This window comes from Pseudomonas graminis, assembly GCF_001705435.1.
Lineage (GTDB): Bacteria > Pseudomonadota > Gammaproteobacteria > Pseudomonadales > Pseudomonadaceae > Aquipseudomonas > Aquipseudomonas graminis_B.
Genome location: NZ_MDEN01000054.1, coordinates 115,343 through 167,244, shown reverse-complemented (window position 1 = coordinate 167,244; position 51,902 = coordinate 115,343). Strand labels below are relative to the sequence as shown.

Below are 51,902 nucleotides of genomic sequence, written 5' to 3'. Positions count from 1 at the left end.
TTGGTTACTTGGGGTGCTTTTCCAAGTAACTCGCCGAAGGCGAAACAGTCTGCCCCCAGGCAGACGCTCTTGATCTTGACCTCGCCGAACCAGGCCTTAATTCCCGAATTGCTTGCTCAACCCCGGCGGCACACCGCTGGCATCGGTCTCTTGCCACGGGCCACTTGGCGAAGTCGACCAGGTCCAGCCATCATTCCAGCGGTAGTACGTGCGCTGGCGATAGAACGTGTTCGGCACGTTATCCAGCACATGCACACCCAGACGCGCATCCCAGTGGCTGTTACCACCCGGCGGCGGCGCGAAGTGCGAAGAGGTTTTCGGGCCGGGCGCAGGGATCGGCGTCGACGGCGGTGTATGCGGCGCAGTGCGCGGGGTGCCGGGCTGCGGCGTCGGCGACGGACCAGGAACGGTCGGGATCGGTTCGGAACTCTGCGGCCCTGGATGCTGCACCGCACAGGCTGCGGTCAATCCCACCACCAGACTCAACAAGGCAAAACGGGCGACGCGATACATAAGGACTCTCTACTCGCTGCGTTAACGGAGATTACTGATCAGGGCTGTCGATGGTCAGGGTCTGCAGCGCCGTCACATTGCTCGGCAACGGCTGGCTGCGGCCGATCCATTCGCCCGCCGTAGGTTGACCGGCGCGGGACACCCGGGCCACGAGTTGGACTTCGGCAAAGTTCGACAGTTTCAGCTGCGGCATCATAGCGTCGGCGTCGCTCAGCTCGACCTCCACCGGCAAGTCGGCCACGGTCACGCGCTTGACCGCCAGCGGCGCCGGCGGGCCTGACACCGCGCGGGCGAACACGAACACCGTGTCGCCCGGCTGGACCTTGGCTTTCAACGCCGCAGACAGCGTGACACGCACCTTCATGCGTGCGGCCTGCACCGCCAACGGCTGGGTGTCTTCCAGCTTGCCGCCGCTTTGCACGAGCTTGTCACGGGCGCGTTTGATCCCGCCTTCCAGCGCCCCACGGGAGGGATCGTCCGGCGGCAACACGGCCAGCAAACGCGTCCAGTAACTGACTGCCTGATCAAACTGCTGGCTTTCAAACGCGTTGATGCCCATCAAGCCCAGGCTGGTGACTTCCTTGGGATTGAGCTTCAGCGCTTCTTCGGCAATCCCCTGAATCTGCGGGCTCCAGGCCTTGTTGCCAGCGAAATACAGCGCCTGAGCCCATTGCCCCAGCAGTTCGGGCTGACGGCCGGCCAGCTTGGCCGCGCGCTCGAACATCCGCGCGGCATCGGCCGGGCGATCCTGGGCCATGTAGGTCCGCGCAAGGAAGTACGCGCTCTCGGCGGAATCCGGTTGCGCCTTGACCGCGCGCTCTAGCCGCTCGGTCATCTGCGCCAGCGAACCCGGCGGCTGGGAGAACTCTCGGGTCAGCTCGACCTTGTCCGATGCGCCGAAATGCAGATACAGGCCCAACGCCAATACCGGGACCAGAATCGCGGCGAGCAGCGGCAGCGGCTTGCCCAGGCGCGAAACCCGCTCGCCCTCCACGCCTTCGGTGTCGGCGAGCAATTCACGGGCAGCCTCGGCACGACCGCCGTCCAGTTGCGCCACCGAGAGCACGCCCTCCTCCTGCTGCGCTTGCAGCTCGGCGATGCGCTCCTGATACAAGGCGACGTTGAGGGCGGTGCGATCTTCTTCAGTTTGTGCGCGACGGCCGCGCACCACAGGGATCAGCAGAAAACTCAGGGCCACCAGCAACAGCAGGCCGGCGGCCATCCAGAAATCGATCATTCGCGGTTTTTATCCAGCAAGTGGGCGAGGCGCTGACGCTCCTCGTCGGAAAGCACATCGGCGTCTTCGCGGCCTGAGCGACGGCGGCGCACGACGATCACACCAATCAACACCGCGCCAACCGCCAGCAGCCCGGCCGGGCCGAACCAGAGGAGCCAGGTGTGGGCATTGAGCTCGGGCTTGTAGCGCACGAACTCGCCATAGCGATCGACCATGAAATCGATGATCTGCTGATTGCTCCGGCCTTCGCCGAGCATGCGGTAGATCTCTTTGCGCAGGTCTGCGGCGATGGGCGCATTGGAATCGGCGATGTCCTGATTCTGGCATTTCGGGCAGCGCAGCTCGCGAGTCAGCTCGGTATAGCGGGCACGCTCGGCGTCGTCCTTGAAGGTGTAGGCATCAATCGCCGCCTGAGCAACACCTGCAAAACCGAGCGCCAACACCGCAGCAGCAGCCCATCGCCGCACTCCCTTGAGGAGCAAGCCAGCAGACACACCGCCGCCCCCGTGAGAGCGCAGGCCAGCAGGCACACCGCGCAAACCCTGTGGGAGCGAGCTTGCTCGCGAAGAGGCCCTTGAAGCCGCCACATCTCCAGCGACAGAAACGCCGCCCTCGCGAGCAAGCTCGACTCCCACATAGTCCGCGTCACCCGGCCGGATCATTCTGAGCCCTCGTCAACCAGCGCCTGATACTGGCCCGCCAGCTTCTCGCGCCAGACCGTCTCGTCGATCACGCCGACATGCTTGTAGCGAATGACACCCTTGGCATCGATCAAAAAGGTCTCCGGCGCGCCATACACACCGAGATTCAACCCCAGGCTGCCGGCCTCATCGTTGATGTTCAGCTGATACGGGTCGTGAAACGCCTTGAGCCACTTCTGCGCCTCGGCATTAACGTCCTTGTAGTTGACGCCATAGATCACCACGCCCTGCTGCGCCAGCTTGGTCAGCACCGGGTGCTCGACGCGGCAGGCCACGCACCAGGTGCCCCAGACGTTAACCAGTGCCGGTTTGCCAAGCAGGTCGGCGCGGGTCAGCGGCTTGCCGTCCTGCACCGCGGGCAAGCTGAACTCAGGGAAGGGTTTGCCGATCAGCGCCGACGGCAGTTCCGACGGATCCAGATACAAGCCTCGGTACAGCAACCCCGCCATGCCGAGAAACAACACCAGCGGCGCCAGCAACATCCAGCGCTTCATACCGCCGCTCCCGTCATGCCCAGCGCGTCGCGCACTTTCGCGCGGACTTTGACGCGATATCGTTTATCCAGCGCCGCCAGCACCCCGCCCAGCGCGGTGATCAACCCGCCAAACCAGATCCAGCGCACGAACGGCTTGACGTGGACACGCACCGCCCACGCGCCGTTTTCCAGCGGTTCGCCCAGCGCCACGTACAGATCGCGGGTGAAACCGGCGTCGATACCGGCCTCGGTCATCATCGAACGCTGCACGGTGTACAGGCGTTTTTCCGGGTGCAGCACGGTGATTTCCTTGCCGTCTTCCAGCACGCGAAGGGTGCCGCGATCGGAGGTGAAATTCGGGCCCTGATAATGCTGAGCGCCCTCGAACACAAACGTGTAGCCGCCCAGGTCCACCGATTCTCCGGGGGCCATGCGCAGGTCGCGTTCGGCGCTGTTCTGGCTGGACAGCACCACGCCCAGCGCCAGCACCGCGATGCCGAGGTGCGCCACTTGCATGCCCCAGTAACTGCGGGTCAGCGAACGCATGCCTTTGAGCAGGCCTTTGTGCCGCGTCTTGTCGAACAGGTCGCGCACGCCGGCCAGCAGCACCCAGGCCGCGAGCAAACAGGTGGCAAGCACGGCCCAGTGGAAGTCGGCCATGGCGAAACCGGCGATCACCGCCAGCACCGCGCTGCCCACCAACACCGGCGCGAGCATGCCCATCAGCCACTTGACCGGCGTGTCCTTCCAGCGCACCAGCACGCCCACCGCCATGACCGCCATGAGCAACCCCATCAGCGGCACGAACAACGCGTTGAAATACGGCGGGCCGACCGACATCTTCGCCCCGCTCAGGGCATCCAGCACCAGCGGGTACAGGGTGCCGAGCAGAATCATGGACGCGGCCACCACCAGCACCAGGTTATTGCCCAGCAGCAAGGTTTCCCGCGACCACAGGCCAAAACCGACGTGGCTCTTCACCACTGGCGCGCGGAGAGCGAACAGGGTCAGTGAGCCGCCGACCACCATCAGCAGGAAGATCAGGATGAACACGCCACGGGCCGGGTCGGAGGCGAAGGCATGCACCGACGTCAGCACGCCGGAGCGCACCAGGAAGGTGCCCAGCAGGCTCAACGAAAACGCCGCAATGGCCAGGAGCACGGTCCAGCTCTTGAACACGCCGCGCTTTTCGGTGACCGCCAGGGAGTGAATCAGCGCCGTGCCCACTAGCCATGGCATGAACGAGGCGTTTTCCACCGGGTCCCAGAACCACCAGCCGCCCCAGCCCAATTCGTAATAGGCCCACCACGAACCCAGGGTGATGCCAACGCCGAGGAAGGCCCAGGCGACGATGGTCCACGGCCGCGACCACCGCGCCCACGCTGCATCAAGACGACCGCCAAGCAACGCGGCGATGGCGAAGGCAAACGCCACGGAAAAACCGACATAACCCATGTACAGCATCGGCGGGTGAACGATCAGGCCAATGTCTTGCAGCAACGGGTTGAGGTCGCGCCCGTCCTGGGGAATCTGCGGCAGGATGCGGCTGAACGGGTTGGAGGTGAGGATCAGAAACAGCAGAAAGCCAACGCTGATCATGCCCATCACGGCCAGGACACGGGCGAGCATGACCTGGGGCAATTGCCGGGAAAAGATCGACACGGCGAAGGTCCAGCCACCGAGGATCAGCGCCCAGAGCAGCAACGAGCCTTCGTGCGCCCCCCACACGGCGCTGAACTTGTAGTACCAGGGCAGCGCGCTGTTGGAGTTTTCGGCGACGTAGGCCACGGAAAAGTCATCAACCATGAACGCGTGGGTCAGGCAGCCAAAGGCAAACACCAGAAAGGCAAACTGCCCCCATGCGGCGGGCTGGGCGAGGCTCATCCACAGGCGGTCGCCGCGCCAGGCGCCCATCAGCGGCACGACGGCCTGCACGATGGCGAAGCACAGGGCCAAAATCATGGCCAAGTGGCCGAGTTCGGGAATCATCGTTTACCCCTGTTTGTCCGGGAGAGCGGCGGGCGTGGCGGCGGGTGCGGGCTGGCCGCTGTCTTTCAGCGCTTTCGCGACTTCCGGCGGCATGTATTTCTCGTCGTGTTTGGCCAGCACTTCATCGGCGACAACCACGCCGTCGGCATTGAGCTTGCCGAGGGCGACGATCCCCTGCCCTTCACGGAACAGGTCCGGCAGGATGCCGCGATAGGTGATGGGCACCGACTTGTTGAAATCGGTGACGGCAAACGTCACGTCCAGGGAATCCGGCGAGCGCTGCAGCGAGCCCTGGACCACCATGCCGCCGGCGCGAATCCGCATGTCACGGGGCGCTTCGCCGCTGGCGATCTGGGTAGGGGTGTAGAACAGGTTGATGTTTTCCTTCAGCGCGCTGAGTGCAAGGCTGACCGCGATGCCGACCCCGGCGAGGATCGCCAGGATGATCAACAGGCGCTTTTTTCGCAGCGGATTCACGTAATGCTCTCCCGGCGCAGACGGCGCGCCTCTTGTTGCAGGTAACGCCGACGCGCGAAAACCGGTGCCAGGACATTGATCGCCAGCACGGTGAAACAGATGCCATAGGCCGACCAGACATACAGCCCGTGCTTGCCCATGGCGAGAAAATCACTGAAAGACTCGAAGCTCATCGTTCGGCTCCGTGGCGAGGGGACGCGGTGTGGCCAAGGTGCTTCGCTACGGCCTCTTTGACCCAACCGGCGCGGGCCTCGCGCTTGAGCACGTCCAGGCGCATGCGCATCAGCAGCACCGCCCCGAAGAAGCAGTAAAACCCCAGCACGGTGAACAGCAGGGGCAGCCACATTTCAGCGGGCATGGCGGGCTTTTCCGTCAGGCTGAAGGTGGCGCCCTGGTGCAGCGTGCTCCACCACTCCACCGAGTATTTGATGATCGGGATGTTGATCACGCCGACAATCGCCAGCACGGCGCAGGCTTTGGCGGCGCTGTCGCGGTTGGTGATCGCGTTGCCCAGCGCGATCAGGCCGAAATACAGAAACAGCAGAATCAGCATCGACGTCAGCCGCGCGTCCCAGACCCACCACGAACCCCACGTCGGCTTGCCCCAGATCGCGCCGGTCACCAGCCCCAGGGCAGTCATCCACGCACCGATGGGCGCCGCGCATTGCAGGGCGACGTCGGCCATTTTCATCTTCCAGACCAGCCCGACCACGCCGCACACCGCCATCATCACGTAGCAGGACTGGGCCAGCATCGCTGCCGGCACGTGGATATAGATGATGCGAAAACTGTTGCCTTGCTGATAGTCCGGGGGCGCGAATGCCAGCCCCCAGACCACGCCAATGCCGATCAACAGCGCCGCAGCGATGCTCAGCCACGGCAGCAGACGGCCGCTGATGCCGTAAAACCATTTGGGCGAACCGAGTTTGTGGAACCAGGCCCAACTCATGCCGCCTTTAGCCTTGGCGCTTGTGTTCATCACGCTGCCTTTTCATCACGGTGCTCTTTATAACGGTGCGTCTCAGCACGAGTTGCTGTCAGGGCAAGGCGCTTCTTATGGCTGAAGCGTCCGTGACCTGCCGACGGAAAAACTGTCCGCTCGGTCAGGGTGCGATTATTCGCCAACGCTGATCTTCAAACCAGCGGCAATTGCAAAGGGCGTCAGGGTTAACGCCAGTGCGGTGAGGCTGCCAAGCCAAAGCAGATAACCGGTCGCGGGCATGCCCTCAAGGGCAGCCTGCAAGGCGCCGCTGCCGAGAATCAGCACCGGGATGTACAGCGGCAGAATCAACAGCGCCAACAGCAGACCGCCGCGCTTGAGCCCTACGGTCAAGGCCGCGCCCACCGCGCCAAGCAGGCTCAACACCGGCGTGCCCAGCAACAGCGACAGCAGCAACACCGGCAAACACGCGGTGGGCAGGCCCAGCATCAGCGCCAGCAGCGGAGACAGCAGAACCAGTGCCAGCCCGGAAAACGCCCAGTGCGCCAGCACCTTCGCCAGCACCAGCAGCGCCAGCGGTTGCGACGACAGCACCCATTGTTCGAGGGAGCCGTCTTCGAAATCACTGCGAAAAAGGCCGTCCAGTGACAGCAGCACGGACAACAGCGCGGCCACCCACACCAACCCCGGCGACAGCCGCTGCAGCAGTTGCGTGTCAGGGCCGACGGCCAGGGGAAACAGGGCGATGACGATGGCGAAGAACACCAGCGGGTTGAGCAGTTCGGCCGGGCGCCGAAACAGCAGGCGCGCTTCGCGGGCGATCAACAGGGTGAACACGTGACTCATGCCGCCCACTGCCTCAGGTCCAGCTCGCGATAACCCGAGGGGGTGCGACTCAGCGTGTGGTGAGTGGTCAGGACCACGGCGCCGCCCTTTTCACAGTGAGCGGCCAGGTGCGCTTCCAGTTGGGCGACACCCTGCTTGTCCAGCGCGGTGAAGGGCTCGTCAAGCATCCACAGGCCGGGGCCCGGCAAATACAGGCGGGCCAGTGCCACCCGACGGCGCTGGCCGGCCGACAAGGTATGGCACGGCACGTCTTCAAACCCGCGCAGGCCGACCGCTTCGAGGGCGCGCCAGATCTCGGCGGCCGCCACGGGGGTGTGCAGTGCGCAGAGCCAGGCGAGGTTCTCCAGGGGTGTGAGCACGTCTTTGATGCCGGCGGCGTGGCCGATCCACAGCAGGTGGCGGGTCAGTTCGCTACGCTGGCTGGCAAGGGGCTTGCCGTCGAGGAGCACATCGCCGGCGGTGGGCTGCATCAGTCCGCACAACAGGCGCAGCAGGCTGGTCTTGCCGCTGCCGTTGGGGCCGCTGATCTGCACCATGTCGCCCGCGCTCAGCCGCAATTCGAGATGCTCGAACAGCAGGCGCCAGTCACGCTCGCAAGTCAGCGCCACGGCTTCAAGAACGGGGATCGGCATCGGGACCTTCTTTTCGGTAGCAGCGGCACGGCGGTTCAAGTCGGGATCATGACGGCCGTTATACTGGTGCAGCTTAACGGTGGACCGCCGACGCAGTCGGTGCCGGATTATACATACCCGGGCCCGCCACCCAGAGCGCAAATTCACCGAGTCGGGATCTGATGACAGGCGATATACCCAATCTTTCTCCAGTAAACGTGGCCACGGCCTTGCTGCGCGCAGGTGTGCCGGCGGGCGAAGTGCTCAAGCTGATGGAGCCGCGCGAAGGGCTGTTGTCCTCAGGTCAGGTGGCCAGCGCTGAAGTGGTGAGCCTCAAGCAACTGGGGCAGGACTTTCAGCTCTTGCTCAAACTGACCATGGACAATGGCCGGCAAACCACCCTGCCCGTCAGCAGTTCGCTGCCGCTGACGCCGGGCACCAGCGTCAACGTCGCCCAGGGCTCGGCCGACACCCTGACCATCAGCGTGCAGGACCTGCAGAAAGCCGCCACCAACAGCCTGACCAGCATCGACACGCGGCAACTGCCCGCTGGCACGCTGCTGCAAGGCAAAGTGCTGACCACTCAGGTGGCGGCACAGAATGTCGCGCAGTTGGCGGGGCAATCCCCCGGGCAATCGTCGGGCGGGGCGCAGCCGGCGAATTACCGCTCCATCGTCATCCTGCTCAACACGGCCCTGGCCGGCACCAGCCTGACCGTCGACAGCCCGCAGCCGTTGCGGGTCGGCAGTCTGCTCAGCGCCCAGGTGCAGAACAGTCAGGCGCTGAATTTCGTCGCCCTGCCCAATCGTCTGGATGAACTGGCCCTGGCGCAGCAGTTGTCGACACAACAAAGCCGGCAGGGCTCGCTGCAGGGCCTGATCACCGCCCTGCAGAACCTGCCGCCACCGGCCGATGGCGACAACCTTTCGCCGTCACTGCGGGCCAGCATCGAGCAACTGTTGGCCGATCTGCCGGACGTCCCACAGATGACCACTGCCAAGGGCGTGGCCCAGGCGCTGAATGCCAGCGGCCTGTTCATGGAACCGCGTTTGCTGGCCGGGCAGAACCCGGCGCTGGTGCCGGACATGAAAGCCAACCTGCTGCGCCTGATCACGCAAATTCTGCCGGGCCTGCCGGACAGCGTCAGTTACAGCGCTGCCGCCGCCGGCAATACCCTGGCGCGGGCGATGCCCAGCGTGTTGCGCAGCGCCTTTGGCACTTTGGGGCTGGTGGCGCCGCCGAGCGAAACGATCAACTTCCCATTACCACCGCGCACCCTCGGCCATCCGGAAAGCAAAGACGATCTGGAGATGCTGTTGAAACTGGCGGCGGGGGCGATATCGCGGCTGCAGAGCCATCAGTTGGGTGGCCTGGAGCAAACCCGGACCCATGCCGACGGCACCCAGGTGACCACCTGGCAGCTGGAGATCCCGATGCGCAACGCCCACGACATCGTGCCGTTGCAGGTCAAGGTTCAGCGCGAGGAGACGCCCGAGCGCGATGAGCATGCCGATACGCCGGCGCAGGAAGCCCGGGAGCGAGAAAAACTCTGGCGGCTGGAGTTGGCGTTTGATCTGGAGCCGCTCGGCCCGTTGCACGTGCAGGCGCAACTGATTGCCGGCAGCATCGCCAGCCAGTTATGGGCTGAACGCGAAGGCAGCGCCGAGTTTATTTCCAGCGAGCTGGGCAATCTGCGCGCGCGGCTGGTGGCATGCGGTCTGAACGTCAAGGAACTGGAATGCAATCGCGGCGTACCGCCCCAGGGGCCACGCGCCGTGCTCGAACAACGCTGGATCGACGAGAACGCCTGATGAGCAGACCCGAGCAGACACCGCGTCAGGCCATTGCCCTCAGCTACGACGGCCACCAGGCCCCGACGCTGACGGCCAAGGGCGACGACACCCTGGCGGAAGCCATTCTGGCGATTGCCAGGGAGTACAAGGTGCCGATCTACGAAAACGCCGAACTGGTGAAAATGCTCGCCCGCCTGGAACTGGGCGACAGCATTCCTCAGGAGCTGTACCTGACCATCGCGGAAATCATCGCGTTTGCCTGGCACTTGAAAGGCAAGTTTCCGGTGGGCTTTGACCCGAATGCAGGGCCGGTGGAGCGGGATATCACCCCTCGGTGAAATATGCACGGCGCCTTAACGGACGCCTTCCCGGCTAAAGCCGGTCCCACTAAAAACCGCGTATCCGGCAGGACCGGCTTCAGCCGGGAAGACATCAGTCGCAGCACCCGGAACTCGCGGTTTCCCGCCATTCAGGCGCCCCGATTACCGCCATGCATCTTGGTCATCAGCTGCGCTTCGGCCTGGGTCAGGCCGCAGGATTGGGTGAGCTCGTCGATGCTGGCGCCCATCCCGACCAGGCGGGCGGCCTGGGCGAAGGACAGCGTGGAAGGATCGCGCTGCTCGAGGGCAGTGATCTTGTCCGGCAGCAGCGCGATGATGGAACGCAACTCGTGCAGTTCCTCACCCATTTTCACCGTGCCACCCTGGTAATTTTCCAGGCGCCGGGCCAGCTCACGGATGCGCTGATCACGCAGCGAATCCGCTTCCAGCTGCTGCACGGCCAGCGTGCGCAAGCGTTTGGTGTGGGCCATGAACATCGCGACGCTCGCGACCCACAACACCGCCAGAAAAATGACCGCTACATCAAGAATCAATCAGATGTTCTCCAGCTCGGACCACTCTTCCTCGGACATCATCTTGTCCAGTTCCACGAGGATCAGCAGTTCGCCGTTCTTGTTGCACACGCCCTGGATGAATTTGGCGGATTCGTCGTTGCCCACGTTCGGCGCGGTTTCGACTTCCGACTGACGCAGGTAAACCACTTCAGCCACGCTATCGACCAGGATCCCGACCACTTGCTTGTCGGCCTCGATGATCACGATACGCGTGTTGTCGCTGACTTCAACCGGCGGCAGACCAAAGCGCTGACGGGTATCGATGACAGTGACGACGTTGCCGCGCAGGTTGATGATCCCCAGCACGTAGCTTGGCGCGCCCGGGACCGGTGCGATCTCGGTGTAGCGCAGCACTTCCTGAACCTGCATCACGTTGATGCCATACGACTCGTTGTCCAGGCGGAAGGTGACCCATTGCAGAATCGGATCTTCGGAACCCTGTGCTGACGACTTCTTCATACCCCTAACCCCTTGCGTGTTGTGCCGTGCGGTCGACGATTCGTACGCCGGCCTGTGTTTATGTGATGTGCGTGATGACTGATGCTATTTGCGCGTGTGCATGTGCTTGACCGCGCCACTGGCGATCAGCTCGGCCAGCTCGGAAACGTCCAGCAGCGCACACATGTGCTCGATCACCGTCCCGGCAAGCCAAGGCCGCTGACCACGGTGGGTGCGCCATTTGATTTCATTGGGGTCCAGGCGCAACGAGCGGCTGACTTGGTGCACTGCCAGCCCCCATTCATAGCCCTGAACCGAGATCACGTATTGCAGGCCCTGACGGAAATCGTCGCGGTACCGGTCCGGCATGATCCAGCGCGCGGTGTCCAGTACCTTCAGGTTGCCCGCCTGGCTGGGCAGGATCCCGAGGAACCAGTCCGGCTGGCCGAACAGCGGCGTCAGATCATGGCCCGCCAGTGGGTAAATCGAACCCAGACACACCAGCGGCACCGCGAGGGTCAGACCGGCGACGTCGAACAGCAGGCATTCGAACGGCTCGGCCGCCCAGGCCGGGCGCTCGTCGCCGGTGGGCGGAGGCGTCGGTGTGCGCTGGGCAGACAGATGCACGTCAACCACCGGCTCGACCAGGGCCACTGGTGGTTCTTCCACCACCCGGGCCTCAAGGGCCGGGCTCTCAACCGCAGGCTCGACCTCCGGCATGATGACCGGCGGCAGAATCACCGGTGGCATTACCACGGGTCGTTCCATCACCCGCGCGGCGGCCGGTTCAGGCTGAGCGGTATAGGCCAGCGACACCGGCGCAGGCCGGCTCATCGGAGCAGGCTGGGACGCCGGCAGCGCAGGGGGCAACGCGGCAGCCACAGCCGCCGCTACCGCGGAACGCATGCGTGCGTCATGGGCCTGCTCTTCGAGCACGGCCGCTTGAAATTCATCGACGGACTCGACGACCTGCAGCTCCTCGGTCGCGTCAAACAGCAACGCGTCAAGGTAGTTCTGCAGCGCCAGTTGTGGTCGTGTAGCGATGTCCAGGGGGCGGTTCATACGGGAGCCCGAAAAGTAGTGATGCGATTGCCGCCTGAAACAGATATCGGCTGCATAGCCGATGGACTTGAGCGTGCAGACGCGCCGCTCGACAAATAATGATCAGCGGACACTCAGGCCACCTGCCCGACAAGCTGTTCGGTGAGCATGTGTTTGAGCAACGCGCGGTAGGCCAGCACGCCACGGCTCTTGTTGTCGAACTGCGAAGGCGTCACGCCGGCGCGGCTGGCATCGCGCAACCGCGTGTCCACCGGAATGAACGCATTCCAGACGTGGTCCGGGTAACTGTCACGCAGCAGCTTGAGGGTGCTCATTGACGCCTGGGTGCGGCGGTCGAACAGCGTCGGGACGATGGTGTACGGCAGCGGCACCTTGCGCGAACGATTGATCATCGCCAGCGTATTGACCATCCGCTCCAGGCCCTTCACCGCCAGGAATTCAGTCTGCACCGGGATCGCCAGTTGCTGGCTCGCCGCCAGGGCGTTGACCATCAACACGCCGAGCAACGGCGGGCTGTCGATGATCGCGTAATCGAAGTCCTGCCACAGCTGCGCCAGACTCTTGGCAATCACCAGCCCCAGGCCGCTCTGCCCCGGCGACTGGCGCTCAAGGGTGGCCAGCGCGGTGCTCGACGGCAGCAGGGAAATACGCTTGTCACTGGTCGGCAGCAGCAGCTGGCCAGGCAACCCTTCAGGCACCACGCCCTTGTTGAGGAACAGGTCGAAGCTGCTGTGTTCCAGCGTATCGGGATCTTGCCCGAAATAGCTGGTCATCGAGCCATGGGGATCGAGATCCACCACGACCACGCGCTTGCCCGCCTCTGCCAGCAAGCCGGCTAAAGCGATGGAGGTGGTGGTCTTGCCGACCCCGCCTTTCTGATTGGCTACTGCCCAGACTCTCATGTACTCGTTTTCCCCCCGACCAAAGCGACGACCGGGTTTAAGGGGCAGATGACGAAGATTTGACGCCTTGCGGCGGCTTGGCCGGGACCGGTGCAGTTTGTGTGCCAGCACGGCGCAGCGCAGCATCCGGTTTTGCATTGGCCGTGGTGCCCGAGCCCGTGAGGCTGCGGCGCACGTCCAGGTTGCGCGAGATCACCAGCACCACGCGGCGGTTGCGCGCGCGGCCGTCAGCGGTGGCGTTGGAGGTCAGCGGCTGAAATTCGCCGTAACCGACCGAGGCCAGCCGCGCCGGGTTGATCCCGTCCATGGCCAGCATGCGCACGATGCTCGATGAGCGCGCCGACGACAGCTCCCAGTTGGTCGGGAACTGCCCGGTGTTGATCGGCTGGTTATCGGTGAAGCCTTCGACGTGTACGGGGTTGTCGAACGGCTTGATGATTTTCGCGACCTTGTCGATCAGGTCGAACGCCTGATTGCTCGGCATCGCATCGCCGCTGCCGAACAGCAGGCTGGAATTGAGCTCGATCTCGATCCACAGCTCGTTGCCACGCACGGTCATCTGCTTGGAAGCGATCAGGTCACCGAACGCCGCGTTGACGTCATCGGCAATCGATTTCAGCGGGTCGTCCGCAGCCTGACCCAGGGCGGCGTCGGTCTGGTCGCTGTCCTGAACCAGCGGGTCGGCGGGTCGTACGGTCTGCGGTTTCTGCTCGCCGATGGGGATCGGCCTGACACTGCGCTCAGGCTCATTGAAGACCCCGACAAGCGCCTCGGAGAGCACCTTGTATTTGCCTTCGTTCAGCGACGAGATGGAATACATGACCACGAAAAAAGCGAACAGCAAGGTGATGAAATCCGCGTAGGACACCAGCCAGCGTTCGTGATTTTCGTGCTCTTCGTGGCGACGTCGGCGGGCCATCAGTCCATCACTCCATGAAGCCTTGCAGCTTCAGTTCGATCGAGCGCGGGTTCTCGCCTTCGGCAATCGAGAGCAGGCCTTCGAGGAGCATTTCGCGGTAGCGCGACTGGCGGATCGCCACGGCCTTGAGCTTGTTCGCCACCGGCAGAAGAAACAGGTTGGCGGACGCTACGCCATAAATGGTGGCAATAAACGCCACAGCGATACCGCTGCCCAGTTGATTGGGGTCGGCCAGGTTGCCCATCACATGGATCAGGCCCATGACGGCGCCGATGATGCCTATCGTGGGCGCATAGCCGCCCATGCTTTCGTACACCTTCGCGGCCTGAATGTCGCGACTTTCCTGGGTGATGAAGTCCACTTCCAGAATGCCGCGAATGGCCGCCGGTTCAGCGCCGTCGACCAGCAGTTGCAGGCCTTTGCGTGAATAGGCATCGGGCTCCGAGTCCGCCACGGCTTCGAGGCCCAGCAGGCCCTCTTTGCGCGCAGTGAGACTCCAGGACACGACGCGATCAATGCCGCCGGCCAGGTCGATGCGTGGCGGAAACAGAATCCAGATGAAGATCTGCATCGCCCGTTTGAACGCGCTCATGGGCGTCTGCACCAGGCAGGCCGCCAGCGTACCGCCAAGCACGATCAGCGCGGCCGGGCCGTTGAGCAAGGCGCCCAGATGCCCGCCTTCCAGGAAGTTGCCGCCAATGATCGCGACGAACGCCAGGATGATCCCTATCAGCGTCAAGACATCCATCAGCTGCAGGCCTCCACCAGGTGGCGCCCGATGTCGTCGAGGCTGTAAACGGCGTCGGCCAGTTCGGCTTTGACGATCGCCATGGGCATGCCGTAGATCACGCAGCTGGCTTCGTCCTGCGCCCAGATCTGGCTGCCGCTCTGCTTGAGCAGACGCGCGCCTTCACGGCCGTCAGCGCCCATCCCGGTGAGGACGACGGCGAGGACTTTGTCACTGTAGGATTTCGCCGCCGAGCCGAAGGTGATGTCGACGCACGGCTTGTAGTTCAGGCGCTCGTCGCCCGGCAGGATTTTCACCGCGCCGCGACCGTCGACCATCATCTGTTTGCCACCCGGGGCCAGCAGTGCCAGACCGGGACGCAGGATGTCGCCGTCCTCGGCTTCTTTAACGCTGATGCGGCAGAGCTTGTCGAGGCGCTCGGCGAAGGCTTTGGTGAACGCGGCCGGCATGTGCTGGATCAGCACGATGGGCGCCGGGAAGTTGGCCGGCAGTTGGGTCAGCACCCGCTGCAAGGCCACCGGGCCACCGGTGGACGTGCCGATCGCGACCAGTTTGTAGGCTTTGCGCTTGGGCGCAGCCGACGTCGGCGCGTGGTGATGGGACGCCGGTGCATGATGCTGCGGCGCTGGCGCGGCTGTACGTGCAGGCGCAGGGGCTGGCGCCGAACGTGACGGGCTCGGTGCGGCAGACGTGCTGCGCGGTGCCGGCGTTGAGGCGGAAGGTACCGCTGCCGGCGTTGCGGCAGGCGTGCTGGTGTAACCACCGAAACGACGGTTGCTGCGGGAAATGCTGTGTACTTTCTCGCACAGCATCTGTTTGACCTTCTCGGGGTTGCGCGAGATGTCTTCGAAGTTTTTCGGCAGGAAATCCACGGCGCCAGCGTCCAGCGCATCGAGGGTGACTCGGGCGCCTTCGTGGGTCAGGGAGGAGAACATCAACACCGGGGTCGGGCAGCGCTGCATGATGTGACGGACCGCGGTAATGCCATCCATCATCGGCATTTCGTAGTCCATGGTGATCACGTCGGGCTTGAGGGCCAGGGCTTGTTCAATGGCTTCCTTGCCATTGGTGGCGGTACCGACCACCTGAATCGTGGGATCTGAAGAGAGAATTTCCGAAACACGACGTCGGAAAAAACCCGAGTCGTCCACGACGAGAACCTTGACTGCCATAAACACTCCAAAGAGCGCGCGCCACCCCTGAGGGTCGGCGCGCCCTGAATCACGTAGCTTGGGTCACATTGGCGATACGGGACAGGCCAGTGAGACCGGTTTTCGCGCTTGAAACAGGACCGGGTCTATTTGTAGGACCGGCTTTAGCCGGGAAGGCGTCGGGTTTCACACCGATACATCCACAGTGTTCATACCGGCCCTTTCCCGGCTAAAGCCGGTCCTACTGAGAAGGCGTCGGGTTTCACACCACAAAATCGAGGGTGTTCACCCTGCCCTCTTCCCGGCTGAAGCGGTCCTACAGAACATCGAAAGCCGCCTGCCTAAGCCGATCCTGCCTAACCAATCCGTCGTGCCGCGTAGCGCTTGAGCATGCTCGGGACATCGAGAATCAGTGCAATGCGACCGTCACCGGTGATGGTAGCGCCCGACATGCCCGGCGTGCCTTGCAGCATCTTGCCCAGCGGCTTGATGACCACTTCTTCCTGGCCGACCAACTGATCCACCACGAAGCCGATGCGTTGCGTGCCGACCGACAGGATCACCACGTGACCTTCGCGCTGCTCCTCGTGAGCCGCCGAACTGACCAGCCATCGCTTGAGGTAGAACAGTGGCAGCGCCTTGTCGCGGACGATGACCACCTCCTGACCGTCGACGACGTTGGTGGTCGACAGGTCCAGGTGGAAGATCTCATTGACGTTGACCAGCGGGAACGCGAAGGCCTGATTGCCCAGCATGACCATCAGCGTCGGCATGATCGCCAGGGTCAGCGGGACCTTGATGACGATCTTCGAGCCCAGGCCCTTGGTCGAATGGATGTTGATCGAGCCGTTGAGCTGGGAGATCTTGGTTTTCACCACGTCCATGCCCACGCCACGCCCGGACACATCGGAAATCTCGGTCTTGGTCGAGAAGCCCGGTGCGAAGATCAGGTTGTAGCAGTCGGTGTCGCTGAGGCGATCCGCTGCGTCCTTGTCCATCACGCCACGCTTGACCGCGATCGCACGCAGGACCGCAGGGTCCATCCCTTTGCCGTCATCGGAAATCGACAGCAGGATGTGATCGCCTTCCTGTTCAGCCGAGAGAATCACACGACCGTTCCGGGCCTTGCCCGACGCCTCGCGCTCTTCAGGCGACTCGATACCGTGGTCGACCGCGTTGCGCACCAAGTGGACCAGCGGGTCGGCCAGGGCTTCGACGAGGTTTTTGTCCAGGTCGGTTTCTTCACCCACCAGTTCAAGGCTGATTTCTTTCTTCAGCTGACGGGCCAGATCGCGAACCAGTCGCGGGAAGCGACCGAACACTTTCTTGATCGGCTGCATGCGGGTCTTCATGACCGCGGTCTGCAGGTCAGCAGTCACCACGTCCAGATTGGACACGGCCTTGGACATGGCTTCATCGGCGCTGTTGGCGCCCAGGCGCACCAGGCGGTTACGCACCAGCACCAGTTCACCGACCATGTTCATGATTTCGTCCAGCCGCGCGGTGTCGACGCGCACGGTGGTTTCGGCTTCAGCCGGCGGTTTTTCGCTGGCCGCCGGAGCAGCAGCACGCGCCGGAGCAGGCGCAGAGGCAGGCGTCGCTTTGGCCGGTGCCGCCGCAGCAGGCGTCGGTTTGGCGGGTTCGGCTTTGGCCACGGGCTCAGGCTTGTTGACCGGTGCAGCAGGCGCAGCCGGTGCCGCGGCGGCCACCGCAGGTTCGAACTTGCCTTTGCCGTGCAACTGGTCCAGCAGGTCTTCGAATTCGTTGTCGGTGATTTCGTCCGAGGCCGCCGCTTTCGACGGGGCCGCAGGTGCAACCGGCGCGGCAGGCGCAGCGGCAGCAGGAGCAGCATGAGCCGCGGCGTCAGGAGCAGCAGTACCAACGGCATCCGGCGAGAACGAGCCTTTGCCATGCAACTGATCCAGCAGCGACTCAAATTCGTCGTCAGTGATTTCGTCACTGGCCGGTGCGGCAGACGGCGTCACGGCCGCCGGCGGTTGCACGGCATCGACGGCGAACTGGCCTTTGCCATGCAACTGATCGAGGAGTGATTCGAATTCAGCGTCGGTGATTTCATCGCTGGCCGCAGCGCCCGCCGGTGCAGCGGGAGCCGCTGCCGCCGGTGCTGCCGCGACAGGTGCGGCTGCCGCAGGGGCAGAGGCAACCGGTGCAGGACCGCCCGCCGCTTGCGCCTTGACGGCGTTCAGCGAATCCAGAAGCTGTTCGAATTCAAGGTCGGTGATGTCTTCGGACGGCGCTTCTGCCACCGGCTCTTCGACCACCGGGGCTGCAGCCACTTCCTCTTGCGAAGCAGGCTCGGCCAGGCGAGCCAGCGCGGCCAGCAATTCAGGTGTGGCGGGGGTAACGCTGGAGCGCTCGCGCACTTGACCGAACATGCTGTTGACGGTGTCGAGTGCTTCAAGGACCACGTCCATGAGCTCCGAGTCGACGCGGCGTTCACCCTTGCGCAGGATGTCGAAAACGTTCTCGGCGATGTGACAGCATTCAACCAGCTCATTGAGCTGGAGGAAGCCGGCGCCCCCTTTTACAGTGTGAAAACCGCGAAAAATTGCATTGAGCAGGTCCGCATCGTCCGGCCGGCTTTCCAGCTCGACCAACTGCTCTGACAACAGCTCGAGAATCTCGCCGGCCTCTACCAGAAAATCCTGAAGGATTTCTTCATCGGCGCCGAAGCTCATTGGGGGGTGCTCCTAAAATTAACCGTCAAACCGATCCGGAGGCTGCACTGACGGCCTGCGCGCATTGCTTTCGTCGAAGCATTGGCGCGCGGGTCCAGCAGCCACTTTCACAGAAAACCTGAAGACCGAGACAGAATGACCGAATCAGAATCCGAGGCTGGATAGCAGATCGTCAACATCATCCTGTCCGGATACAACGTCTTCACGTTTATCGGCATGAATCTGCGGACCTTCACCCTTGGAGTGAAGTTTTTCTTGTTCTTTTTGCTGACGGAACATTTCCTGGTCGTGCTCGATGCCCGCGAAGCGGTCCACCTGGCTCGCCATGAGCACCAGCTTGAGCAGATTGCGCTCGACTTCGGTGACCAGCGTGGTCACGCGCTTGATCACCTGACCGGTGAGGTCCTGGTAATCCTGAGCCAGCAGAATGTCGTTCAGATGCGCGGAGACTTCGGTGGTCTCTTTCTCGCTGCGGGTCAGGAACACATCGACGCGGCGGGCCAGATCACGGAACTCTTCGGCGCTGATTTCGCGGCGCATGAAGCGTCCCCAATCGGCGCTCAACGCCTTGGCGTCATCACTGAGCCCGTGCATCAACGGCGTGCTCTGCTCCACCAGGTCCATGGTCCGGTTGGCCGCGTTTTCGGTCAGCCTGACCACGTACGACAGCCGCTCGGTGGCGTCGGTGATCTGGGAGACCTCCTCGGCCTGGGGCATGTTCGGGTCGATCTGGAAGTTGACGATCGCGCTGTGCAGCTCGCGCGTCAGTTTGCCGACTTCCTGATACAGGCCGCGGTCGCGGGTCTGGTTAAGCTCATGGATCAGTTGCACGGCGTCGCCGAACTTGCCTTTTTCAAGGCTCGCGACCAGCTCTTGTGCGTGTTTCTTCAGGGTTGACTCAAAGTCACCCATTGTCGAATCTTTGGAATCCATAGCGCCCTCGCAGCGGACATCAGCTATTGACGCGCTCAAATATTTTTTCGATTTTTTCTTTGAGCACTTGCGCGGTGAACGGCTTCACCACGTAGCCGTTCACACCGGCCTGAGCGGCTTCGATGATCTGCTCGCGCTTGGCTTCGGCAGTCACCATCAGCACCGGCAGACTGCGCAGACGCTCGTCGGCACGCACCTGACGCAACAGGTCGATGCCGGACATGCCCGGCATGTTCCAGTCAGTGACGAGGAAGTCAAAGGCGCCGCTTTGCAGCATGGGCAATGCGGTGAGTCCGTCATCTGCTTCGGCCGTGTTGGTGAACCCAAGGTCACGCAACAGGTTTTTTATGATCCGCCGCATCGTTGAGAAGTCATCAACGATGAGGATTTTCATGTTCTTGTCCAATTCGACCTCCAAGCAGTCTTTAACGCGTTCAGCACCTGAACGCGCGTCCAATCAATACCGTCTGTGCCGAACATGAAAAGGGGTTTCAATCGACCGGAACGAGCGCAGCGAAACCGGATCATCTACGACCCGGTTCGACCGACTCCTGCCGTGTCTCTTTTGCTTCCCGCTCACGTCTTGCACAGCCGGTCTTACAAGCAAAACACGCAGGCCTCATGGCCTGCGCCTGATTCACGAACGTGCGCGCCACTCGCCAAGACGACCGCGCAACCGCGCCGCGCATTGACTGTGCAGCTGGCTGACACGCGATTCGCTGACCCCCAGGACCTCACCGATTTCCTTGAGGTTCAGCTCTTCGTCGTAGTACAGCGACAAGACCAGGCGTTCACGTTCGGGCAAGTTGGCGATCGCCTCGGCCAGCGCGGCCTGGAAGCGCTCGTCTTCCAGATCCCGCGACGGTTCGAGGGACTGGCTCGCGCCGTCCTCGTGCAGCCCTTCGTGTTCGCCGTCCTGCAACAGGTCGTCGAAACTGAACAGGCGGCTGCCCAGGGTATCGTTCAAAATCCCGTAGTAATCGTCGAGACTCAATTCAAGTTCGGCAGCAACCTCGTGATCTTTAGCGTCACGGCCGGTTTTTGCTTCGATTGCACGAATCGCGTCGCTGACCATGCGCGTGTTGCGGTGGACCGAGCGCGGTGCCCAGTCCCCCTTGCGCACTTCGTCGAGCATCGCGCCACGGATACGAATACCCGCGTACGTCTCGAAACTGGCCCCTTTGGTGGAGTCGTATTTGGTCGAGACTTCGAGCAAGCCAATCATGCCCGCCTGAATCAAATCCTCGACCTGCACACTGGCCGGCAGACGCGCCAGCAAGTGGTAGGCGATTCGTTTGACCAGCGGTGCATAACGCTCGATCAGCTCATACTGGGAGTCTTTGGACGATTTGCTGTACATGCGATAGCCACTTGCTGTCATGAGACGGGCCCTGCGCTGGTGTGATGCACGAGGCGTTCTACGAAAAATTCCAGGTGACCGCGCGGGTTCGCCGGCAGCGGCCAGGTGTCGACTTTCTGCGCGATGGCCTTGAACGCCAGGGCACATTTGGAACGCGGAAACGCTTCGTACACGGCGCGCTGTTTCTGCACGGCCTTGCGTACGCATTCGTCGTACGGCACGGCGCCTACATACTGCAGGGCCACGTCGAGAAAACGGTCGGTGACTTTCGTCAGCTTGGCGAAGAGGTTGCGCCCTTCCTGCGGGCTCTGGGCCATGTTGGCCAGGACGCGGAAGCGGTTCATGCCGTAATCGCGGTTGAGCAGTTTGATCAGGGCGTAGGCGTCGGTGATCGACGTGGGCTCGTCGCACACCACCAGCAGCACTTCCTGGGCGGCGCGGACAAAGCTCACGACCGACTCGCCGATGCCGGCGGCCGTATCAATGACCAGCACATCGAGGTTGTCGCCGATGTCACTGAAAGCCTGAATCAGCCCGGCATGCTGCGCCGGGGTCAGGTGGACCATGCTCTGGGTGCCCGATGCCGCCGGCACGATGCGTACGCCGCCCGGGCCCTGCAGCAGGACATCGCGCAGCTCGCACCGCCCTTCGATGACATCAGCCAGGGTGCGCTTGGGGGTCAGACCCAACAATACGTCGACGTTGGCCAGACCCAGATCGGCGTCCAGCAGCATGACGCGACGTCCCAGCTCGGCCAGCGCCAGTGAAAGATTCACTGAAACGTTGGTCTTGCCTACGCCACCTTTGCCACCGGTCACCGCGATAACCTGTACGGGATGCATGCTGCCCATGTTAATTGTTTACCTTGTCTTGCTTAGACCTAAGCCACATGTCGGGCTGCACGTTCAGTGCCTGAACAATGCCTGGCAGACCATCGATGCAGGAAAATTCCACTGTCATTTCTCTACCTAGCCCGCACGCTTGCCGGTGCTGTGATAAAGATCCGCAAACATATCCGCCATCGCTTCCTCGCTAGGCTCCTCCTGCATCTGCACACTCACAGCCCGGCTCACCAATTGGTGCCGACGCGGCAAATGCAGATCATCCGGTATCCGTGGGCCATCCGTGAGATAGGCCACAGGCAGTTCGTGTGTCACGGCCAGGCTGAGCACTTCGCCGAGGCTGGCCGTTTCGTCGAGCTTGGTCAGGATGCACCCGGCCAGGCCGCAACGTTTGTAACTGTGATAAGCCGCTGACAGCACCTGCTTCTGGCTGGTTGTTGCCAGCACCAGGTAGTTGCGCGCCTTGATGCCACGGCCGGCGAGGGTTTCCAGTTGCAGACGCAGTGCCGGATCGCTGGCTTGCAGGCCGGCGGTGTCGATCAACACCACGCGCTTGCGCAACAGCGGCTCCAGCGCCTGTGCCAGGGACTGGCCCGGGTCGACGTGGGTGACCGGTACATTGAGGATCCGGCCCAGGGTTTTAAGCTGTTCCTGAGCGCCAATGCGGAAACTGTCCATGCTCACCAGCGCGATATTTTGCGCGCCGTATTTCAACACATATCGGGCCGCCAGTTTAGCCAGCGTGGTGGTTTTACCCATGCCGGCAGGGCCGACCATGGCAATCACACCGCCCTCCTCCAGTGGTTCGATGTCCGGCGTGGCAATCATGCGGGCCAGATGGGCCAGCAGCATGCGCCAGGTGTGAGCCTGATCACCGGATTCCGGGACCATCGCCAGCAGATCGCGGGACAGTGGGCCGGAGAGGCCAACGCGTTGCAGACGGCGCCACAGGTTGGCCTGCTGCGGACGGCTGCCTTGCAGCTGGTTCCAGGCCAGCGAGCCCAGCTGGACTTCCAGCAGTTCGCGCAGGCCGTTCAATTCGGAGCGCATCGCCTCGTAGGCACGGTCGCCGACGGCCGGCTCGGCGTTGCGTTCGGCACGCTCGGCGGCCACTGCGGCGTGGACCGACGGGCGAAACGGTTCTTCCAGGGTCGGTTCGATCTGCTTGCTGTCATCCATCGCCAGACCGACGAACAACTGGCGATTGGCGACAGTGTCCAGCTCGCTGCGGTGGGTCAGCTCCGCCTGAGCGGTGACGATGCGCGACTGAGTCTTGCGCAGCTCTTCTTCGAGTTCGATGTTCGGCACACGGGGGGCCAGCGCAGACAACTTGTAGTCCAGGGCCGCGGTCAGTTCCACGCCGCCGGCGATCCGCCGATTCCCGATGATGGCGGCTTCAGCGCCCAGCTCATCGCGAACCAGTTTCATGGCTTGTCGCATATCGGCGGCGAAAAAACGCTTAACTTGCATGACTCACTACCTCAGCCGTTAGGCCCGACAGTCGCTACGATGGTGACTTGCTTATTGTCAGGAATTTCCTGGTAAGCCAAAACATGCATATTCGGTACAGCCAACCGTCCAAAGCGGGACAACATGGCGCGAACCGGACCTGCGACCAACAAAATAACCGGCTGCCCCTGCATCTCCTGACGCTGCGCCGCTTCGATCAACGAGCGCTGAAGTTTCTCAGCCATGCTCGGTTCGAGGAGAACGCCTTCTTCCTGACCCTGACCTGCCTTCTGCAGACTATTTAGCAATATCTGTTCCAACCTTGGTTCAAGGGTGATCACAGGCAGCTCCGGCTCAATGCCGACAATGCTTTGGACGATTGCGCGGGACAATCCGACCCGTACTGCAGCCACCAGCGCGGCGGTATCTTGACTACGCGCAGCGTTGTTGGCGATAGCCTCGGCGATGGAGCGGATGTCGCGAACCGGTACCTGTTCGGCGAGCAGCGCCTGCAGCACCTTCAGCAGGGCCGACAGCGACAGCACACCCGGGACCAGCTCTTCCGCCAGTTTTGGCGATCCCTTGGCCAGCAGGGTCATCAATTGCTGGACTTCCTCGTGGCCGATCAGTTCATGAGAGTGCTTGTAGAGAATCTGGTTCAAGTGGGTCGCCACCACGGTACTGGCGTCCACCACGGTGTAACCGAGGGATTGCGCCTGGGCGCGCTGGCTGATTTCGATCCACACGGCCTCCAGTCCAAACGCCGGGTCTTTGGCAGTGATGCCGTTGAGGCTGCCAAATACCTGGCCGGGGTTGATGGCCAGTTCGCGGTCGGGGTAGATCTCGGCTTCGGCCAGGGTCACGCCCATGAGCGTCAGGCGATAGGCGCTGGGCGCCAGGTCGAGGTTGTCGCGAATGTGCACGGTCGGCATGAGGAAGCCCAGCTCCTGGGAGAGCTTCTTGCGCACGCCCTTGATCCGCGCCAGCAATTGACCACCCTGGTTACGGTCCACCAGCGGAATCAGGCGGTAACCGACTTCCAGGCCGATCATGTCGATCGGGGTGACGTCGTCCCAGCCCAGCTCCTTGGATTCCTGCGCGCGGGTCGGCGATGGCAGCAGCTCTTGTTGACGTTTGACCTCCTGCACCGCCGCGAGCTTGACCTGGTTCTCTTTCTTCCACAGCAGGTAGGCGCCGCCGGCGGCGACCAGGCCGAGGCTGATGAAGGAAAAGTGCGGCATGCCCGGGACCAGGCCCATGACGATCATGATCCCGGCGGACACGGCGAGTGCCTTGTGAGAGGCGAACATCTGGCGGCCCACCAGCTTGCCCATTTCTTCCGAACCGGACGCACGAGTCACCATGATCGCGGCCGCGGTGGACAGCAGCAGTGATGGCAATTGCGCCACCAAACCGTCACCGATGGTCAGCAGCGCGTAGACCTTGCCGGCGTCGCCGAAGGTCATGCCGTGTTGCAGGATGCCCACCAGCATGCCGCCGATGAGGTTGATGAAGAGGATGAGCAGGCCGGCGATGGCGTCACCGCGGACGAACTTGCTGGCACCGTCCATGGAGCCGTAGAACTCGGCTTCCTGGGCGACTTCGAGGCGACGGCGTTTGGCTTCGGGCTGGTCGATGAGGCCGGCGTTCAGGTCGGCGTCGATGGCCATCTGTTTGCCGGGCATGGCGTCGAGGGTGAAGCGCGCGCTCACTTCGGAGATGCGCCCGGCACCTTTGGTGACGACGACGAAGTTGATGATCATGAGGATGGCGAAGACGACGATACCGACGACGTAGTTGCCGCCGATGACGACTTCACCGAACGCCTGAATGACTTTACCGGCGGCGGCGTGGCCGTCCTGGCCGTGGAGCATGACGACGCGGGTGGAGGCGACGTTGAGGGCCAGTCGCAGCAGGGTGGCGACGAGGAGGATGGTCGGGAATACGGAGAAGTCGAGGGGCCGCAGGGCGTAGATACAGACGAGCAGGACGACGATGGACAGGGCGATGTTGAAGGTGAAGAAGACGTCCAGGAGGAACGGCGGCATGGGCAGCATCATCATGGCGAGCATGACGAGGAGCAGTAGCGGTACGCCAAGTTGTCCACGGCCCAGGCCGATCAATCCGGTTCTGGCGTGGGAGATGAGTTGTGAGCGTTCCACCAATGGGCACCTGCGCGTTAAATCAATCTTTTGACGCCGAAGCGTTGTATCGGGGTTATTGCAAGAAGGGGTCCAACATTTGACAGTGAGTTGAAAATATCAGAGTGCCAGTATTCAGATTTGTGGTCGTCCGACGGTTTTGCATCGCTGCGGTGGGGATCAAGATCAAGAGCGTCGGCCTAACGGCCTCGGTTTCGCCTTCGGCGAGTTACTTGGAAAAGCACCCCAAGTAACCAAGGGTGCCTGCTCCTGGCTAGGTCCCTCCTCCGTCGGGATTCCCTCACTCCGACGACGCTCCGTGGGCCCGCGCCGAACGGACATCCATGTCCTGACGGCGCTCTCGCCGCATCCATGCGGCTCGGCCCACTGCGCGTCGTCTGCGTTCGGCCTGCACCCAAGTCGCGATGGGTGGTGTCTGGACTTTTTGTGCATGAAGATCAGAAGCGCGCTTACGCTTGGTAGGACCGGCTTTAGCCGGGAATAGGCCTGTGTGACCACCACCAATTTCACTGAATGCACGCGCTGCTTTTTGCGGGACCGGCTTTAGCCGGGAAGGCGTCAGGTGGGACACCGCAAGCCTAGCGTCCCGCACCCACGGCTGATCGCCTCGAGGGCGGCTCGAGGGGACTGATTTATTTACAGCGCTTCACCGTAAATTAATCTGTCCCCGCCAAGCGCTTGTCCCCACCAAGCGCTAGATCACTTTCACTGCCCGCCCGATGAATTGAATCGGCCCGGTGGGCTTGCCGGTCGGGGAGCCGCTGGGGTTTTCGAGGGTGAGTTCGAAGAGTTGGTTGGGTTGCAGGGGCGGCAGTTTGTTTACGGGGACGGAGAGGGTCTGGCCGGGTTTGACCAGGCCCAGGGACACGGGGCCCTGCCAGCCGTCGGCCTTGGTCCAGAACTGGAGGGCTTTGTCGGTCGGGACTGGGGTGGCGCCCAGGGGTATCAGCTGGATTTCTTCCGGGTTGTTGGCCTGGATCACCCAGCCGGGGGCCTGGTTCTGTGGGGCGACGAGCACGACGAGGTAGGTCGTGGGGTTTACCGGTGCTGTCCGGGTCACCAGCATTGTGGCCAGCAGCAGGGTGGCAAAAAGACCGGCGCCGGCAAGTCCGCGCCACAACGGCAGAAGATCCCACCATGAATGCGGTTTCACGGGAGGCGCTACGTCGGGGGCCCGGCGTTCGTGGCTGATCATGCTGCGCTCGATCCGCCCCCACAGCCGTGGGCTTGGGGTGTGGGGTTCGGCGAGTTCGGTCAAGGCCAGCAGGCGCCCTTCCCACGCGTCCACCGCTGCGCGCAAATCGGTGTCCGTGGCGAGGCGGCTCTGGACGTCGAGTCGTTGCTCGGCCGGCAGTGTGCCTAACACGTACTCGCTGGCCAGTGCGTCCAGTTCATTGGCGCTGTCTTTCGACGGATAGCCTGTCATCCCATGCACTCCCGCAATGCCACCAGACTGCGTTTGATCCAGGCTTTCACCGTGCCCAGCGGCGCGCCCACTTTCTGCGAGATCTCCGAGTGCGAATAGCCGTCGACGTACGCATGAAGAATGCAGTTGCGACGCGCCGGTTCCAGTTGCTCGAGGCACCCATAGATACGTCCCGAGCGAGCACGGTATTCGAAGGTGTCGGCTTCGGTGACTGCCTCCAGTGAGGCCTCGGCCAGTAAAGCGCTTTCGCTCTGTTCGCTGACCTGAACAATGTGCGCGCTATCACGCATGAAGTTCAGCGCCAGGTGCCGGGTCACGCTGAAGATCCAGCCACGGGCCGTGCCTCGCGCCGGGTCGAAACTGCCGGCGCGGGTCCAGATTTTGAGGAAGGCGTCGTGCACGATGTCCTCGGCCAGCGCGTCGCTGCGGGCGATCCGCATGGCGACGCCGAGCAGGCGTGCGCTCTCCTGGGTGTAGAGGTCGTGCAAGGCCTGCTGCTCACCTCGGGCGCAGGCCGCCAGACAGGCTTCGTAGTCAAAACAGTCTTCAGGTAAGGACAAAATGCTCAACCGCCAACGAAAAGAAATACCCCGGTCCAGAGGCCGGGGTTGCGTCGGTGCAGCGTAGATGACTTTGTGCGCCAGCGACGCTGCCTGACGTGGGACGTTGGTCTACTTGGCAGCCCAGAAAATATAGTCCGCCTGGTATTTCACGATTTCTTGTTTGCCCTTGGTCGCCATCGAGCACTCCATCTTCGGCGCGACACCGCCTTTGGTCGCCACTCGCTGGATGTAACTGACGTTGCTCATCGCGCCCTTGCCTTCTGCAGGGTTTGCCTTCACCAACTGATACGGAATGTCGCCCGTGCCGGCGGGGGCGACAGCGAGTTGGGTACCGGTGATCTTGGAACCGTCAGCGGCCTGCCAGGTCGCCGGTGGCCCGAAGTACGTGCCGACCTGCTTGCCGCTGCGATCATTCAACACCGCTTTCGGACCGACAAACGTCCATTCGGTCTGGCCGGCAGCGTTGGGCTTGTCGCGGCACTCATAGGTGATCTCGCCCACGCCTACCGTCTCCATCGCAATCTTGTGACCGTCCGGAACCTTCACCGCGTCAGGCAACGCCATCTGCGCATACGCCGCCGGCGCCGTGGCCAGCAGGCAAGTGGCTGCCAATGAAACACCGAACGAACCCAGCAATTTTTTAGCGTTCATGCCATCTCTCCATTAGATAAACAGGTCAGCAGCCATCGCTACTTCTTGTACTACCCGGGGGAGATCGAACTGGATGCAGGGATTTGAAAAAAAATTATCTGAGCGAGGATGAAAGTGTCCGCAAAGCGAGTGACGCGGAGCGTCAAGGGATGCATGCCCACGCGGAGCGTGGGAACGATCTGAATCAAAAGCTTCCCGGCTGAAGCCGGTCCTACAACGCGCGCTTTTGATCTGCTTTTGATCTGCTTTTGATCTGCTTTTGATCTGCTTTTGATCTGCTTTTGATCTGCTTTTGATCTGCTTGCGCAAATAGCTCAAACACCGCCAATCGCGACTTGGGTGCAGGCTGAACGCAGGTCTCGCGCAGTGGGCCTAGCCGCAGGGATGCGGCGAGAGCGCCGTCAGGACATGGATGTCCGTTCGGCGCGGGCCCACGGAGCGAGACCGGAGTGAAGGAACCCTGACGAAGGAAGGGCCAAACCAGGAGCAAGCACCCTTGGTTACTTGGGGATGGTGCGACTTTCGACTTTTCCAAGTAACTCGCCGAAGGCGAAATGTCTGCCGTTAGGCAGACCTCTCCCAGCCGCTCCGCGCAATCGGGGACAGATTAATTTACGGTGAAGCGCTGTAAATAAATCAGTCCCCTTTACGCTTTTCGGTAGTCCCCTTTACGAATCACGCCTCAAATCCGGCGGAATCGGCAAATTATCCCTCAACGGATCAGGCCGCTTGCCACGCCCCGCCCGATACTGCCGAATCTGATACACATACGCCAACACCTGCGCCACCGCCAGATACAACCCCGCCGGAATCTCCTGATCCAACTCCGTGCTGTAATAAATCGACCGCGCCAGCGCCGGCGACTGCAACAACAAAATCTCATGCTGCGCCGCAATCTCCCGAATCTTCAGCGCCATGAAATCACTGCCCTTGGCCAACAGAATCGGCGCCCCGCCCCGCTCCGCGTCATATTTGAGCGCCACCGCATAATGCGTCGGGTTCGTGATAATCACATCCGCCTCCGGAATCGCCGCCATCATCCGCCGCTGCGACATATCCCGCTGCAACTGACGAATCCGCTGCTTGACCTCCGGCCGACCCTCACTGTCCTTGTGCTCATCGCGCACCTCCTGCTTAGTCATCAGCAGCTTCTTGTGCGACTCCCACAACTGCACCGGCACATCGATCGCCGCGATGATCAACAGGCCCATCGCCATCCACAGCGTGCTCCAGCCCACCAACTGCAAACTGTGCACCACCGCCATCTCCACCGGCTCCTTGGAGATGGACACCAGGTCGGCCTTGTCCTTCATCAGCACCACCAGCGCCACCGCCAGCACAATCAAAAACTTCGCAAACGACTTCAACAGCTCAATCAGCGCCTTGGGCGAGAACATCCGCTTGATGCCGGCGGCCGGGTTCATGCGGCTGAACTTGGGTGCCAGGGAGCCGGCGGCAAACAGCCAACCGCCGAGGGAAATGGGGCCGACGAATGCCGCCACGGTCAACGCCAGCAGAATCGGCTGCACCGACAGCAACGCGGCTTTGCCCGAAGCCATCAGCATGATCGCCATGCTGCGCTCGTCGAGAATCGCCTCGCGGGTGATGGTGAAATTGTCGCGCATCAGCTGCATCATCATTTCCGCCATGGAGCCGCCGAACGCCAGCAGCCCCGCCGCGCCCACAATCATCACCACAACCGTGTTCAGCTCCTTGGAGCGGGCGATCTCGCCCTTCTCCCGGGCGTCGCGTTTGCGTTTGTCCGTGGGGTCTTCTGTTTTGTCCTGACCACTCTCGCTTTCGGCCATGTCAGCGCGCCTTGACCAGGTCTCTGAGCAACTGCAGGGCGTCGACCGCCAGCGGTTGGTATTGATTGAGAATGTCGCCGAGGGTGATCCACAGAATCACCATGCCCAGCACCAGCGTCAGCGGAAAACCGATCGAGAAGATGTTCAGCTGTGGCGCCGCGCGGGTCATCACGCCCATGGCGATGTTCACCACCAACAGCGCCGCGATGGCCGGCAGCACCAGCACCAGTGCCGCGCCGAGCACCCAGCCCAGACGCATCACCAGCAGCCAGATGTCCGAGGTACTGATGCCCTGCCCCACCGGCAAGGTGGTGAAGCTCTCGATGAGGATTTCGAACACCACCAGGTGGGCATTCATGGCCAGGAACAACAGGGTCACGAGCATGGTGAGGAACTGCCCGATGGTCGCCACCGACACGCCGTTGACCGGGTCGACCATGGACGCGAAGCCCATGCCCATCTGAATCCCGATGATCTGCCCGGCGATGACGAATGCCTGGAAAAACAGCTGCAGCGACAGGCCCATGCCGGCGCCGATGAGGATCTGCTGCGCGATCAGCAGCAGCCCACTGAGGTCGAGGGCGTGCACGGCGGGCATGGGCGGCAGGCTCGGCGCGACAACGACCGTGATCGCCAGCGCGAAATACAGCCGAACCCGCTTGGGCACCAGCGTGGTACCGATGATCGGCATGGTCATCAGCAGCGCGCCGATGCGAAACAGCGGCAGCATGAACGCCGCCACCCAGGTGCTGATCTGGGTGTCGGTCAACGCCAGCACAGGTTCCATCGAGGGCTCAGCCGATCACTTGGGGAATGCTGGTGTACAGATTGGTGATGTACTCCATGAAGGTGCGCACCATCCACGGGCCGACCACGATCAGCGTGACCAGCATGACCAACAGGCGTGGCAGAAAGCTCAAGGTCTGTTCGTTGATCTGCGTCGCGGCCTGGAACATCGAGACGATCAGGCCGACGATCAGACTCGGCACCACCAGGATGGCGACCATGGTCGTGGTCAGCCACAGCGCTTCGCGAAACAGGTCGACGGCTACTTCCGGGGTCATGCTGCGCACTCCACGTCAGACGAATTCATACACCACCAAAGCTGCCGGCCAGGGTGCCGATGATCAGCGCCCAGCCATCCACCAGCACGAACAGCATGATTTTGAACGGCAGGGAAATGATCAGCGGCGACAGCATCATCATGCCCATCGCCATCAGGATGCTCGCCACCACCAGATCGATGATCAGGAACGGGATGAAGATCATGAAGCCGATCTGGAACGCGGTTTTCAATTCCGAGGTGACGAACGCCGGCACCAGAATCGTCAGCGGCGCCGCATCAGGGGTCGCAATATCGGTGCGCTTGGACAGGCGCATGAACAGCTCCAGGTCGCTGGAGCGGGTCTGCGCCAGCATGAAATCCTTGATCGGCACTTCGGCCTTGGCCACGGCGTCCTGGGCGGTGAGTTTTTCCGCCAGGTACGGCTGCAGGGCATCGTTGTTCACCCGGTCGAACACCGGCGCCATGATGAACAGGGTCAGGAACAGCGCCATACCGGTGAGGATCTGGTTGGACGGCGTCTGTTGCAGGCCGAGGGCCTGCCGCAGGATCGAGAAGACGATGATGATCCGCGTGAAGCTGGTCATCAGCATGACGAACGCCGGGATGAAGCTCAGCGCGGTCATGATCAGCAGGATCTGCAGGCTGACCGAATATTCCTGCTGGCCGTTGGCGCCGGTGCCCAGCGTGATGGCCGGGATCGACAACGGATCGGCGCCAAACGCCAGCGGCGCTGCAAGCAACAGCAGCAGCGTCAAAACAATGCGCATCAGTTCGTGTCCTTCTGATCCGTAGTACGTGTCGCGCCCGTCGTGCCTGGCGTACCTGCTTTCTTACCTGCGCCACCAAAAATATTCTTGCCTGTGCGTTGCCCCGCTCCGCCCTTGTTGCCCAGCGCTTCCAGCAGGCGCTTTGCGAATTCCGGCTGGACGCTTTGTGGGTCAGGCACGTCAACCGGCTCGTTCATCACGTGCAACGCAGTGATGCTCCCGGGGGAGACGCCGAGCAGAACCTGTTCGTTGCCGACCTGCACCAGCACCAGCCGATCGCGAGTCCCCAGGGCGCGGGAGCCCACCAGTTTGATCACCTGATTGCCCGCCGGCCCGGCGCGCTGCACCCGACGCATCAGCCAGGCCAGTACGAAGATCAGCCCGATCACCAGCAGCAGACCCAGCACCAGCTGCAGCAGCTGCCCGCCGATCCCGCCGTTCAGGGTTCCGGCCACCGGCGCGGCAACCGCTGGCGTGGTGGTCGCCGCCGTCGTCGCTGTCGTGGCGGCAGGCGCGGCCGGCGTCGCCGGATCGGCCGCCATCACCGCCCAGGACAATGCCAGCAGCGGCAGGCTCGACAGGGTTCTGAACAGGCCGCGCACTTAACGCAGCTTCTTGATACGTTCGCTCGGGCTGATCACGTCGGTCAGACGGATGCCGAACTTTTCGTTCACCACAACCACTTCGCCGTGGGCGATCAGGGTGCCGTTGACCAGCACGTCCAGTGGCTCGCCAGCCAGACGGTCCAGCTCGATCACCGAGCCCTGGTTGAGCTGCAGCAGGTTGCGGATGTTGATGTCGGTGCTGCCCACTTCCATGGAAATCGACACCGGGATATCAAGGATCACGTCCAGGTTCGGGCCGTCCAGGCTGACCGAGCCGTTGCTTTTCGGCAGGCCGCCAAACTCTTCCATCGTCATGCGATTGGCCTTGTTGCCGGCGTCGGCCGCCAACAGCGCGTCGATGTCCGCTTGCCCGTCCCCGGCCTCACCCAGTGCAGCCGCCCACTCGTCGGCAAGAGCCTGGTCGTCAGCGGAATTCATTTCGTTGTCATTAGCCATGGTTGTCCTCGGGGAACTGTGATTCGTTTACGCAGCGCATTCGTTTTGCCGGCGACGGAGGGTCACCGGCGTTCTATGGGTTCGACGACTTGCAGGGCGAGGTTGCCCTTGTGCGAACCCAGTTTGACCTTGAAGGACGGCACGCCATTGGCGCGCATGACCAGGTGTTCCGGGAGATCGACCGGAATCACGTCGCCCGGCTGCATGTGCAGGATGTCGCGCAGTTTGAGCTGACGCGTGGCGACTGCGACGCGCAACGGCACCGACACGTCGAGCACGTCCTGCTTGAGCGCGTTGACCCAGCGTTCGTCCTGATCGTCGACATCCGACTGGAAACCGGCATCGAGCATTTCGCGCACCGGCTCGATCATCGAATACGGCATGGTCACGTGAAGATCGCCGCCACCGCCGTCCAGTTCGATATGGAACGTGGACACCACGATGGCTTCGCTCGGGCCGACGATGTTGGCCATGGCCGGGTTCACTTCCGAGTTGATGTACTCGAAGTTGACTTCCATGATCGCCTGCCAGGCTTCCTTCAAATCAATGAAGGCCTGATCCAGCACGATGCGCACCACGCGCAGCTCGGTCGGGGTGAATTCACGCCCTTCGATCTTGGCGTGACGGCCGTCGCCGCCAAAGAAGTTGTCCACCAGCTTGAACACCAGTTTGGCGTCGAGGATGAACAGCGCGGTGCCACGCAGGGGTTTGATCTTGACCAGATTGAGACTGGTCGGCACGTACAGCGAGTGCACGTATTCGCCGAACTTCATCACCTGCACGCCCCCCACGGCCACATCGGCCGAGCGACGCAGCAGGTTGAACATGCTGATGCGGGTGTAACGGGCGAAACGCTCGTTGATCATTTCCAGGGTCGGCATGCGCCCGCGGACGATGCGATCCTGACTGGTCAGGTCGTAACTCTTTACGCTGCCGGGGTCGGCAACGCTATCGGTCTGTACCAGACCGTCGTCGACGCCATGCAACAGCGCGTCGATCTCATCCTGGGACAGCAGGTCTTGCACGGCCATGTCGTGGTCCTACTGCAGTACGTAGTTAGTGAAAAGTACCTGTTCGATCACGCTCTTGTTCAGCTCTTTCTGGCCCACTTCCTGGACCACGGCTGCCGCCTTCTGGCGCAGCATTTCCATGCCCACCGGCGTTGCGATGGTATCGAATGGCTGACCGGAGAACATCATCACCAGGTTATTACGGATGACCGGCATGTGCGCTTTCAACGCTTCGAGGTCGGCCTTGTCACGGGCCAGCAAGGTGATGCTGACCTGCATGTAGCGCTGACGGCCATTGACGTTGTAGTTGACGACGAAGGGTGGCGTCAGGGGTTCAAAGATCGCCTCTTTTTTGGCATCCGCCGCTTCGGCAATGGCAGCTGCATCGGGCTTGCTCTCGGCCTTGTGCATGATGAACCAAGTCGCGCCTACCGACACACCAACGGCCAGCAGCAGCCCCACCACGATGAGGATGATGACTTTCAACTTGCCCTTTTTTGCAGGGTCCGCCACTGCTGCGTCGTCACTCTTTGCCATGCCAATAATCCGTCACTATCCAAGGGGTTCGGTGTTGCGTGACAGAGGAAGAGCAAGGGTTGTGCCACATGGGCGGCTTCAAGCTGCAAGTAATGAGCGGCAAGCAACAGCAAAAAGCGGCAGCGCCCGAGAAACCGGGGTCTCCCACGCACTACCGCCTTTGATCTTGCCTTTACTTGCCGCTTGCCGCTAACCACTTGCCGCTACTGACAACGCCCAAGCGTTGGCAGGGCGTTTTCAGGCGTAATAGTCGACCGCGCTGGACCCCACGACAGTCAGCGGTGCGTTGGCAGCGGCCGAAGCGGCATCCACCGGAGCTCCGTCGGCGATGAGGTCGCTGCCGCCGACACCGCTGCTGCGGTCACTGCCGCCGTTGCGTTGCCCGTCACCGCCCGACTGCTGTTGAGCCTGTTGCTGCCAGCCCTGGGACTGGTCGGAGACGTTGACGTTGACCTGACCCATGCCCTGCTGAACGAAGGAATCACGCAGGCGCGACATCTGGCTTTCCAGCGCTTCGCGCACGCCGACATGGGCACTCATGAACGTGACCTGGGTCTGCTGGTCCGCCGCCATATTGACGCGGATGTCCAGACGGCCCAATTCAGCGGGCTCCAGCTGAATGTCCGCCTGCTTGAGGTTCTGGCTCGACAGGTACATCACGCGGTTGACCACGCCTTCGGTCCAGCCCCCCTGATTCATCGCCAGTGGCTGATTGAGCAGTGGCGTGGCCGGGGCCGACGCCGTGGTGTTCTTCACCTGAGCGGCCTGGGACAAGGCCGCCAGTCGATCAGCAAAGTTATCCATCCGCGTATCGCTGGTGGCGCCCTTCACGTCTTTCAGGCCGTCAGCCAGCAGGCCGCTGAATGCTTTGTCGCCGCCGCCTTCGGTGGTGCTCTTGTCCACGGGCTGGTCACCCAGCGCCGCCAGGTTATTGGCCAGCAGCTGCGAAGGATCGGCGTTCGGGTCTTGCTTGCCCCCGCCTTTGCCGTCGCCATGCACGCCGTTATTCTGCGCCGTCTGCTGCGCCTTGTTTTCCAGGGCGACTTGCACGGCGGTCAAGCCTTCCAGCGGATCGGCAGAGGGATCGAAATCGTCGCCGGCTGCGTCGGTCGCGTCGGTCGGGGCTTGCACCGAAGGAGGCGGCATCACGGGCAGCGCGGAGGCGAGAAGCGCCGGATCCACTACGGGCTCAACGGCAGGCGCGACGGCCACAGGCTCTTGAACCGCCGGCGTCACGGCCAGTGTCGGGTCAAGCACGGGATCGACCGGAGGCGCATCCGCCACCGTCGGATCCTGGCCGGTGTCGGAGGCGTCGTCCTTATCGTCGGCGTGGCCCTTGCCCGCGCCGGGCTCATCGTCCGCTTTGCCGTTCACCGGCTTGGCAGGCAACCCATTGCCGTTATCGGCAACGGTCTTGTCATCGGCGGCAGACGTATGGCTGACGGCGGGCTTGTCGTCCGCTGCCGAACTCTTGGCGCTTGCCGCTTTTGCCGTCGCGTTGTCCGCGCTGTGGGACTTGACCGGCGCCTGCTTGGCGAACACGTCAGAGAAGCTGGAAGTGTTGTGCTTGACGGGGTCCGGCGCCTTTGCCGCCGAGGTATTCCCGGCTTTCTGGACTTTGGCCGCTGTCAAAGCCGTCAGTAATGGGTTGTTGGCGAGGGCCATGTGAATCTCCGCAAGAGCGCAATTACACAGAGACAAAGCAAATGGCGGGCCAAGTGCGCCGACTGGCTGGATTAAAGGTGGGTCAGAGGTTGAAAGCCGGGTTGGGGATACCCGGCTCAGTGGCTGGCATGGCAGAGCTGCAGTTCGTCTTCGAAAATCTTCCTGACGGCGTAGAATTCCTCCTTGATCTCGGACACCAGCCGCCTTATCCGGGCGTCGTCCGCGGCCACCAACCCGCGCCCCTGTTCTTCCAGTTGCAGGCAGAGTTCGGACAAGTGCGTGGCGCCCATGTTGCCGGTGCTGCCTTTGAAGCTGTGGGCCATGAGGCCGAGGCGTTGCAGCGAGGCGGTGGAGGCGGCAGTGAAGGAAGGGTCACGCAACAGCAGGGTCATGTCGTTGACCCGATTGACGGAATCGGAAATGAACACCTGCAGCAGCGCCGGGTATTCCGCTTCCATCACGTCACGCAGCGTGCTGAGCACGTTGAAGTCCACAGGATTATTCGACACTTGTTCACTCCTTGATCAAGACGCGCGGATTATGCCAGACCCTCCCACGCAAATTCCACGCTGGCCGTCCGCCCCTCATCGGACCACTGGCAGCGGTCGCTGAGCTGCCGGACCAGCGCAAGGCCGCGCCCGGACAATTGGGTGACCGCAGGCGGCAGCGCCAGCACCCGATCGGAATCGAAACCCGCACCGCTGTCCTGCACCCGCACTGTCAGGCGACCGCCCTCGCCGTCCGGGACGATCTGGAAATCGATGCGGATAAAACCCTCCACCAGACAATCCAGGCGTTCGGCGCGCTGCTGGTAGTAAAGCCCAAAACCTGCGGCGTCGCGCTTCAACGCCGAGTCGAGCCCGAGCACGCCGTGTTCCAGCGCATTGCTGTACAGCTCCGACAACACGATATACAGCTCGCTGCTCTGCATGCGCAAGCCATGGACTTCCTGCAGCAGTTGCAGCAGATAAGGCAGGGGATTGAAGCGCTTGAGCGTTGCCGCGCGGTACTCGAACGAAGCGCACCAATCCAGCGGACTGGAATCGCCGCTGTCGGTATAAATGACCGAGGGCGGGCCGAGCAAGTCAGGCTCGGTGAATGCCACCTCGACCATGCTCACGTCGTCCCGCGCCTGGCCGCGAAACCGCGCCAGGGCCCACTGCACTTCTTCGATCAGCAGCGCCGGGTTGCGATTGCTCACCAGCACATTTTGCAGACGCCGGGCGCCGAACAGCTCGCCGTCCTGACCGGTGCTGTCGACAACGCCGTCGGACAGCAGAAACACCCGATCCCCCGGCCCGAAGGGATACACCTGGGTGTTGTCGTCGAAACTGCCGGCGCTCAACACCCCGAGGGGCACGTTGGCCGAAATCAGCGGCGTGTGCGGCCGGCCATCGCCATGCAGCAGGTAACCATCCGGCAGGCCGCCGTTCCACACCTCGACCAGCTGCTGCTTGAAGTTCAGGCACAGCAGCGCGGCGCAGCAGAACATGTCGACCGGCAGGATGCGTTTGAGCTTGGCGTTCATCTCCCGCAGGGTTTCGGGCAAGCCGTACCCCTTGGCGGTCATGCCGTAGAACACCTCGGCCAAGGGCATGGCGCCTACTGCGGCGGGCAAGCCATGGCCGGTGAAATCCCCCAGCAGCAGGTGCATGTTGCCGGACGGCGACCACGCGGCCAGCAGCAGGTCGCCGTTGAACAGCGCGTAGGGCGATTGCAGGTAGCGGATGTTGCGCGAGCTCAGGCACCCGGAGTGGGCAATCTGATCAAACACGGCCTTGGCCACGCGCTGCTCGTTGAGCAGGTATTTATGGTGGCGGGTGATCAGGTCGCGTTGGTGCAGCACAGTTTCCTGCAACACGCGCAGGCGGTTCATGGCGTTGATCTTCGCCGCCAGCACCACTTGGTTGTAGGGCTTGGCAACGAAGTCGTCGCCGCCGGCGTCGAGGCATCGGGCGAGGTCTTCGCCTTCGGTCAGCGACGTCAGGAAGATGATCGGCACCAGCGCGTCACCCGCCAGCGTCTTGATCTGGCGCGCCGCTTCGAAACCGTCCATGACCGGCATCATCGCGTCCATCAGCACCAGTTGCGGCCGCCGACGCTCGAACAGCCCGACGGCTTCGGCGCCGTCACTGGCGGTCAGAACGTCATGGCCCTGGCGGCTGACGATGGCGGACAGGAGCATCCGGTCGCTGACGTTGTCATCGGCGATGAGGACCGTCAGGCGATCGGAGGCAGACGAGATCATCAGGCGGTTATGACGATGTTGAAGAGTTTGGAGAAGTTGGAGATGTCGAGGATTTTCTTGACGTCGTTGTTGCAGTTGACCAGTTGGATATCGGCTCGTTCGCCGCCGGCGTGGTCACGCAGCAGCAGGAGCATGCCCAGCGCGGAGCTGTCGAGGTAGTGGGTGTCTTTCAGGTCGACCTTGTAGCGGCTGGCCTGTTTTTCTTTGGGTTCGTAGGCGCTCCGGAATTCCTGGTGCGTCGAAAAATCGAAGCGTCCTTTGATGGTGATGGTCAGTTCTTGGCCATCGGCGGAGCGTTCGGAGGTTACTGACATTGGCAAATTCCTTGTATGAAACAGCGCCAGACGCTTGAGTTTTAGCAGCCCTTGTGAGGCGTTGCAAATCGTTAGCTTTTACTTGGGTTTCAGGGGCTCTAGATCAAGAGCGTCTGCCTCACGGCAGACATTTCGCCTTCGGCGAGTTACTTGGAAAAGCACCCCAAGTAACCAAAGGTGCTTGCTCTCGGTTGGGCCCCTCCTTCGTCGGGGTTCCTTCACTCCGGTCTCGCTCCGTGGGCCCGCTGCCATCCGCCATCCATGGCGGGGGGCAGCTCTCGCCGCATCCATGCGGCTCGGCCCACTCCACGAGACCTCCGTTCAGCCTGCACCCAAGTCGCGATTGGCGGTGTTTGGGCTTTCTATGTACGAAAATCAAAAGCAGATCAAAAGCAGATCAAAAGCTTCCCGGCTGAAGCCGGTCCTACGGGTGTACGCGGTGTGGGTAGGACCGGCTTCAGCCGGGAAGAGGCCGGTCCTACGGGTGTACGCGGTGTGAGTAGGACCGGCTTTAGCCGGGAAGAGGCCAGTCTGGCCGCCATCAATTTTGCAGCGTGCCTCCCGACGCCTTCCCGGCTAAAGCCGGTCCCACTATGTCATCGTCCTCACCGTCGCCGTTGCTTTTGCTCTTCCTACACAAAAGGTCCAAACACCACAAGACGCGACTTGGGTGCAGGCCGAGCGCAGGTTTTGCGCAGTGGGCCGAGCCGCATGGATGCGGCGAGAGCGCCGTCAGGACATGGATGTCCGTTCGGCGCGGGCCCACGGAGCAAGACCGGAGCGAGGGAACCCGACGCAGGAGGGCCAAACCAGGAGCAAGCACTTTTGGTTACTTTTAGTGCTTTTTAAAAGTAACTCGCCGAAGGCGAAACAATCTGCCCCCAGGCAGATGCCCTTGATCTTGATCTCAAGCCCTTAAAACTGCTCGGTCCTAGGGAGTCGCTGAACCAACTCATCCAGCAATTTCTGCTCGCGTTTATCTTCCAGCGCGCGCGCCTCATCGATATACCGCTGCACCAACTTACGCAGCCCCTCCACCCGCGCATACGCCTTCTGCCACTCTTCGCGCGCCTTGTTCAAATTATTCTGATGCCACGCCAGACTCTGACGCTGCTGCGCCACCGCCGTCTCCAACTGATTGAGAAAGCGCTGATAATTCATCAGCCACTGACCCGACACCCCGTGGGCGCCCTTGTCGATCCACTGCTGCTGATAATCAGAACGAAATTTATCCAGCTCACCCAACTTGGTTTCAGCCAGCCGCACCTGCCCCTGAAAATGCCCCAGACGCTGGACGGCAGCCTTCTCGACCTTTTCTGCCATCTCGACCACCGGCGCCAGACGGCCTGCGCGACTCAGAGCCATGGCCGATTAACCGCCGGCCTGAGGATTGAAAATCTTCGCCAACTGCTCCTCACTGCTCTGCATGCTCTCGTTCTCCTGCAAGCCCTGGCGCAAATACTTCACCAGCTGCGGCTGCAGCGAAATCGCCAGATCCGTCTCGCGATCGCCGCCGGCCACGTACGCGCCGACACTGATCAAATCGCGGCTCTGCTGATAGCGCGACCACAACTGCTTGAAATACTGCGCCTGCACCATGTGCTGCGGATCGACCACAGACGGCATCACCCGGCTGATCGACGCTTCGATATCGATGGCCGGGTAATGGCCTTCTTCGGCCAGCCGCCGCGACAGCACAATGTGGCCGTCGAGCACGCCCCGGGCCGAGTCAGCGATCGGGTCCTGCTGGTCGTCGCCTTCGGACAAGACGGTGTAGAACGCGGTGATCGAGCCACCGCCCGCCTCGGCGTTACCGGCGCGCTCCACCAGCTTGGGCAGCTTGGCGAACACCGACGGTGGGTACCCTTTGGTCGCAGGCGGCTCGCCGATGGCCAGGGCGATTTCCCGCTGGGCCTGGGCGAAACGGGTCAGCGAATCCATCAGCAACAGGACGTTCTTGCCCTTGTCGCGAAAATACTCGGCGATGCGCGTGCAATACATCGCGGCGCGCAGACGCATCAACGGCGCATCATCCGCCGGAGAGGCCACGACGACCGAACGCTTGAGGCCCTCCTCGCCCAGGCTGTGCTCGATGAACTCCTTCACCTCGCGGCCCCGTTCGCCGATCAGCCCGACGACGATGATGTCGGCCTCGGTGAAGCGGGTCATCATCCCCAGCAGCACACTCTTGCCCACGCCGGTACCGGCGAACAGGCCCAGACGCTGGCCGCGCCCGACCGTCAACAAACCGTTGATGCAGCGAATGCCCACGTCAAGCGGCTGGCTGATGGGGTTGCGCTTGAGCGGGTTAATGGTCGGGCCGTCCATCGGCACCCAGTCTTCGGCTTTCATCCCGCCCTTGCCGTCGAGAGGACGACCGGCGCCGTCGAGGACGCGGCCGAGCATGGTCATGCCCATCGGCAGACGGCCGGTGTCCGGCAGCGGCACGACGCGGGCGCCGGGCGCAATGCCGGAGACGCTGCCGACCGGCATCAGGAACACCTTGCTGCCGGCAAAACCCATGACTTCGGCTTCAACTTCGACCGGGTGATGACTGCCGTCATTGATCACCATGCAACGGCTGCCCATGGCGGCGCGCAGGCCCTCGGCTTCGAGGGTCAGGCCGACCATGCGCAGCAGCCGTCCTTCGACGATCGGCTGCGTAGGCAGGGAGATCGCGTCAGGGTACGTGCTCAGGCGCTTGGCGAAACTGGTGCGTTCAAGGCGCATCGACAGCACCCAGTGGGTAAGTGGTTTTCTCGGCGCTCTGGAGCGCCTCTTCCAGTTCGATCGTCACATCGGGCGGCGCCGGGTGCAGGGCCTGCTCGTGCAGCTGGTCGAACATTTTGCCCAGGGCCTGACTGATCCGCGCCTCGACCGTGGCGTCGATGCGGCTGTGCTCACTCTCGACCCGGCAACCACCCGGCTGCAGCGTCTCGTCCTCGAGAATGCGCCAGGTTTCTTCGTGACGCTCGCGCATGGCCTTGACCAACGCGAAGTCCTGCGGATTGACCAGAATGCGCACGTTGGCCGCGCCCATCGGCAGCAGCCGCAAGGCTTCGCGCAGCACCGTGCCGATCTGGCTGGAGTCGGTTTTGAGCTCGCGCTGAATGACCTGGCGGACCACATGCTCGACCAGCGACACCATCGATTTCTCGATCTGCGCATCCTGATCGGCGATGGGTTCGAACAGATGCCCCATCAGGACTTCCATGCTGTCCAGCTTGGCCGCCAGCGCCACTTCCGCTTCCTGACGAACCTTGAGCTGAGTGCTGTGAAAACCCTCTTTTTCGCCGATGGCAAACCCCTCGTTGTAGGCGTCCTGACGGATGCTTTCCAACTCTTCCAGGGTCATCGGCTGGACTTCTTCCAGCGGAACTTCTTCGCTTTCGGCGAGCTCGGCTTCCTCGATAACCGGTTCCGGCTCGGGTGCTTCCACGTGCGGGTCGAAGCTGGGCAAGGCCCAGACGTCGATCCCGCGCAAATCCTGGGCGCGGATGAGCTCACTGGGTGGTGCTTTATCGGAGCTGGACATCAACGGCACCTACGCTTAAATCATTTCCTCGCCACCTTTGCCGCCAAGAACGATCTCCCCGGCCTCCGCCATACGACGGGCAATGGTGAGAATTTCTTTCTGGGCGCCTTCCACATCGCTGACGCGAACCGGGCCTTTGGCTTCCAGGTCGTCGCGCAGCAGTTCGGCGGCACGTTTGGACATGTTCTTGAAAATCTTTTCTTTGATGGCGTCGTCCGAGCCCTTCAGTGCCAGTACCAGCACATCGGAGGAGACTTCGCGCAGCAAGGCCTGAATCCCGCGGTCGTCGACGTCGGAGAGGTTGTTGAAGACAAACATGAGGTCTTCGATCTGCGTCGACAGGTCTTCGTCCACTTCGCGGATCGAATCCATGAGCTGGCCTTCGATCGAGCTGTCGAGGAAGTTCATGATATCCGCCGCACGCTTGATACCGCCCAGGGTAGTACGCGATGTGTTGGCGTTGCCCGAGAACTGCTTCTCGAGGATCTGGTTCAATTCTTTCAGCGCCGCCGGCTGCACGGTGTTCAACGACGACACGCGCAGGATGATGTCCAGGCGCACTTTGTGGTCGAAGTGGCTCAGCACTTCACCGGCCTGATCGGCGTCCAGGTAGGCGACGACGATGGCTTGAATCTGCGGGTGCTCGAAACGGATGACGTCGGCCACCGCGCGCGGTTCCATCCACTTCAGGCTGTCGAGACCGCTGGTGTTGCCGCCCAGCAGAATCCGGTCGATCAGGCCGTTGGCCTTGTCCTCGCCCAGTGCCTGGGTGAGCATCTTGCGGATGTAGCCGTCCGAGCCGATGCCGACACCGGTCTGATCGCCGACCACGTCGACGAACTCGCTCATCACCTGTTCGACCTGCTCGCGGTGCACATTGCGCATCTGCGCCATGGCCACGCCCACCCGTTGAACCTCTTTGGGTCCCATGTGACGCAAGACCTGCGCGGCGTCCGTCTCACCCAGGGTGAGGAGCAGAATCGCGGCCTTGTCCACGCGGGTCAATTTAAGTGCAGCAGCTCTATCACTCATCAGCGTTGATCCACTCTTTGACGACCTGGGCTACACGCGCCGGATCCTCGGCCACAAGGCTCTTGATTGCGTTGAGCTGTGCGTCATAACCCTCGGTAGGGCTCGGCAACAGAATACTTTGCGGACCGCCCAGACTGACGCGGTCGTTTGCCAATTCACCGTCCATCCCGACCATGCCGCCCAGCTCGGAGTCGCCGTCGAGGCGCTTGCCTTGCGGATTGGTGATGCCCTTGAGCACCGGACGGAGCACACCGAACACCAGCACCAGGATGAACAGCACGCCCATGGCCTGTTTGACGATGTCCCAGAACCACGACTGCGAGTAGAACGGAATATCCGGGATGACTTCGCCGCGATCGGTGGAGAACGGCACGTTGATCACGCTGACGCTGTCGCCACGGCTGGCGTCGAAGCCGACGGCGTCCTGCACCAGACGGGTGAAGCGCGCCAGTTGCTCGGCGGTCCACGGCACCATGGTGGTTTCGCCATTGGCCGGGTTGACTTTGACCTGATCATCGACCACCACGGCGACCGACAGGCGATTGACCTTGCCCTGCTGCTGCTTGGTGTGGCTGATGGAACGGTCGAGCTCGAAGTTCTTGGTCGACTGGTTACGCTTGTCCGCCGGGTACGGCGCCAGCATCGGCTGACCGGTGGCCGGGTCCATGATCTGTTGGCCATTGGCGTCCAGCAGCGGTTGGCCCGGGGCGATGGCGCCCGCGGCTCCGGCAGCACCGGCGGCGGCGTTCTGTGGCGCCGTTGCCGGGCCTGGCGGCTGGTTGCTCAGCGCACCGGGTACGCCCCCTGAACCGCTGCTGCTGGAGCGTTGTTCGTTGACCGTCTGCTCACTGCGCAGCGCAGGCGTGTCCGGGTTGAAGCTTTCGGCGGTGGATTCGACGGCGCTGAAATCAACGTCTGCCGACACTTCTGCCTTGTAGCGGTCATTGCCCAGCACCGGCTGCAGAATGTTCTGCACACGCTGAGTCAGCATGCTTTCCATGCGGCGGGTGTAATCGAATTGCTTGCCGGCCATGGACAGCTCGGAGTTCTCGGCCTGATCGGAGAGCAGATTGCCCTTCTGATCGACGACAGAAATCTGCGACTTGTTCAGTTCCGGGACGCTGGTGGCGACCAGGTTCATGATCGCCAGCACCTGACCCGGCTCCAGCGAACGACCGGCATACAGCTCAACCAGAATCGAAGCGCTGGGTTTGCGATCGTCACGCACGAACACCGAGCTCTTCGGAATCGCCAGGTGAACACGAGCGCCCTTGACGTTGTTCAGGCTTGAGATGGTCCGCGCCAGTTCGCCTTCCAGGCCACGACGGTAACGAGTGGCCTCCATGAACTGGCTGGTCCCCAGGCCTTGATCCTTGTCGAGGATTTCGAAACCGACGTTGCCGTCGGTCTGGGCGATACCGGCACCCGCCAGCTTGATGCGGGCACGGGACAGGTCCTCGGACTTCACCAGCAGCGCGCCGGAATTGGGCTCGACGGTGTAGGGAATGTCGGCCTGGGCCAACGTGTCCATGACCTGCTTGGTATCGACACCCGACAGGCTGCCATAAAGCGGCTTGTAATCGGGCTGCTGCGACCAAAGCACGACGGCAAAACCAATCGCCACGCTGGCAGCCAGACCGACCATGAGGCCGACCTGACGCAGCATGGTCATCTCGGAGAGATTTTGCAGGAAGGCCAGCCCGAACATTGGCGGCTTGCTTCCTGGCGCACCCGTTTTGGCGGGTACGTTATCGACGACGGCTTCGGCCATGACTTAAATCGTCCTCAAACCGGCATTTGCATGATGTCTTGGTACGCCTGAACCAGCTTGTTGCGTACCTGGGTCAGCGCCTGAAACGACACGCTGGCTTTCTGCGAGGAGATCATCACGTCGGTGAGGTCCACGCCGCTCTTGCCCATCTCGAAAGCGGTCGACAGCTGATTCGACGCCTGCTGGGTGTCGTTGACCTTGTTCACCGCCATGCCGAGCATGTCAGCGAAACTGCTCGCACCGGCCTGTTCTGGCGCTGCGATGGCCTTGGGCTGAGCCATGGCGTCCATCTGCATGGAGCGCATGTCCAACATCAAGCGATTAAATTCAACACCTTGGGTCATGACGTTTCTCTCAAAAGGGCCGCAAATTTTTGACACGGATTCAGCGGTTACCTAAGCATTAGCAACAAGGGTGCCAGACCAATAGCGGCGATATGCCACGTTTGATGAAAGTGTTCGGATGGGTATTTAAACGGACACGTAAACGAAGAGGCGCTTCACGCATTGACACCGCGCGATGCCCTATCAGGCGCAGTCCCTGCGGGAGTGAGCTTGCTCACGAAGACGGCATCACACTCTTTGGAAAATCAGCGGGTTGTCGAATATCTGTCGTCAGCTCCAGTCAGGCAGGCACCCATTCACCGACACGCGCGCCTGCTCAGGATGCAAACAGAAACCCTTCGACATCCATCCCCGCATCACGCATCTGCGCCAGCTTGTAGCGCAACGTACGCGGGCTGATACCGAGGCGTTCGGCGGCCTCTTTGCGACGGCCACGCTCGGCACGAAGGGTGTCGATGATCATCTGGAACTCACGGCGACGCAGGTCTTCACCCAGCGCGCCCGCCCCTTCCCCGCTGCTCGCCTCGGGCGACGCTTCCATGGCGCCAGTCGCAACTGGCACCACCAGAGGCGTCGGCGCGGCGGCGAAGGTCACCGGGCCGGCCAGGCAGAAATCCTCTGCCTGAATCACCCCGCCCTGCTGCAGAATCAGCGCCCGCTGCACGGCGTTATCCAGCTCGCGGACATTGCCCGGCCACGCATAGCTGACTAGACACGCCTGCGCCCCGGCCGACAGCCGCACCGGGGCATGCTTCATTTTATTGACGTGTTTGGCCAACAGACGCTCGGCCAGCGGCAGAATGTCGGCGGGACGCTGGCGCAAGGATTGCCACGCGAGCGGGAACACCGAGAGACGGTAAAACAGGTCTTCGCGGAAGCGCCCTGCGGCCACTTCGCCCGCCAGATCGCGGTTGGTGGTCGCCAGCACGCGGATGTCCAGTTCGATGGGCTTGCGCGCACCGACCCGCTCCACTTCCCGCTCCTGCAACACACGCAACAGCTTGGCCTGCAGGCCCATGGGCATTTCGGAAATCTCGTCGAGCAGAATGGTGCCGCCTTCGGCCTGCTCGAACTTGCCGGCCTGGGACGCAATGGCACCGGTAAACGAACCCTTCTCGTGGCCGAACAGCGTGGCTTCGAGCATGTTGTCCGGAATCGCCGCGCAGTTGATCGCGATGAAAGGCTTGCCGGCGCGGGGCGATTGCTCATGAATGAAACGCGCCAGCACTTCTTTACCGGTGCCGGACTCGCCTGAAATCAACACCGTCGAATCACTCTTTGCCACGCGGCTGGCGAGGCTGAGCAACTGCACGCTGGCAGGCTCGACCGCAATCGGACCCTCGCCATCGGCCGGGCCGAGGCGGCCCAGTGCATGGCGAGCCACCAGCGCCAGCAACGCCTTGGGCTCGAAGGGCTTGACCATGTAATCAGCCGCGCCCTGACGCATCGCCTCCACGGCGCGGTCCACCGTGCCATGGGCCGTCATCAACAGCACCGGCAACTGGGGGTAGCGGCTGCGCAACTGGCCGAGCAATTGGTGACCGTCCATGCCGGGCATATTGACGTCACTGACCACCAGGCTGAACGGCGAATCGGCAGCGGCAATCAACGCCTCTTCCGCCGACCCGACCGCCTGATAGGCATGGCCGGCCAGCGCCAGGGTTTCGCCCAGCGCTTCACGCAGAGAAGGGTCGTCCTCGACCAGCAGCACCTTGATGCTCATGAGCGCTCACCTGAAGCAATCGTCAACGGACCGGCCTCACTGCCAGTGGACGGCTCATTCCCAGCCCCAGGAACCAGCGGCAGCGACACGATGGCGCAGGTGCCACGACCCGGACGCGAGCGGAATTCGACACGGCCCTGATGCGCCCGCGCCACCGCAGTGACAACGGCCAGACCCAGGCCGGTGCCGGTGGTTTTGGTGGTGAAGAAGGGCTCGCCGATGCGGGCCAGGGCCGCCGGCTCGATGCCGCTGCCACTGTCGCTGATACACAGACGCAGCGTATTGCCGCGGTTGTACGCATGAATCTTGATGCGGCGCCGCCCGTCACGCTGGCCGGCACTGGCCTGGACGGCATTTTCAATAAGGTTGAGCAGCGCGCCGACCAGCGTGTCGCGGTTGCACAGTAATTCCCCCGCCGGGCTGTCGCACTGCCAGCGCACGGCCACGTCACGGACATGGGTCTGGGCGGCGGATTCTAGGGCAGCGACCAGCGCAGTCGGCGTCACCCGGTCAGTCAGCGGCAGCTCGCCACGGGCAAATACCAGCATGTCGCGGACCTGATGCTCGAGCTCGTGCAGGCGCTCCTTGAGCCGGCCGGCGAAGCGCTGTTGGGTCTCGACGTTCAACGCCTGTTCGGCCAGATGGCTGGCGTAAATCATGGCGGCGGACAGCGGCGTGCGGATCTGATGGGCCAGTGATGCGACCATGCGCCCCAGGGACGACAAGCGCTCATGACGCGCCAGCTGACTTTGCAGATGGCGGGTTTCGGTCAGGTCATTAAGCAGCACCAGCTGGCCCGGCTCGGCGTCCAGGGAACGGGTGGCAATGGACAGCCGGCGCCCGTCCTTCAGGGAGATTTCGTGGCCGTCGTCCTCGCGCGGGGCAAAGCAGCGGGCGATGACGTGCCGCCAGAGCATGCCGATCAACGGTTCGCCCAGCAGATCCAGCGCTGCAGGATTGGCCTCACGGACCCTGCCGGTGCCATCGATCACGATGACACCGCCCGGCAGCAGATCAAGCAGGTTTTGAAGGCGGTTCGCCAGACGCTCTTTCTCGGCAAGCTCCTCCATGCGCTGGGCGCTGACCACGGCCAGCTCGCCCTTGAGCTCGGTGACCCGTGCTTCCAGCAGGCCGTAGGAATCGGTGAGCTGAGTCGACATCTGGCTGAACAGCGCGAAGGCCTGTTCAAGCCCTTGCCTGCTCGCCACTTCCGGGGACTGCTGCACTAACGAACCAATGGATGAACCGGGTTCGGAAGACATCTGAGCGGCCTGGGGCATAGTTGATCTCTCGGGTAGCGAACCGTCAGTAAACGGTATGTTCCCAGAGACATAGCAATCCTCGTGCCGAAAAAAAACCGCTGAGAAATCAGCGGTTTATTTTTGACGCGTCAAACGACAGTCAGTCGTCGACCTGCTCGTCGCCTTCGCGGCGGCTCATGCCGTACTTGCGCATTTTTTCCACCAGCGTGGTGCGGCGGATGCGCAGACGTTCGGCGGCGCGTGCCACGATCCCGTTGGCATCGTCCAGCGCCTGCTGGATCAAGCCCTGCTCCAGACCGCCGAGGTAGTCCTTCAAGTCCAGACCTTCAGGCGGCAGCAAGGCGCTGCTGGCGAAGTTCGGCGTATGGCCGTTGATGGCCACGCGCTCTTCCAGATCGCTGCGCAGGCTGTCGACCAGTTGCTCGTCTTCGTCGTCGACGTAGCGGAATTTTTTCGGCAGCTCCGAGACACCGATGACACCGTACGGGTGCATGATCGCCATGCGCTCGACGAGGTTGGCAAGCTCACGAACGTTGCCGGGCCAGCCGTGACGACACAGCGACATGATGGCGGCGGAGTTGAAGCGAATCGAACCGCGCTTCTCGTGTTCCATGCGCGAGATCAGCTCGTTCATCAGCAGCGGAATGTCTTCCACACGCTCACGAAGCGGCGCCATTTCGATCGGGAACACGTTGAGGCGGTAGTAGAGATCCTCGCGGAAACTGCCGATCACGATCATGTCTTCAAGATTTTTGTGCGTCGCGGCGATGATGCGCACATCAACGCTCTGGGTCTTGTTGCTGCCCACGCGCTCGAAGGTGCGCTCCTGCAGGACGCGCAGCAGCTTGACCTGCATCGGCAGCGGCATGTCGCCGATTTCATCGAGAAACAGCGTGCCGCCGTTGGCCAGTTCGAAGCGCCCTGCCCGGCTGGTGATGGCGCCGGTGAAAGCACCCTTCTCGTGGCCGAACAGTTCGCTTTCGAGCAACTCGGCCGGAATCGCGCCACAGTTGACGGGCACGAACGGCGCATCGCGGCGCTTGGAATGGTAATGCAGGTTACGGGCGACGACTTCCTTGCCGGTCCCGGACTCACCGAGGATCAGCACGCTGGCGTCGGTGTCGGCAACCTGCTGCATCATCTGGCGGACGTGCTGAATGGCACGGCTGGTGCCGACGAGGCTGCGGAAAAGATTGGGTTCGCGCTGACGCCCACGTTCACGGGCCTGGTCGTACATCTCGCGATAGACCTGGGCACGGTGCAGGGAATCCAGCAGTTTGCTGTAGCTGGGCGGCATCTCGACGGTGGAGAGGACCCGGCGACGCAGATCGTCCGCCAGTTCGGACGAGGAGTTCTCGCCCATCAGCAGGACCGGGAGAAACTCGTCCCACGCGGCCACGGTTTTGAGCAGGCCTTGAAGGCTGCCCGGGGCGTTCACGCTGCCGACCAGCACGCACAGCACTTCTCGGGTAGAGGTCAGTGAACCCACGACTTGCTGCCAGTCTGTGCTGGAGCAGGACAGGTTCTCATCACCCAGAAAATTCAGAATCACCGCCATGTCACGGCGGCGCTGGCTATCGTCATCGATCAGCAGGATTTTGATTTCACGCCACATGCAATAGCAACTTCCCTAGTCAACTCGATGCCCGATCACGGGCAAGCTTTGGCTTTTGTTTCGTCCGTTGAGACGTGTCAATCACCAGAAATTAGTGAACTTCACTAGTTAAGTCAAAAATCCGTACACAGTCAATTTTATGGCGTACATATTTTGGCTACCGACCAAGTGTCAACCGAACAGATGGTAAACCTTTGCCGCGCTTTTCGCTCGCTGGATCTGGGACATTTCGTCGACGATCGCCTGACGTTCGCCCACAGCGACGTCGATAAGCTTGCGATAGACGCCTAGCAGCTCTTCCAGATTTGTTCGCAACTCAGGCTCATCGTTGCTCGCCTGACTGATGACTTCATCGACGCAGGCCCGGCAGGCCATATCGAGCTGGCCGATTGCCTCCCAGTCACGCTGCTCGAGGGCATCGACCAAGGCTTCACGGGTTTCTTCGATTCGCTTGAGTGCAACGCTCATGGGGTTCTCCTTCAGAGCACGGGTTGCTGGTTGCCGATCCCGTCCCAGCCTTCCTTGACCGTGGTCAGCAGGCCGCTGACTTCATCGAGGATCTTCGGATCGGATTTGATGTTGGCTTCTGCCAGACGCTTCATCAGATAGACGTAGAGGTTGTCGACGTGGGCCAGGGCTTCAGCCTGCTTTTCCATGTCCAGGCCTTCACGCAGGCCACCGACGATCTCAATCGCCTTGCCAATCAACAGCCCTTTGGCGGGGATGTCCTTGCGCTCGATGGCGCCCTTGGCCTGGGCGATACGGTCCAGGCCGGCTTCCATCAGCATCTGCACCAGACGGTGTGGCGTGGCCACGGCGGTCTGGGCTTGTGAGTTGACCTTCTGATACTGCCGAAGGGCTGCCATACGGTTCATTGTCTTACCTCGCGCAACGAAGTTTCTATAGTGAGGGTATCGACACGGCCCAGGAAAACTTTAAGGCCAGATGCCAAAAACCCGGCACTGGCGGCCGGGTCTTGATCAACTCGTCAACGGTCAGCCACTTTTCTGGGCATTGAGCGAGTCGAAGAACGAGGTGATGCTCGTGGCCGAGGCTTTCAACTGCCCCACCAGCAAGTCCATCGCGTTGTATTTGGCAGTGAGCGTGGCGGTCAGCGTGGTCACACGCAGGTCGAGGGCTGACTGTTGGGCCGTCAGATCGGTCTGCTGCTTGTTGAGGCTGGTGGTGCGCGTGTCGAAAATACCGCCGGTCTGGGTGTAAGGCGTGATGGCAGCCTGCATCCGCGAGAGCAAGCCGTTGGTGCTGTCCGTGCCGCTGAACAGTTGCTGCACGTCACCCGCCAGGCCCTGGTCCATCGCCTTGCTAAACTTGGTGGCATCGAGGCTCAGCGTACCGTCGGATTGACCGGTGGTGATGCCCAGCTGCGAAAGCACGGAAACGCCACCTGGGGCACCGGTCGTCACCAGCTGGTCGCGGATGGCCGAGAGGATCGAGCGCGGCATCGCATCGCCCGTCAACGCCGCAGCCGTCACGGTTGCGCCGGTGGTTTTGTCGGGGGTATCGCTTACCGTCGCCTTGGTGACGCTGGACACGGCCTTAACAACGTTGTTGTAAGCATCGACGAAGGTTTGCAGCGAGGCTTTAAGACCATCGTTGTTCGCCGACACCGTCACGGTCGACTTATCCGTCCCTAACAGCGTCATGGAGACGCCACCGAGGCTCTTGTCGATAGTGTTGCTGGCGCTGGTGATGCTCAGGCCGTTGACGGTCAGACTGGCATCGACCGCTTGCGCGCCGATATAGCCGGCGCTGGTAGTGCTTTTCGGGTCAAGCGCAGCGCCGGCAACAATGTTGAATTCACTGGACGTCGTGCTGGAGGCCGTTATGTCCGTGCCTTTACCCGTCACTGTCGAGCTGAACACCAGGCGTGAACCATTGTCATCGGTGATGATGTTGGCGCTGATCTTCGAGGTCGCGCTTTGTGCGTTGATCTGCTTGGCCACCGACGCCAGCGTGGCCCCGGTCGGGATGGTGATCTTGGTGTCAATGCCATTTTGAGTGAGGGTCAAATCGCCACTCGGAATAGCACTGGTGGACCCGCCGGAGAACGAAGCACTCGCAACACTCGAACTGGTGGCGAGGTTTTTGACGTCAATGCTGTATGTACCGGGCACGGCCGAGTTATCGGACGTTACGGTCAGCTTGGTCGCGTCAGAAGCTTTAGCCGCATAACCGGCGAAAGCAGGCGTGTCGGTTTTGCCGAGGTTGGTCAGCGCGGTCTGGAATGCATTCATCGCACTCTGCAGCGTGCCGATGCCGGAAATCTTGGTGGTGACCAGCTTGGTCTGGGTGGTGATCTGGGTCTGCTTCGCCAGCTTGTCTGAGCTGACCAAGGCATCGA

General features: G+C 62.2%; 52 protein-coding genes and 1 pseudogene (1 of these 53 cut by a window edge). 2 read left to right on the top strand and 51 right to left on the bottom strand.

Annotation, left to right across the window (positions count from 1 at the left end; translation table 11 throughout):
- Nucleotides 1-96: 96 nt before the first annotated feature.
- The 10 genes from BBI10_RS05300 to ccmA all read right to left on the bottom strand — a co-directional run bounded on the left by BBI10_RS05300 (nucleotide 97) and on the right by ccmA (nucleotide 7,810).
- Nucleotides 97-513, bottom strand: coding sequence for a hypothetical protein (locus BBI10_RS05300; RefSeq protein WP_065987330.1), 417 nt, complete (start codon nucleotides 511-513; stop codon nucleotides 97-99).
- 31 nt (nucleotides 514-544) lie between these two features.
- Nucleotides 545-1,750 carry a c-type cytochrome biogenesis protein CcmI gene (gene ccmI / locus BBI10_RS05295; protein ID WP_065987329.1) on the bottom strand — a complete coding sequence of 402 codons (1,206 nt, stop codon included), beginning with the start codon at nucleotides 1,748-1,750 and terminating at the stop codon, nucleotides 545-547.
- Nucleotides 1,747-2,217 (bottom strand): cytochrome c-type biogenesis protein, encoded by a 471-nt coding sequence (locus BBI10_RS05290; protein ID WP_065987328.1) that lies wholly within the window; start codon nucleotides 2,215-2,217, stop codon nucleotides 1,747-1,749. Before BBI10_RS05290 ends, ccmI begins: the two co-directional genes overlap by 4 nt.
- 191 nt (nucleotides 2,218-2,408) lie before the next feature.
- Nucleotides 2,409-2,945 carry a DsbE family thiol:disulfide interchange protein gene (locus BBI10_RS05285; RefSeq protein WP_065987327.1) on the bottom strand — a complete coding sequence of 179 codons (537 nt, stop codon included), beginning with the start codon at nucleotides 2,943-2,945 and terminating at the stop codon, nucleotides 2,409-2,411.
- Nucleotides 2,942-4,915: a heme lyase CcmF/NrfE family subunit gene (locus tag BBI10_RS05280; RefSeq protein WP_065987326.1), complete on the bottom strand. Its 1,974-nt coding sequence runs from the start codon at nucleotides 4,913-4,915 to the stop codon at nucleotides 2,942-2,944. The genes BBI10_RS05285 and BBI10_RS05280 overlap by 4 nt, the downstream gene beginning before the upstream one ends.
- A gap of 3 nt (nucleotides 4,916-4,918) precedes the next feature.
- On the bottom strand, nucleotides 4,919-5,392 hold the full coding sequence (gene ccmE / locus BBI10_RS05275; RefSeq protein WP_065987325.1) for a cytochrome c maturation protein CcmE: 474 nt from the start codon (nucleotides 5,390-5,392) through the stop codon (nucleotides 4,919-4,921).
- The gene (ccmD, locus tag BBI10_RS05270; protein ID WP_065987324.1) at nucleotides 5,389-5,565 is read right to left on the bottom strand and encodes a heme exporter protein CcmD; all 177 of its coding nucleotides are present in this window, start codon (nucleotides 5,563-5,565) and stop codon (nucleotides 5,389-5,391) included. Before ccmD ends, ccmE begins: the two co-directional genes overlap by 4 nt.
- Complete coding sequence (locus BBI10_RS05265; protein ID WP_065987344.1) at nucleotides 5,562-6,341, bottom strand: heme ABC transporter permease; 780 nt, start codon at nucleotides 6,339-6,341, stop codon at nucleotides 5,562-5,564. The genes ccmD and BBI10_RS05265 overlap by 4 nt, the downstream gene beginning before the upstream one ends.
- A 165-nt stretch (nucleotides 6,342-6,506) precedes the next feature.
- A complete protein-coding gene (ccmB, locus tag BBI10_RS05260) occupies nucleotides 6,507-7,178 on the bottom strand; it encodes a heme exporter protein CcmB (RefSeq protein ID WP_065987343.1) in 672 nt (223 codons plus the stop codon).
- On the bottom strand, nucleotides 7,175-7,810 hold the full coding sequence (gene ccmA / locus BBI10_RS05255) for a cytochrome c biogenesis heme-transporting ATPase CcmA (RefSeq protein ID WP_065987323.1): 636 nt from the start codon (nucleotides 7,808-7,810) through the stop codon (nucleotides 7,175-7,177). Before ccmA ends, ccmB begins: the two co-directional genes overlap by 4 nt.
- A 161-nt stretch (nucleotides 7,811-7,971) precedes the next feature.
- On the opposite strand from ccmA, the gene BBI10_RS05250 reads away from it, so the two are divergent.
- Together BBI10_RS05250 and BBI10_RS05245 are read left to right on the top strand one after the other, a co-directional pair.
- A complete protein-coding gene (locus BBI10_RS05250; RefSeq protein ID WP_065987322.1) occupies nucleotides 7,972-9,600 on the top strand; it encodes a flagellar hook-length control protein FliK in 1,629 nt (542 codons plus the stop codon).
- Nucleotides 9,600-9,920, top strand: a complete 321-nt coding sequence (locus BBI10_RS05245) for an EscU/YscU/HrcU family type III secretion system export apparatus switch protein (RefSeq protein WP_065987321.1) — start codon at nucleotides 9,600-9,602, stop codon at nucleotides 9,918-9,920. The genes BBI10_RS05250 and BBI10_RS05245 overlap by 1 nt, the downstream gene beginning before the upstream one ends.
- A gap of 131 nt (nucleotides 9,921-10,051) precedes the next feature.
- Here the strand turns inward: BBI10_RS05245 and BBI10_RS05240 are convergent, their stop codons facing one another.
- The 41 genes and pseudogenes from BBI10_RS05240 to fliD all read right to left on the bottom strand — a co-directional run.
- Nucleotides 10,052-10,456, bottom strand: coding sequence for a DUF2802 domain-containing protein (locus BBI10_RS05240; protein WP_065987320.1), 405 nt, complete (start codon nucleotides 10,454-10,456; stop codon nucleotides 10,052-10,054).
- Nucleotides 10,457-10,936, bottom strand: coding sequence for a chemotaxis protein CheW (locus BBI10_RS05235; protein ID WP_065987319.1), 480 nt, complete (start codon nucleotides 10,934-10,936; stop codon nucleotides 10,457-10,459).
- 84 nt (nucleotides 10,937-11,020) lie between these two features.
- Nucleotides 11,021-11,977, bottom strand: coding sequence for a CheW domain-containing protein (locus BBI10_RS05230; protein WP_065987318.1), 957 nt, complete (start codon nucleotides 11,975-11,977; stop codon nucleotides 11,021-11,023).
- 113 nt (nucleotides 11,978-12,090) lie between these two features.
- Nucleotides 12,091-12,879 carry a ParA family protein gene (locus BBI10_RS05225; protein WP_065987317.1) on the bottom strand — a complete coding sequence of 263 codons (789 nt, stop codon included), beginning with the start codon at nucleotides 12,877-12,879 and terminating at the stop codon, nucleotides 12,091-12,093.
- A gap of 37 nt (nucleotides 12,880-12,916) precedes the next feature.
- Nucleotides 12,917-13,798: a flagellar motor protein MotD gene (gene motD, locus BBI10_RS05220; protein WP_065987316.1), complete on the bottom strand. Its 882-nt coding sequence runs from the start codon at nucleotides 13,796-13,798 to the stop codon at nucleotides 12,917-12,919.
- Nucleotides 13,799-13,805: 7 nt separating this feature from the next.
- Complete coding sequence (locus tag BBI10_RS05215; RefSeq protein WP_065987315.1) at nucleotides 13,806-14,546, bottom strand: flagellar motor protein; 741 nt, start codon at nucleotides 14,544-14,546, stop codon at nucleotides 13,806-13,808.
- Entirely contained in the window at nucleotides 14,546-15,718 is a 1,173-nt protein-coding gene (locus tag BBI10_RS05210) for a protein-glutamate methylesterase/protein-glutamine glutaminase (protein ID WP_065987314.1), read from the bottom strand. Before BBI10_RS05210 ends, BBI10_RS05215 begins: the two co-directional genes overlap by 1 nt.
- Nucleotides 15,719-16,053: 335 nt before the next feature.
- Nucleotides 16,054-18,396: a chemotaxis protein CheA gene (locus BBI10_RS05205; protein ID WP_065987313.1), complete on the bottom strand. Its 2,343-nt coding sequence runs from the start codon at nucleotides 18,394-18,396 to the stop codon at nucleotides 16,054-16,056.
- Nucleotides 18,397-18,540: 144 nt separating this feature from the next.
- Nucleotides 18,541-19,329 carry a protein phosphatase CheZ gene (locus tag BBI10_RS05200; protein WP_065987312.1) on the bottom strand — a complete coding sequence of 263 codons (789 nt, stop codon included), beginning with the start codon at nucleotides 19,327-19,329 and terminating at the stop codon, nucleotides 18,541-18,543.
- 19 nt (nucleotides 19,330-19,348) lie between these two features.
- Nucleotides 19,349-19,723 (bottom strand): chemotaxis response regulator CheY, encoded by a 375-nt coding sequence (locus BBI10_RS05195; protein ID WP_172612850.1) that lies wholly within the window; start codon nucleotides 19,721-19,723, stop codon nucleotides 19,349-19,351.
- Between the two features lie 243 nt (nucleotides 19,724-19,966).
- Entirely contained in the window at nucleotides 19,967-20,710 is a 744-nt protein-coding gene (fliA, locus tag BBI10_RS05190; protein ID WP_065987311.1) for an RNA polymerase sigma factor FliA, read from the bottom strand.
- On the bottom strand, nucleotides 20,707-21,540 hold the full coding sequence (gene fleN / locus BBI10_RS05185; RefSeq protein WP_037011520.1) for a flagellar synthesis regulator FleN: 834 nt from the start codon (nucleotides 21,538-21,540) through the stop codon (nucleotides 20,707-20,709). Before fleN ends, fliA begins: the two co-directional genes overlap by 4 nt.
- A gap of 117 nt (nucleotides 21,541-21,657) precedes the next feature.
- Nucleotides 21,658-23,001, bottom strand: coding sequence for a flagellar biosynthesis protein FlhF (gene flhF / locus BBI10_RS05180; protein ID WP_065987310.1), 1,344 nt, complete (start codon nucleotides 22,999-23,001; stop codon nucleotides 21,658-21,660).
- Nucleotides 23,002-23,012: 11 nt separating this feature from the next.
- The gene (flhA, locus tag BBI10_RS05175; RefSeq protein ID WP_065987309.1) at nucleotides 23,013-25,142 is read right to left on the bottom strand and encodes a flagellar biosynthesis protein FlhA; all 2,130 of its coding nucleotides are present in this window, start codon (nucleotides 25,140-25,142) and stop codon (nucleotides 23,013-23,015) included.
- Between the two features lie 694 nt (nucleotides 25,143-25,836).
- Nucleotides 25,837-26,568, bottom strand: coding sequence for an anti-sigma factor (locus BBI10_RS05170; RefSeq protein ID WP_065987308.1), 732 nt, complete (start codon nucleotides 26,566-26,568; stop codon nucleotides 25,837-25,839).
- Nucleotides 26,565-27,128 (bottom strand): sigma-70 family RNA polymerase sigma factor, encoded by a 564-nt coding sequence (locus BBI10_RS05165; RefSeq protein WP_083233031.1) that lies wholly within the window; start codon nucleotides 27,126-27,128, stop codon nucleotides 26,565-26,567. Before BBI10_RS05165 ends, BBI10_RS05170 begins: the two co-directional genes overlap by 4 nt.
- Before the next feature lie 111 nt (nucleotides 27,129-27,239).
- Nucleotides 27,240-27,782, bottom strand: coding sequence for a DUF3455 domain-containing protein (locus tag BBI10_RS05160; RefSeq protein ID WP_065987307.1), 543 nt, complete (start codon nucleotides 27,780-27,782; stop codon nucleotides 27,240-27,242).
- 668 nt (nucleotides 27,783-28,450) lie between these two features.
- Nucleotides 28,451-29,590 carry a flagellar biosynthesis protein FlhB gene (flhB, locus tag BBI10_RS05155; protein WP_065987306.1) on the bottom strand — a complete coding sequence of 380 codons (1,140 nt, stop codon included), beginning with the start codon at nucleotides 29,588-29,590 and terminating at the stop codon, nucleotides 28,451-28,453.
- Nucleotide 29,591: 1 nt separating this feature from the next.
- Nucleotides 29,592-30,377, bottom strand: coding sequence for a flagellar biosynthetic protein FliR (gene fliR, locus BBI10_RS05150; protein ID WP_065987305.1), 786 nt, complete (start codon nucleotides 30,375-30,377; stop codon nucleotides 29,592-29,594).
- Nucleotides 30,378-30,384: 7 nt separating this feature from the next.
- A complete protein-coding gene (gene fliQ / locus BBI10_RS05145; protein ID WP_065987304.1) occupies nucleotides 30,385-30,654 on the bottom strand; it encodes a flagellar biosynthesis protein FliQ in 270 nt (89 codons plus the stop codon).
- 25 nt (nucleotides 30,655-30,679) lie between these two features.
- Nucleotides 30,680-31,423, bottom strand: a complete 744-nt coding sequence (fliP, locus tag BBI10_RS05140) for a flagellar type III secretion system pore protein FliP (protein WP_065987303.1) — start codon at nucleotides 31,421-31,423, stop codon at nucleotides 30,680-30,682.
- 119 nt (nucleotides 31,424-31,542) lie between these two features.
- Nucleotides 31,543-32,025: pseudogene (gene fliO / locus BBI10_RS05135) on the bottom strand (flagellar biosynthetic protein FliO); the annotation flags it as partial.
- Complete coding sequence (fliN, locus tag BBI10_RS05130; RefSeq protein ID WP_065987301.1) at nucleotides 32,026-32,484, bottom strand: flagellar motor switch protein FliN; 459 nt, start codon at nucleotides 32,482-32,484, stop codon at nucleotides 32,026-32,028.
- A 62-nt stretch (nucleotides 32,485-32,546) separates the two neighbouring features.
- Nucleotides 32,547-33,515, bottom strand: a complete 969-nt coding sequence (gene fliM, locus BBI10_RS05125; protein WP_065987300.1) for a flagellar motor switch protein FliM — start codon at nucleotides 33,513-33,515, stop codon at nucleotides 32,547-32,549.
- A 9-nt stretch (nucleotides 33,516-33,524) separates the two neighbouring features.
- Nucleotides 33,525-34,031, bottom strand: a complete 507-nt coding sequence (fliL, locus tag BBI10_RS05120) for a flagellar basal body-associated protein FliL (RefSeq protein ID WP_065987299.1) — start codon at nucleotides 34,029-34,031, stop codon at nucleotides 33,525-33,527.
- A 237-nt stretch (nucleotides 34,032-34,268) separates the two neighbouring features.
- Complete coding sequence (locus BBI10_RS05115) at nucleotides 34,269-35,696, bottom strand: flagellar hook-length control protein FliK (protein ID WP_065987298.1); 1,428 nt, start codon at nucleotides 35,694-35,696, stop codon at nucleotides 34,269-34,271.
- A gap of 116 nt (nucleotides 35,697-35,812) precedes the next feature.
- Nucleotides 35,813-36,205: an Hpt domain-containing protein gene (locus BBI10_RS05110; protein ID WP_244160315.1), complete on the bottom strand. Its 393-nt coding sequence runs from the start codon at nucleotides 36,203-36,205 to the stop codon at nucleotides 35,813-35,815.
- Between the two features lie 29 nt (nucleotides 36,206-36,234).
- A complete protein-coding gene (locus tag BBI10_RS05105; RefSeq protein ID WP_065987297.1) occupies nucleotides 36,235-37,944 on the bottom strand; it encodes an ATP-binding SpoIIE family protein phosphatase in 1,710 nt (569 codons plus the stop codon).
- On the bottom strand, nucleotides 37,944-38,258 hold the full coding sequence (locus BBI10_RS05100) for an STAS domain-containing protein (RefSeq protein WP_065987296.1): 315 nt from the start codon (nucleotides 38,256-38,258) through the stop codon (nucleotides 37,944-37,946). The genes BBI10_RS05105 and BBI10_RS05100 overlap by 1 nt, the downstream gene beginning before the upstream one ends.
- A 915-nt stretch (nucleotides 38,259-39,173) precedes the next feature.
- A complete protein-coding gene (fliJ, locus tag BBI10_RS05095) occupies nucleotides 39,174-39,623 on the bottom strand; it encodes a flagellar export protein FliJ (protein ID WP_065987295.1) in 450 nt (149 codons plus the stop codon).
- Nucleotides 39,624-39,629: 6 nt separating this feature from the next.
- Nucleotides 39,630-40,988, bottom strand: coding sequence for a flagellar protein export ATPase FliI (fliI, locus tag BBI10_RS05090; RefSeq protein WP_065987294.1), 1,359 nt, complete (start codon nucleotides 40,986-40,988; stop codon nucleotides 39,630-39,632).
- The gene (fliH, locus tag BBI10_RS05085) at nucleotides 40,978-41,793 is read right to left on the bottom strand and encodes a flagellar assembly protein FliH (RefSeq protein WP_065987293.1); all 816 of its coding nucleotides are present in this window, start codon (nucleotides 41,791-41,793) and stop codon (nucleotides 40,978-40,980) included. Before fliH ends, fliI begins: the two co-directional genes overlap by 11 nt.
- 15 nt (nucleotides 41,794-41,808) lie before the next feature.
- The gene (gene fliG / locus BBI10_RS05080; RefSeq protein ID WP_065987292.1) at nucleotides 41,809-42,825 is read right to left on the bottom strand and encodes a flagellar motor switch protein FliG; all 1,017 of its coding nucleotides are present in this window, start codon (nucleotides 42,823-42,825) and stop codon (nucleotides 41,809-41,811) included.
- The gene (gene fliF / locus BBI10_RS05075) at nucleotides 42,818-44,596 is read right to left on the bottom strand and encodes a flagellar basal-body MS-ring/collar protein FliF (protein WP_065987291.1); all 1,779 of its coding nucleotides are present in this window, start codon (nucleotides 44,594-44,596) and stop codon (nucleotides 42,818-42,820) included. The genes fliG and fliF overlap by 8 nt, the downstream gene beginning before the upstream one ends.
- A gap of 14 nt (nucleotides 44,597-44,610) precedes the next feature.
- Complete coding sequence (gene fliE / locus BBI10_RS05070) at nucleotides 44,611-44,940, bottom strand: flagellar hook-basal body complex protein FliE (RefSeq protein ID WP_065987290.1); 330 nt, start codon at nucleotides 44,938-44,940, stop codon at nucleotides 44,611-44,613.
- Nucleotides 44,941-45,256: 316 nt separating this feature from the next.
- Nucleotides 45,257-46,663: a sigma-54-dependent transcriptional regulator gene (locus BBI10_RS05065; RefSeq protein ID WP_065987289.1), complete on the bottom strand. Its 1,407-nt coding sequence runs from the start codon at nucleotides 46,661-46,663 to the stop codon at nucleotides 45,257-45,259.
- Nucleotides 46,660-47,925, bottom strand: coding sequence for a sensor histidine kinase (locus BBI10_RS05060; RefSeq protein WP_244160314.1), 1,266 nt, complete (start codon nucleotides 47,923-47,925; stop codon nucleotides 46,660-46,662). The genes BBI10_RS05065 and BBI10_RS05060 overlap by 4 nt, the downstream gene beginning before the upstream one ends.
- A gap of 139 nt (nucleotides 47,926-48,064) precedes the next feature.
- Entirely contained in the window at nucleotides 48,065-49,540 is a 1,476-nt protein-coding gene (locus tag BBI10_RS05055; RefSeq protein WP_065987287.1) for a sigma-54 dependent transcriptional regulator, read from the bottom strand.
- Between the two features lie 171 nt (nucleotides 49,541-49,711).
- The gene (gene fliT, locus BBI10_RS05050) at nucleotides 49,712-50,008 is read right to left on the bottom strand and encodes a flagellar protein FliT (RefSeq protein ID WP_065987286.1); all 297 of its coding nucleotides are present in this window, start codon (nucleotides 50,006-50,008) and stop codon (nucleotides 49,712-49,714) included.
- A gap of 11 nt (nucleotides 50,009-50,019) precedes the next feature.
- Entirely contained in the window at nucleotides 50,020-50,415 is a 396-nt protein-coding gene (gene fliS / locus BBI10_RS05045; protein ID WP_065987285.1) for a flagellar export chaperone FliS, read from the bottom strand.
- Nucleotides 50,416-50,535: 120 nt separating this feature from the next.
- Nucleotides 50,536-51,902 carry the 3' portion of a flagellar filament capping protein FliD gene (gene fliD / locus BBI10_RS05040; protein ID WP_065987284.1) on the bottom strand. 61 nt of this gene lie beyond the right edge of the window, so 1,367 of the gene's 1,428 nt are visible here — the last part of the coding sequence; its start codon lies off the right edge, out of view; its stop codon occupies nucleotides 50,536-50,538.

Coding starts and splice junctions, on each gene's coding strand:
- BBI10_RS05195 (WP_172612850.1), bottom strand. CDS start 19,723: ATGAAAATCCTCATCGTTGATGACTTCTCAACGATGCGGCGGATCATA.
- fliE (WP_065987290.1), bottom strand. CDS start 44,940: ATGACCCAAGGTGTTGAATTTAATCGCTTGATGTTGGACATGCGCTCC.
- BBI10_RS05245 (WP_065987321.1), top strand. CDS start 9,600: ATGAGCAGACCCGAGCAGACACCGCGTCAGGCCATTGCCCTCAGCTAC.
- BBI10_RS05170 (WP_065987308.1), bottom strand. CDS start 26,568: ATGACAGGCTATCCGTCGAAAGACAGCGCCAATGAACTGGACGCACTG.
- fliS (WP_065987285.1), bottom strand. CDS start 50,415: ATGAACCGTATGGCAGCCCTTCGGCAGTATCAGAAGGTCAACTCACAA.
- ccmD (WP_065987324.1), bottom strand. CDS start 5,565: ATGAGCTTCGAGTCTTTCAGTGATTTTCTCGCCATGGGCAAGCACGGG.
- fliI (WP_065987294.1), bottom strand. CDS start 40,988: ATGCGCCTTGAACGCACCAGTTTCGCCAAGCGCCTGAGCACGTACCCT.
- BBI10_RS05200 (WP_065987312.1), bottom strand. CDS start 19,329: ATGGATTCCAAAGATTCGACAATGGGTGACTTTGAGTCAACCCTGAAG.
- BBI10_RS05105 (WP_065987297.1), bottom strand. CDS start 37,944: ATGATCTCGTCTGCCTCCGATCGCCTGACGGTCCTCATCGCCGATGAC.
- fliF (WP_065987291.1), bottom strand. CDS start 44,596: ATGGCCGAAGCCGTCGTCGATAACGTACCCGCCAAAACGGGTGCGCCA.
- BBI10_RS05285 (WP_065987327.1), bottom strand. CDS start 2,945: ATGAAGCGCTGGATGTTGCTGGCGCCGCTGGTGTTGTTTCTCGGCATG.
- BBI10_RS05100 (WP_065987296.1), bottom strand. CDS start 38,258: ATGTCAGTAACCTCCGAACGCTCCGCCGATGGCCAAGAACTGACCATC.
- BBI10_RS05065 (WP_065987289.1), bottom strand. CDS start 46,663: ATGAGCATCAAGGTGCTGCTGGTCGAGGACGACCCTTCTCTGCGTGAA.
- BBI10_RS05225 (WP_065987317.1), bottom strand. CDS start 12,879: ATGAGAGTCTGGGCAGTAGCCAATCAGAAAGGCGGGGTCGGCAAGACC.
- fliH (WP_065987293.1), bottom strand. CDS start 41,793: ATGTCCAGCTCCGATAAAGCACCACCCAGTGAGCTCATCCGCGCCCAG.
- fliJ (WP_065987295.1), bottom strand. CDS start 39,623: ATGGCTCTGAGTCGCGCAGGCCGTCTGGCGCCGGTGGTCGAGATGGCA.
- BBI10_RS05265 (WP_065987344.1), bottom strand. CDS start 6,341: ATGAGTTGGGCCTGGTTCCACAAACTCGGTTCGCCCAAATGGTTTTAC.
- BBI10_RS05280 (WP_065987326.1), bottom strand. CDS start 4,915: ATGATTCCCGAACTCGGCCACTTGGCCATGATTTTGGCCCTGTGCTTC.
- BBI10_RS05055 (WP_065987287.1), bottom strand. CDS start 49,540: ATGTGGCGTGAAATCAAAATCCTGCTGATCGATGACGATAGCCAGCGC.
- motD (WP_065987316.1), bottom strand. CDS start 13,798: ATGGCCCGCCGACGTCGCCACGAAGAGCACGAAAATCACGAACGCTGG.
- fliQ (WP_065987304.1), bottom strand. CDS start 30,654: ATGACCCCGGAAGTAGCCGTCGACCTGTTTCGCGAAGCGCTGTGGCTG.
- fliR (WP_065987305.1), bottom strand. CDS start 30,377: ATGGAACCTGTGCTGGCGTTGACCGACACCCAGATCAGCACCTGGGTG.
- BBI10_RS05250 (WP_065987322.1), top strand. CDS start 7,972: ATGACAGGCGATATACCCAATCTTTCTCCAGTAAACGTGGCCACGGCC.
- fliA (WP_065987311.1), bottom strand. CDS start 20,710: ATGACAGCAAGTGGCTATCGCATGTACAGCAAATCGTCCAAAGACTCC.
- fliP (WP_065987303.1), bottom strand. CDS start 31,423: ATGCGCATTGTTTTGACGCTGCTGCTGTTGCTTGCAGCGCCGCTGGCG.
- ccmI (WP_065987329.1), bottom strand. CDS start 1,750: ATGATCGATTTCTGGATGGCCGCCGGCCTGCTGTTGCTGGTGGCCCTG.
- flhB (WP_065987306.1), bottom strand. CDS start 29,590: ATGGCCGAAAGCGAGAGTGGTCAGGACAAAACAGAAGACCCCACGGAC.
- BBI10_RS05230 (WP_065987318.1), bottom strand. CDS start 11,977: ATGAACCGCCCCCTGGACATCGCTACACGACCACAACTGGCGCTGCAG.
- fliM (WP_065987300.1), bottom strand. CDS start 33,515: ATGGCCGTGCAAGACCTGCTGTCCCAGGATGAGATCGACGCGCTGTTG.
- BBI10_RS05060 (WP_244160314.1), bottom strand. CDS start 47,925: ATGTCTTCCGAACCCGGTTCATCCATTGGTTCGTTAGTGCAGCAGTCC.
- BBI10_RS05205 (WP_065987313.1), bottom strand. CDS start 18,396: ATGAGCTTCGGCGCCGATGAAGAAATCCTTCAGGATTTTCTGGTAGAG.
- fliN (WP_065987301.1), bottom strand. CDS start 32,484: ATGGCTAATGACAACGAAATGAATTCCGCTGACGACCAGGCTCTTGCC.
- BBI10_RS05115 (WP_065987298.1), bottom strand. CDS start 35,696: ATGGCCCTCGCCAACAACCCATTACTGACGGCTTTGACAGCGGCCAAA.
- fleN (WP_037011520.1), bottom strand. CDS start 21,540: ATGGGCAGCATGCATCCCGTACAGGTTATCGCGGTGACCGGTGGCAAA.
- BBI10_RS05160 (WP_065987307.1), bottom strand. CDS start 27,782: ATGAACGCTAAAAAATTGCTGGGTTCGTTCGGTGTTTCATTGGCAGCC.
- fliL (WP_065987299.1), bottom strand. CDS start 34,031: ATGGCAAAGAGTGACGACGCAGCAGTGGCGGACCCTGCAAAAAAGGGC.
- BBI10_RS05300 (WP_065987330.1), bottom strand. CDS start 513: ATGTATCGCGTCGCCCGTTTTGCCTTGTTGAGTCTGGTGGTGGGATTG.
- BBI10_RS05215 (WP_065987315.1), bottom strand. CDS start 14,546: ATGGATGTCTTGACGCTGATAGGGATCATCCTGGCGTTCGTCGCGATC.
- BBI10_RS05210 (WP_065987314.1), bottom strand. CDS start 15,718: ATGGCAGTCAAGGTTCTCGTCGTGGACGACTCGGGTTTTTTCCGACGT.
- fliG (WP_065987292.1), bottom strand. CDS start 42,825: ATGAGTGATAGAGCTGCTGCACTTAAATTGACCCGCGTGGACAAGGCC.
- fliT (WP_065987286.1), bottom strand. CDS start 50,008: ATGAGCGTTGCACTCAAGCGAATCGAAGAAACCCGTGAAGCCTTGGTC.
- flhF (WP_065987310.1), bottom strand. CDS start 23,001: ATGCAAGTTAAGCGTTTTTTCGCCGCCGATATGCGACAAGCCATGAAA.
- BBI10_RS05235 (WP_065987319.1), bottom strand. CDS start 10,936: ATGAAGAAGTCGTCAGCACAGGGTTCCGAAGATCCGATTCTGCAATGG.
- ccmB (WP_065987343.1), bottom strand. CDS start 7,178: ATGAGTCACGTGTTCACCCTGTTGATCGCCCGCGAAGCGCGCCTGCTG.
- ccmA (WP_065987323.1), bottom strand. CDS start 7,810: ATGCCGATCCCCGTTCTTGAAGCCGTGGCGCTGACTTGCGAGCGTGAC.